We start from the raw sequence: 56496 nt of genomic DNA on the forward strand, positions 1-56496 counted from the left end.
AGCCCGCCGGGATCGGATCGTTGATCACCACCCAGTTGCGCTCGGCGCTCGCCTTGACGGTGATCGTCACCTTGACGACGTCGCCGCGCGTCAGCACGCCCTTGGTGCGCGCCTGCACCACCTCGACATTGCGCTGCATCTCATAGCCAGCGAACAACGCCTTGGTCAGCGGCACCGCCGCCGAGATCGAGACGTTCGCCCACGGCCCCGCGCCACCGCTCGATTGCGACAGTTTGAGCGGGGTGAGCGTCGCCGGCAGCTGGAAGGTCGCCGTCCGCGCGGTCGTCGCGAGCGGCCACGCCTTGCTGATCGTCTGCGCGCCCAGGCCCAGCGTCGTATTCCCGACGATCGCGCTCGCCGGATAGAGCGCCGCGAACTTGCGCGCCGCGATCGTGCCCCAGGCGTTGGCGGTCGTCGTGTCCCAGCGGCCATGCGACTGGCGCAGCGCGACCCCGACCATCATCTTGGCCGCCTCGTCCTGCCAGCCGGGCCGACCGAGCGTCGCGATCACCGTCTTGATCGAGGCTTCGTCGCCCGACGACATCAGCCACCAAGGCTGGTTGCTGCTGTCCGACAGATCGAGCCGCGTGCCCTCATAAACGAGCCGGGTGCGCAACTGCGACTCGCCCGCGGCCTTCAGCGCATTGGCGTTGGCGAGCCCGGCGACATGATCGAGCGCGACGAGATAGTCGGCGAGCAAGGCGGTCGGCATTTCCTTGGGGATCATGCTCAACTGCCCGAGCATCGCCGGCGTCGCCGCGCCGGCGCGTGCGAGCGCGTTGAAGGCGTAGACGCGCTGGAGCCGGACATCGCCATATTCCTCGTGCCGCAGGCGCCCGTCGAGCACGGCTTTCAGCCCCTCGATCATCTTCGCGCGCGGGCCCTCGGGGATCGGCAAGCCGGCCTCCGACGTCATCGCCAGCACATAAGCAGTGAGCGCCTCGGAGCCCGACAGGCTACCCGACGGCCAGTAGCGCAACAGCCCGTCATCGGCCTGATACGCCGGGATATCGCTCGCGAGCGATTGCCACAGCGAAGCGTTGCCCAGCGCCACCGCGCGCGACAGCCGCTGTTCGAAGCAATCGTACGGATAGCGCGCCATGAAATCGCGCACCCCTGCGAGCGGCGGCGCGAGCGTGTCGTCGAGCCGGATGTCGACCGTCCCGCGGCCCGAGATCGCCCCCATCGGCGGCTGGATCGGGATCGTCGTGTCGCCGCCCACGCGCGTAAGCGTCCCCGCCCAGACTTCGAGCGGATAGAGCGGCGTCACCGCCTGGTTGACGGTGATCTGGTCGACCGCCTTGCCGTCGGCCGAGCGCGCACTGACGTGCCAGCGCAACGAGTCGAGATTGGCGGGCGCGGTCAGATTCCACGCGACCGGCATCGCGCCGCCCGCCGGGATCGTCACCGTCAGCGGCTTGCCCTGCGCGATGGCTGGGGTGAGGTCGACGCTCGCGGTCACCGTCATCGGCTTGTCCGATCCGTTGCGTAGCGTAAAGCTCGAGGCGTAGAAATCGCCCGTCCGCACCACCGGCGCAATGCCGGCGAAGATCGACAGATCCTGCGCGGTGCGCACGCTCGCCATGCCGGTGCCGTAGAGCTGCGACCCATCGGTGGCGATCGCCACCAGCTTGAACGAGGAGAGCGCGTCGGACAGTGTAACCGGGATCCGCGCATGGCCGTTCTGGTCGAGCGCGACGCGGCCCTTCCACAGGATCACCGGCTGGAAATTCTCGCGGTTGAGCCCCGACGAATCGCCGCCGCCACCGCCGCCGGCCTCGACCGCCTTCTTGCCGTAATGGCGTTTTCCCACGACCTGCGTCTGCGCGGTCGAGGTCAGCACCGCGAGCGGGCGCTCGCCCATCACCGCAGTGAGCACGTCCCAGCTGTCGTTGGGCGCGAGCTGGAGCAGCGCTTCGTCGACCGCCGCGAAGGCGACGTCGGCGGTGCGGACCGGCTTGCCGTCTGGCCCGTTCACCTGGATGTCGACCTGAGCGACGTCGCGCGCGGCGTAGCGAGCCTTATCGGCCTTGACCGCGACCTGAAGCTGATGCGCTTCCCAGCCGACCTTCACCTTGGCGATGCCGATGCGGTAGCTCGGCTTGGCGAGATCGACCAGGGCGGTCGGCTCCTGCCCCTCGGGCGGGTCGCTCGACAATCCGACCGAACGCGCGAGGCCGTGGAGCCAGCTCCAGATCCCGCTCTCGGTACGGCCGCGCACGACCATCACCGAGACGAACACGTCGGGCGCATAGCTCCCCGGCATCTTCACTTCGACCACCGGATCCGCCCCGCTGAGCTCGGTGACGTAGCTCGCGAGCACGCCCTCGCGCTCGACCGTGACGAGCGCGGTTGCCTGGCGGAACGGCATGCGCACCTGGAAGCGCGCGGTCTCGCCCGCTTTGTAGGCGAGCTTTTCGGGGACGACGTCCATCCGGTCGCCATTGTCGCCGCCGAACCACCAATCGTCCTTGCCCGCGAGCCACACGCTCTGCGTCGCGCGCGCTTCGTTGCCCGCGGCGTCCTTCGTGGTCGCGACCGCATAGACTTCGCCCGAAATGCCGGGGTCGAGATTGCACGTCGCCAGCCCCTGCGCGTCAGTCGTCGCGCTGCAGGTCTGGCTGAGCTTCTCGGTCTTCATGCGGTTGTCATAGGCATAGAAGCCGCCGATCAGCCGGCGCCGCGCGGTGAGAATCTGGCGGCTGTAGAGCGCGACCGAGATCGCCTGGTTGGCGAGCGGCTTGCCCGCGGTGTCGAGCGCGACGAAGCGCAGCCGCAGATCGTCCTGCTTCATCAGCCAGCCGTCGGTCTTGATGCCCAATTGCACCGCGCTCGGGAAGATCGGGATGCGCTTCGACGCGGTCAACACTTCGCCATTGGCATCCTGATAGTCCATCTCGACGAGCATGTCGGTGACGCCGTCGAGCGTCTGCGGAATCGACACCGTCTGCTTGCCGGTACCGTCGCCGCCGAGCGTCGAGGGGAGCGTCTGCGTCGGCGGGAGCGTCGCCTGCTCCTCCTCGCCGTCGCCGTTGAGCGGCTTGGTGCCCTCGACGATCGCCTTGCCGCCGAAGCTGTAGCTTTCGTAGCCGTCGGGCGTGCCCTCATGCGCGAAATAGCCGACGCGCATGTCGACCGGCAGGTTCGACGCGCCGCCGCCCGAGAGGTAGCCGACGAACAGGTCGAGGGCGAGACTGATCGGGCGGATCGCGGCGTCCTTCGGGCCGGTCACCGTCGCGCGCATCGTCGGGAGCTTGTACTCGTCGACCTTGAACGACTGGCCAGTTTCGATCGTGCGGTTGTCCGCGATCACCGACAGGTCGTAGTCGCCCATCGGCGCACCCGCGGGTGCCGTCCATTCATTCTCGCCGATGCCGTTCGCGTCGATCGTCAGCGGCAGGTCGAACTGCGTGTCGGATCCGCGATGCTGCAGCCGCAGCGTCCCCGTCACACCGGGCGCAAAGCCGAAGCCGTTCGCGACCGAGGTGCGCAGGATGTGCTTCATGTGGACCGTCTCGCCCTGGCGGACGAGCGCGCGGTCGAACACGGTGTGGAGGAACTCGCCGCGGGCCGAATAGCCATAGGGCAGGTCGAAATCATACGGGCGGATGCCCTGGCCCCAGTCGGTCAGCGTGAAGCTGAAATCGTCGCCGGCGCGTGCGGACACCATCAGCGGGCTCGACCCGCCGTTGCACGAACCGCCATAGGCTTCGGGCTCGGGCAGCCCGGGGGGCACGTTGAGCCCGCCGTTGCGGTCGGTGATGCCACGCGCGAGCAATGTGCCGGTGCAGCTGTCGGTGACGTGCACCTCGGCATTGGCGACGGGCTTGCCGGTGTCGAGCGCGGTGACCCAGGCGAGGCTCGCCGCGCGGCCCCATTTGAAGTGGACGCTCATGTTGGTGACGAGCGCCGCTGTCGCGACATAGCGCGGCGCCTTGCGCCCGAGCAGCGCCTGGCCGAGCACCGGGCTCGCCAGCTCGACGACATAGAAACCGGGCTTGCCGCCGCCGAGCGGCAGGCCGACGACTTCGAAATCCTTGCCCTTGCCGGGCAGGCCGATCTTCATCGGCGCGCCCTCGCCCGCGAGGATCGACTTGGACCCGGTGTCGTTGATCCGCACCTTCTCCTTGCCGCGCGTTTCCTCGTGACTGGCCTCGTCGTCGGCATGGCCGACGGTGCGCAGCCACTGCGCGATCTTGCCGTCGGAGCCATCGACGCGCAGCGCCTGCCCGCCGATAGTGACGTTGGTGCCCTGCAGCGCGGGCTCGACGTTGCGGACGGTGACGGGCAGCACGCCGCCCTGCTTCGACTCGAGAATACCGAACGACGCGGCGAATTTGACGAGCGGCGGGGCGGCATCGAACCGCACGGCGAGCGGGAAGCGCTCGGCATTCGAGAGCGGGCGGCCGCTCTCGTCCTTGACGCCCGCGGGAAGCACGACCTTGCCGGTCTGCGCCTGCGGCAGCGGGCTCTTGAAGCCGACCGACGAAATCGTCGCCTTGGTCTTGGCGTCGCCGCGCTCGGAGTCCGAGCTCGTATCGAACAGGGTCGGCGTCAGCAATTTACCGTCGGCGGTCTCGATGCGGACTTGCTTGGCGAGTTCGCTCGGCACCGGTGCGGAGAAACGCACCCACGCCTTCTCGACCGGGTTGCAGCCGGCGGCGGCGTTGACGCGCGAGCATTCGAAGCGTGCGGTGAACGGCTTGCGGACGGTGTAATCGAACCGCTGGTCGGTGCCTGCGGTCTTGCCGCCGGCGCCGGCGATGTTGGCGCCCCAGACAAGCGCGACGTCGGCGCCGGGCGGCAGCGGGCGGCGGCACTTCAGCGCGGTAACGCCGGCATAGGCTTTCGCGCGATCGGCCGGGGCGGGGATCGCGGCGGGCAGGCCGCCATTTTCTAGGAAGCTGCGGACGGGCCAGCTGTCGGTCCCCATTTCGCCGAGCAGTTTGCCCGGCAAATCGGCGGGCAACACGTCGACCGGGATCTTCTCGCCGATCCCCTTGACCGCGCAATAAGCGTTGGCCGCGACCGAGGCCGGGGTCGCGGGCAGGTTCGCCGCGACGAGGAAGGTCTGGTCCTCCTCGATCTCATCCGAATCCCCACCCGGCAGGACCGCGCGCGCGACGGGGCCGCCGGCATCGACGGTGAACTCGCTCTGGCCGGTCGCGGCGTAGCCTGAGACGCTCTTCAGCCCTTTGCGCAGCGCGAATTTGCACACCGTCCCACCGGGCAGGCCGCTCGCGAAATCGTAGACGAAGGTCTGCGGGTCGACCCAGCGCCCTTGCCCGCCGACCGCACAGGTCACGTCGAACGGCGAAGCCGCGCGGGGATCGCCCAAGGGCACCATCGGCTGGTTGAAGCGCGCGGTGAAGCGCTCGATCGCGCCGTCGCCGATGCCGGGGGTGGCGAGGATCACCTGCGGGCTCGAATCGCCAAACGCCGCGATCGGCGCGATCACCAAAGCGAGCAGAGCGATCCGGAATCCGAGCTTCATCACATTTCCCCACACCGCTTACCGCAAAGCTATAGTGCGACGAACCGTGCTCGTACAGCGACGAATGGTGACGGACTCGCGACACTTGCTCGATCGTGCAAGCTGTTGGAAAATAGGGCCTAACGACTCGGTGGCGTCAAGGGGGGAGTCGCGGGGAGCACGGGTCGTGGCGGCAACCTGGATCATGGGCGCGGTGGATGCCGTGGCGCGCGAGGCGATGCTGTTTGCCGGGATCGGATTCCTCATCGGTGGGCTCGACGATCTGGCGGTCGATCTGGTGTGGATCTTCACGATGCTCGCGCGGCGGCGCGGTGCGGGGTCGGTGTCGCGGACACTCGCAGACTATAGTTTGGCCGAGCCGCGCCGGATCGCGGTCTTCGTTGCGGCATGGGACGAATCGGCGGTGATCGGTGCGATGCTGCGCAGCGCGCTCACGCGCTTCGACCATTCCGATTATCGCCTTTACGTCGGCACGCATCCCAACGATCGCGCGACGATCGAAGCGGTTGCGGCGGTCGCAGCCAAGGATGCGCGCGTGCGACTGATCATCGGCGCGAAGGATGGTCCGACGACCAAGGCGGACTGCCTCAACACGGTGTGGCACGCGCTGCTGCGCGACGAGCGCGGCGAGCGTGTCCGGACGGCCGCGATCGTGCTGCACGACGCGGAGGATTTCGTGCATCCCGGCGAACTGCGCGTGATCGATGCGCTGATCGGCGACTATGCCGTGGTGCAACTGCCGGTGCTGCCGTTGATCGATCGCGGCGCGCGGCTGGTGTCGGGCCATTACGCCGACGAATTCGCCGAAGCGCATGGCAAACAGCTGGTGGTGCGCCAGGCGCTCGGGGCAGGGCTGCCGCTCGCGGGGTCGGCTGTGCGATCGAGCGCGGGATGCTCGGCCGGATCGCGCTGGCGCGCGGCGGCGATCCGTTCGACGCCGGGTCGATCGTCGAGGATTATGAGCTCGGCCTGTATGTCGCCGCGCTCGGCGGGCGCGGCGTGCTCGCGCGAGTCCGCGAAACGGCCGGCGGGCCGCTCGTGGCGGTGCGCGCCTATTTTCCGGCGACGGTCACGACGGCGGTGCGGCAGAAGACGCGCTGGATGACCGGGATCGCGCTGGCGGGCTGGGACCGGGTCGGTTGGAGTGGCAGCTTCGACTGGCACGAGCATTGGATGCGGATGCGCGACCGGCGCGCACCGCTGGCGGTGGTCGTGCTGGCAACGGCCTATCTCGCCTTGGTGGCCTGGGCTGCCGCGCTGCTCGGCCACGCATTGCTCGGCGAGACCGCGCGCGCGCCGTCGGCGGCGGTGCTGGCGATCCTGCGGATCAATGCGGTGCTGCTATTGTGGCGGCTCATCTCGCGCGCGTATTTCACCGGGGCGAGCTATGGCTGGCGCGAGGCGGCGTGGTCGCTACCGCGTGCCTTCGTCAGCAATCTCGTCGCGTTGCTCGCGGCGCGGCGCGCGATGGTCGCCTATGTCGGATCGTTGCGCGGCACGACGCTGAAGTGGGACAAGACGCGCCACGTCTTCCCCGCTGTGATCGGCGGCGAGGATGCGATGCCCGGATCATGACCCCGGCGGGCCGCGGACGCCCGTTGCGCTTCCTGCTGGTCGTCGCGGTCGCCTGGACCATGGCACGGATCGCCACGATCTGGCCGCAGCCGCTGACGGGAACAGACGTGTTGCCAACGGTCGCGCCGATCGCCGTGGCCGCTGCGGCACCTCCGCCGCCCACGCGGCATGCGGTCTTCGTTGCACCGTCCGCACGCTATGTCGGCCCGCGGCTCGCAGCAGCCCGCATCGCTGCGCCTGGACCAGCGGTGGCCCGCGCCCGCCCGGCGCCGCGCGCCGCGCCTACCCCGATGCCGGTCGCGCCCGGGCTGCTTCAGTCCGACGATCCGCACCCGGTCGCGGCGTCCGGGCTGCTGCCGGGCCTGCCACAGGCGTTGTCGGTGCGCCCGCCACGCGGCATGGCGTCGCGCTGGTCGGGCAGCGCCTGGCTGGTTGCACGCGGCGGTGCCGGGGTCGTGCCGGGGGCATTGGGCGGGCAACTTGGTGGGTCGCAGGCGGGGGTGCGAATTGCCTATGCGCTCGATCGACCGCACCGCATCGCGCTGGTCGGGCGTATGACGACGCCGCTCGGCAATGGGCTGCGCGAAGCTGCGTTCGGGGTCGAGTGGCAGCCGACCCGGCTTCCCATCCGGCTCATGGCCGAACGGCGTTTCGCGCTTGCACCGGGGCGCGGCGGGCCGGCGCTCGGGGTGGTCGGCGGAATCGGCCCGGTCGGCGTCCCGCTGGGCTTCCGGCTCGAGGCTTACGGCCAGGCCGGCGTCATCCGCCGCGTGGCGACCGAACCCTATGCCGATGGAGCCGCGCGCGCGCTGCGGTCACTGCTCACGACCGACACGGTCCGGCTCGAGCTTGGCGCGGGCGCGTGGGGCGGCGCGCAGCGCGGCGCCGCGCGGCTCGATATCGGGCCGTCGCTCGGCCTTACGCTGCCGATCGGGCGGCAACCGGTGCGGCTCGCGCTCGACTGCGGCATTATGTAGCAATTGCACCAACGGCGATACGTTCGCCACGGTGCCCGCTGCAGATGCCCTCAGACGAGAGGCATAAAAGCGTGTCTGTTTTTATTTTGGCGCTAATCTTCGCCCTGCAGGTAGGCTGCGTTTTCACGAACGAAGGCCAATTGCTCGGCACTAACGGCCTCACCAAATTGCATTCTAGGAGCGAGGTCGAGAATCGAGGCCTGAGCAAGGCTGACTGGATTGAAAGCGCTGCACCACCAAAGCCCGTGATATTTCCACAGCGCTCCTGTGTAATCCTTGTAAGTGATGTATATAATCACGCTAATGCGCAGCGGTTCGCGGACTGTAAAATCCTCAACATCAATGGAGACTTGGGATTTCATTGGATAAGAGCTGTTCGGACCAATGAGCCGATTGGAATCCGGCCTAAAAACACCAGATCTAGATTTGGGCTGACCGTTTACGAATATTTGAGTGGTTATGTTTTCGGTGATAATTTCCGCTGGGGTCGTTCCACTATTTTCTACCGTTACGCCGCATTCAACGGTGAAAGTTTTTGCGGTGCGCCAATGTTTAGCATCTGCGCTAACAGCGTAAATATAGGCGCGAAGCTGTCGTTGAGCAGTGTCCTGTGCATGAGCAAGAGTGTTCTCAGCAGCGTTGGCGCCGCGCCATGTCTCATCGGCCGCTTTTTTGGCGAACAGCGCGGCGAATATAGCAGCGATCATAGTAGCAAGGCCGATGCCAACCCCGCCGACAGCGGCCCAAGCCTGCCAGTCCGCGGCGCGCGCTTGGTCGAGAGCGGCATTCGTAGCGACAACCGTGCAATCCGCTTCATTTCCGCGATCGTCTTTGCACTTGGAATTGGTGCCCTTGGGATCGCCGGGGTTGTCCGCTGGTTTGACGGGAAGCGAGGGGGCTACACCCTGCTTGTGTTGGCTCTCGCCATGTCCCTGATTCCGCTGGTTGCCTTTATGCTCGCTCGCGCCGGTTAAGGTCAGCCATCCGAGAGCCGCAAGGATGATGTACCGATAGCCTCTAGGCATTGGATCAAGAACACCGCTGTAAATTTTCCCCGCGCCAGCTTGTTCCTGATATTCGGCTCAGAGTCCACGACGCCAATCGCGGCAAGTTTCTCGACCAGCTGCACGTAGGTCACGTTCCGGCGCTTCAATTCCGCCTTGAGCAGCCCCTTAACTTTCGCTTCCCATTCCGTATCAGCCACAATAACACTCCATTCGTCGCAAATGTATCTATATGCGATACGTTTGCACTTGTACAGAGTACGGCAATGCCACTATATCCGATGCATAAGCACTGGATACGATGACATGCAACACTTTCTCCTCTCCGCCGCCGCCCGCACGCTCAGCCTCAAGGCTGTTTTCAAGATGGGCGAAGATGCTGCTTATGACGCGTTCCGCTTGATGCGCTGGCCGGATGGCGAAGCGACGTGCCCGCGTTGCGGCTGTGCCGAGACGTATTCGATCACCACGCGCCGTCGCTTCAAGTGCGTCGGTTGCCATCATCAGTTCTCGGTCACGTCGGGCACCATCTTCGCCAGCCGCAAGCTGTCGTACACGGATCTGCTCGCCGCAATCGTGATCTTTGTGAACGGCGCCAAGGGCGTGTCGGCGCTGCAGGTCAGCCGCGACCTGGACGTGCAATACAAGACAGCGTTCGTCCTCTCGCACAAGCTGCGCGAGGCGATGGCGCTTGAGGATGCAGGCCAGACGCTCGACGGCGTTGTAGAGGTCGATGGTGCCTATTTCGGCGGTTACGTGAAGCCTGCCAACATCAAGGCAGAGCGCGCCGACCGTCGCACCCGCCTCGCAATGTCGGGCAAGCGCCAGTCGGTTATCGTGATGCGCGAGCGGGGTGGTGAGACGCTTACGTTCGTCGGCAACCGTGAGGCCGAAGGCGTGGCGCTGGTAGCTAAGCGCGTCGCTCCTGGCGCGGTCGTTCATGCGGACGAGGCTTCGCACTGGGATGCGCTGCATGCTCGCTACGAGACGTTCCGCATCAACCACAGCGAGGCGTACTCGCTCAACGGTGCCTGCACCAACCAAGCCGAGAGCTTCTTTAGCCGCCTGCGTCGTGCCGAAGTCGGCGTGCATCACCACATCGCGGGGCCTTATCTCTATGCCTACGCCGGTGAGATGGCTTGGCGCGAGGATAACCGCCGCGTTGCGAACGGTGAGCAGGCTGGGAAGGTGGCGCGCGCTGCTATGGTGTCGCCGGTGTCGCGGAAGTGGGCGGGGTATTGGCAGCGGGCGGCATAAAAAAAGGGGCCGGCGTTTCCGCCAGCCCCTTCCGGCTTTAACCGACGCTCTGATCCGGCTCTTGGTCGGGGCTATTCCCCGGATCGTCCGCAGCCTTTTTAGGCTTGTAGTTGTCGTTAGCCTTGAAACGGAACACTTGCCCCGGCGGCTTGCAAAGCCGCTTTCCGTTCCGAAGAGTGATGCACTGAGTGTATACGTATCCGTCGGCCAAAACGGCCTCCTGTCGTTTTAGGGTTGATCCCAACGACAGACCGTGCGATTCTCGACCTGCAACAGAAGAGGCGCGCGGTCAGCCGCGGGTTTCGGGGCCAGCCTCTGGCTGGTCCCTATTTTCTCCGCCAGCCATTTGCTGGGTCAGCGCTTCGCTGGATCTCCAAAATCGTTGTTTCGCTCCTCCACGCGAGAATCGCGCAATCGTCTTGTGACACATGACAACTCGCTACGCAACTCTTTAAACTCGCTTAACCAATTTCAAAGGCTTCGCGAGGACTCCGAGTTGACAAATGTCATCGTTTGTGATGTATTGGCGCCCGGAGGTTACCATGGACGAACTGCTGCAGAAGGCCAAAGAGCGGCGCGAACAGCTCCGCCGTGAGCTGGAGGCCATCGATAAATTTATTCACGATTACACCGTGAATGTCGCGCCTGAGCGCAGGAGTCCTGATTACGACCCCCACGACGATCTCTTTAACGACTCAAAGGGCCGTCGCGTAGCACGTGCGCAAGCTGTAAATGCCATGATGGACGAGGCTGAGCGCTATATCATCCGTGCTGGTCGACCGATGACCCGGTTCCAGCTTCTAGATTACCTTGTAAGCGCAGGGCACCACATCGAAGGTGGTGATCCGAGCAAGGTGTTAGGGACTAATATTTGGCGTTCGCGCCGCTTCCACAATATAGAGGGTGTAGGGTATTGGCCGAAAAGCGCACCAATCCCAGCGCCATACGTTGGCCGGCCAATTCGAGAAACGTCTCTGAGTTAGGTGTTCCGGTTCGGTTCTAAACTCATTGAACGTAGAGTTAGCCAACCAATCGCCACTCCAACTCCGCGCCGCTCCCATACTTAGCCCCAGTCACAACGCCCCGCTTCCGCAGCCGATAAAACGCGTCCGCCACACGCTTCCGTAGCAGCGTCGTAGCAACCCGATCACGCGGGTCTATGCCGCGCTCCGCCCCCATCGCCGCAGCCGCCGCTAGCGTCCGCACAGGCTCCCCGGAGCGCCGCAACAGGTCGAGCAGGAACCGCTGCAAATCGGTCGTGCCATCCGCCGCAACAGGGGCCCGCTTGCGCTCCGGTAGCTCGCTGGCGGTGAGGCCGGGGCTGAATACCAAGATAGCCCGGTCTATAGCCTCTAGGGACGCGCTGGCGTCCTCCCATCGGCTGCGGTGCGTCTCGACCTCGCCAGCCAGTTCCGCCCGCTTGCGTAAGAGCCCGCTTAGGGTCTGATCGTATCCGTCCTGCATATGGTATCATACGCATCGGAGGCGATTACGTCTGTCCTTCGCTTGGTGCAATTGCTACATAATGCCGCTCGACTGGCGGCAGCGCGTGGCGGGTGATGCCCGTCCGGGGTCGGGCCCGGCGCTGACGCTCGGCAGCGATTTTTAGAGAGGCCGCGCTTTGCGCGCGGCGCGCGAGCGGGTAACGCTTGCAGGCAATGGACATCTACCTGCCGATCGCCAATCTCTCGGTCAACGCGCTCGTCATCGTCCTGCTCGGGGGCGGGGTCGGACTGCTGTCGGGGATGTTCGGCGTCGGCGGCGGTTTTCTCACGACGCCGCTGCTGATCGTCTACGGCATCCCGCCGACCGTCGCCGCCGCTTCGGCCGCAAGCCAGGTCACCGGCGCAAGCGTTTCGGGCGTGTTCGCGCATGTCCGGCGCAAGGGCGTCGACTTCAAGATGGGCGGCGTGCTCGTCGCCGGCGGGCTGGTCGGGTCGATCTTCGGCGGGTGGATCTTCCGCCTGCTCCAGGCGAGCGGGCAGATCGATACGGTGATCGCGATCGTCTACGTTCTGTTGCTCGGCTCGATCGGCAGCATGATGGCGACCGAGGCGTGGGGCGCGATCCGGCGGATGCGCAGCGGCGAGGCGCCACGCCCGCGCAAGCGCCGCCACCATCCGCTCGTCGCCGCGCTGCCGATGCGGACGCGCTTCTATCGCTCGGGCCTCTACATCTCGCCCTTCGCGCCGCTGCTGCTCGGCTTCGGCGTCGGCATACTGACGATCCTGCTCGGCGTCGGCGGTGGCTTCATCCTGGTGCCGGCGATGCTCTATCTGCTCGGCATGACGACGCAGGTGGTGGTCGGCACCTCGCTGTTCCAGACGCTGTTCGTCACCGCGATGGCGACGATGGTGCATGCGACGACGACCAAGGCGGTCGACATCGTGCTGGCGGCGTTGCTGCTGCTCGGCTCGGTTGCCGGCGCGCAGATCGGCGCGCGGCTGGCCAACAAGGTGAAGCCCGAATATCTGCGGCTCGCGCTCGCGGTGATCGTGCTGCTGGTGGCGGGACGGATCGCGCTCGGGCTCGGCTGGCGGCCCGACGAAATCTATTCGGTCGAGCTGTCGTGAGGTCGCGTTGGCTGGCGGTGCTCGCCGCACCGCTGTTGATGGCGCAATCGGCGACGAAGCCGGTGCTCGTCCCCGACGTGTCGCAGCGCGACATCGAGATCCAGTACAGCTTCACCGGCGCCAACCTGCTGCTGTTCGGCGCGATCCTCTATCCCGGCGGGCGCTTGCCCGACGACGACAAGCCGACCGACATCGTCGTCGTCGTCAAGGGGCCGGTCCAGTCGATCCTGGTGCGCGAGAAGCAGAAGCTGGGCGGGCTGATGTGGGTCAACGCCTCGCGTTTGCGCTATCGCTCGGCGCCGAGCTTCTACGCGATCGCCTCGTCCAAGCCGATCGCGCGGATGCTCGATGCGCGCACCCGCGCGATCTACGAGCTCGGTCTGTCGAGCCTGCAGCTGTCGCCCGCGTCGAGCGCGCCGCTGCAGGAGCAGGATCGCTTCGCGCGCGGGCTGGTCGAGCTGAAGACCCGCACCGGCCTCTATCTCGAGGCGCCCGGCGCGGTCGAGATCACTGACGGCGTGCTGTACCGCGCGCGCGTGACGATCCCGGCGCGCGTTCCCGTCGGGCGCTTCACCGCCGAGACCTTTTTGATCCGCGATGGCCGCGTGCTGGCGGCGGCGACGCGCGACATCGAGATCCGCAAATCGGGCTTCGAACGCTTCGTCGCGCGCTCGGCCGAGCGGCAGTCGGTGCTGTACGGGCTCGTCGCGGTGGCGCTGTCGGTGCTGTTCGGCTGGAGCGCAGGGGTGATCGCGCGGCGCTTCTGAGCGCAATCCCGGAGGCGATCGTCACCCAATCTTTACCGCTCGTCCTGCAAGGCGTTCGCTGCAAGAACACCCGTGGGGATGGACGCCAGATGACCGAGATGCCGGGTGGCCACGCTTTCACCCCAGCCTTTGCCCAGCCCGCACCGCTGGCGACGGGCGTGTGTATCGGCACGGTGTTCGAGATTGCGGGATCGTCGAGTGTGGTGATGCTCGATCCGCTGGCGCTCGATACGATTCTGGACAGCAGCGATCCGGTGATCGCGGCGGCCGGTACGGTCGGCAGCCAGATCAAGATGCGCGTCGGCGGGACGTGGCTGATCGCCAACATCCGCTCGCTCAAGCTGGTCGACGGTCAGGAGCACCGCGTCGCCGCGACGGTCGATTTCCTCGGCGAGGGCGACGAGGAGCGGCTGACCGGCAAGCTCTACAAGTTCCGCCGCGGCGTGACGCGCTATCCGACGCCGGGCTGCGGCGTGTTCCCGGTCTCGACCGCCGACCTCCGGCAGATCTACGCCGCCGACGACCGCGCGAACATCGAGATCGGGACGGTCTATCCGACCAAGGACATTCGCGCGGCGCTCTATGTCGATGCGATGCTCGGCAAGCATTTCGCGCTGCTGGGGAGCACCGGCACGGGCAAGTCGACCAGCGCCGCGCTGATCCTCCACCGCATCTGCGAGCTTAGCCCGCAGGGCCATATCGTGATGGTCGATCCGCACGGCGAATATGCCGCCGCGTTCAAGGGCAATGGCGCGATCTACGACGTGTCGAACCTGCAGATGCCATACTGGCTGATGAACTTCGAGGAACATTGCGAGGTGTTCGTCACCTCGTCGGGCTCGGAAAAGCAGATCGACGCCGACATCCTCGCCAAATGCCTGTTGATGGCGCGTGCCAAGGGGCGGCTGGGGCAGGAGATCAGCAAGCTGACGGTCGATGCGCCGGTGCCGTATCTGTTGAGCGACCTGACCAACCTGATCGGGCTCGAGATGGGCAAGATGGACCGCGCGGGCGACACCGCCCCCTATTTGCGACTGAAGACCAAGATCGACGAGATCAAGGCCGATCCGCGCTACGGCTTCATGTTCTCAGGGATGCTCGTCGCCGACACGATGGCGAGCTTCATCGAGCGGATCTTCCGCCTGCCCGGCGACGGCAAGCCGATCTCGATCATCGACGTGTCGGGCGTGCCTTCCGAGATCACCTCGGTGGTGGTCGCGGTGCTCAGCCGGATGGTGTTCGATTTCGCGATCTGGTCGCGCGGCGAGGCGCAGCGGCCGATCCTGCTCGTCTGCGAGGAAGCGCATCGCTACATTCCCGCGGGCAGCGGAGATGGGGGGGGCGCCGGGTCGAGCGTCGGGCGGATCCTGTCGCGGATCGCCAAGGAAGGGCGCAAATATGGCGTCTCGCTCGGGCTGATCACCCAGCGGCCGTCGGATCTCGCCGAGGGCGTGCTCTCGCAGTGTGGCACGATCATCGCGATGCGACTCAACAACGATCGCGACCAGGCGTTCGTCCGCGCGGCGATGCCCGAGGGCGCGCGCGGTTTCCTCGATTCGATTCCCGCCTTGCGCAATCGCGAGTGCATCATCTGCGGCGAGGGCGTCGCGATTCCGATCCGCGTCTCGTTCGATGCGCTCGCCGCGGACAAGCGCCCGGCGTCGGACGACCCGCTCTTCTCGCAATTGTGGCGCGAGACCGGCGGCGAGGGCGACATGATCGCGCGGACGCTGAAACGCTGGCGGTCGCAGGGGCGCTGAGACCGACTCGCCTGCCGGACAGGCGGCGGCCGAGTGCAGCGCTCACGCCCCCGGGCGCACCGCGAGCAAGTTCGCAACCTTCGCCCGGAACTGCCGCAACTGCTCGCCCGACAATGCCGCGACGCTCGAGAAGGAGAAGCCGCGCGGATTGACCGCGACGCCGCCGCGCAGCACTTCCCAGTGCAGATGCGGGCCGGTCGAAATGCCGCTATTGCCCGAATAGCCGATCACGTCGCCGCGTGCGACATGCTGTCCGGCGCGCGTCGCGAAGCGACTGAGATGACCGTAATGCGTCTCGATCCCGCCGCCGTGCGACAGCTTGATGAAATTGCCATAGCCGCCGCTGCGTCCGGCATAGGTGATCGTGCCGTCGGCGGGGGCGTGGATCGGCGTGCCCCACGGCGTGCCGATGTCGATGCCCTTGTGCATCCGCGTGAAGCCGAGCAGCGGATGGAAGCGCATCCCGAAGCTCGAGGTGATCCGCGCCATCGACACCGGCATCGTGAACATGCCCTGCCGTTCGGCGTGGCCGCTCGCTTCGTACCAAGTGCCGTCGGTCCATTGTACGAGCTGGGTCTTGGTAGATCCATGATCGAGCCCGGCGAACAGCAGGTTGCCGAGCTGCGTCTCGCCGGTCGCGGCGCGCTTGCGCTCGATCACCAGATCATAGGAATCATCGCGGCCGACATGGCCGATCGCGACCTTGCTCGCGATCGCCTTGATGTAGGTCTCGACCAGCTTGACGGGCACGCCCGCGGCGCGTGCCGAGCGGTACAGGCTGCTGCCGACCGGGCCCTGGATACGCAGCGGCGTGGTGTCGATCGCGATCGCCTGCTTGGTCAGCACGAGCTGCGCGCCGACGCGGTGCAGCGTCAGCAACTGGTCGAAGCGCGCGCGTAGCGACAAGGCTTCGAGCGGCCGCGCGACCGCCTTGGTCGAGCGGCGGCCGAGCGTCATCGGGACCTGGGTGCCGCCCTTGAGCTCGGCGAGTGGTACCGCCGTCGAAATCAGCGCGACGGCGTCTTGCGCGTCGCGTTCGGACACGCCGGCGCGCTGGAGCATGTCCCCGAAGCTGTCGCCATGCCCGACGGTCGCGGTGCGGTCCTCGATCGGGCGTTCGGGCGCTTCGGCGAGCGGCGCGACGAGGTCGTTCGACGCCATGTGGCGCCCGCTATTCGCCCCCAGCGCGAGCGGTGCGATCGCCTGCGCGCGCGCTTCCTCGCGCTCGGCACCGGTCAGCGGGGCGGGCATCGTGCCGGCAAGCGGCGTGGTGATCGGCGGCGCGATCGCGATCGCAGCGGCGCACAGCGCCGCGCAGGTGGCGGCGCCGCGCCACCAGTCGAGCGAGCCGATGCGCGATCCGAGATCGGGCACCCAGTCGATCGCCAGCGTTGCAGCGCGCAGTTTTTCGAAGGCGCTGAGGTCAGCGACCGGCACGATGGCGCGACCGAAAGACCGGGTTGTAGTGCCGCCGGCTTGCTCAAGCCCAAGATCGTTACGCAAGAACAAGGCGTACTGCCCCCCGCTATGTCCGAAACCGCCGCTTATACGCCCCGCAGCGTGGAGCCCGATGACTGTGGCGGCGAAAAGCTAAAGTCAAATTAACCGCCGCCGAGTGCCGGGATCGTCGCGACGAAGCGTTTGATTGCTGCGACAGGGCTCGGAACGGTTGCAAGTGGCAGATTTATCGTAGTTTCGCATGAGCGCGAGCGCGGAATTTTCCGTAAGCGGTTGCACGCAGGGGCGGGGCACGCGATGTTAGTCGGGTCATGCAGCGTATCGCAGAGCAGGCCGGTGCGGCTTCCGTCACGGCGGTGTTGGGACCGACCAATACCGGCAAGACCCATCTCGCGGTCGAGCGGATGTGCGGCCATTCGAGCGGCATGATCGGCTTCCCGCTGCGCCTCCTCGCGCGCGAGGTCTATGATCGCGTCGTCAAGCTCAAGGGCGAGAATCGCGTCGCGCTGATCACCGGCGAGGAGAAGATCGTCCCGAAGGACGCGCGCTGGTTCCTGTGCACTGCCGAATCGATGCCGCTCGACAAGGACCTTGCTTTCGTCGCGCTCGACGAAGCGCAATTGGGCGCCGATCCCGAGCGCGGGCACGTCTTCACCGACCGCATCTTGCGCGCGCGCGGACGCGACGAGACGATGCTGCTCGGCTCCGAAGCGCTGCGCCCGATGCTGAAGGCGCTGGTGCCCAAGATCGAGATCATCAACCGCCCGCGTTTCTCGACCTTGAGCTATGCCGGCGCGAAGAAGATCAGCCGGCTGCCCAAGCGCTCGGCGATCGTCGCGTTCAGCGCCGAGGAGGTGTACGCCGTGGCGGAGATGCTGCGGCGTTTGCGCGGTGGCGCGGCGGTGGTGATGGGCGCGCTCTCCCCGCGTACGCGCAACGCGCAGGTCGCGATGTTCCAGGCGGGCGAGGTCGATTATCTCGTCGCGACCGATGCGATCGGGATGGGGCTCAACATGGACGTGGCGCACGTCGCCTTTGCTAGCCTCAACAAGTTCGACGGCCATCGCCAGCGGCGGCTGCGCGTCGCCGAGATGGCGCAGATCGCCGGGCGGGCCGGGCGGCACCAGCGCGACGGGACGTTCGGCGCGTTGGTCGAGGAAGGGCCGGGGGCGTTCACGCCCGAGGAAGTGTTCGCGATCGAGGAGCATCGTTTCCCACCGCTCGAGCAACTCTATTGGCGACAGGGCGAGCCCGATTATTCGAGCGTCGACGCGCTGATCGAAAGCCTCGAGCAGCGGCCCGCGCACCGCGTGCTGTGGGCCGCGCCGCAATCGACCGATCTCGCGGTGCTCAAGCGGATGGCCGAGGAGCCGGGCGTGCGCGGGCGGTGTCGCTCACCGGCGATGGTCGCGCGATTGTGGGCGGCGTGCGGCGTGCCCGATTTCCGCAAGCTCGGGGTCGATCCGCATACGCGCTTCGTTGCAAGGCTGTTCGGCTATCTCAGCGAGGGCCACGGCCATATCCCGCACGACTGGTTCGCTGCCGAGATCGCGCGGCTCGATAATGTCGCGGGCGATGTCGAGACGCTTGCCGGGCGGATCGCGGCGGCGCGGAGCTGGTCGTACATCGCCAACCGCGCCGACTGGCTCGCCGATCCGGCGCATTGGTCGGCGCGGGCGGGCGCGGTCGAGGAGCGGTTGTCCGACGCGCTCCATCTCAGCCTGACGCAGCGCTTCGTCGACAAGCGCACGACGCTGTTGATGCGCCAGATCGGCGCCGATCCGCGCGCTTTGCCTGTGACGATCGGCGCGCAGGGCGAGGTGATGGTCGAGGATCATGCGATCGGTCGGCTCGATGGTTTCCGCTTCGTCGTCGCGCCGGATGCGCGGGCGACCGACAAGCGGCTGCTGCTCGCCGCCGCCGAGCGCCGCCTGGGCGACGAGCGTGCGCGGCGCGGTTTGGCGCTGGCCGAGGCTGAAGATAGCGAGCTTGGGCTGTCCGCCGAGGTCGGCGCGGTGCCGACGCTGCTGTGGGGGGAACTCGCGGTCGCGACGCTCGCGCCCGGGCCGACGCTGCTGCGGCCGCGCGTGATGCTCGACCGTGCGCTCGACTGCCTGTCTGTCGAGGCGCGGGGCAAGATCGAGGCACGGTTGCGGTCGTGGCTCGCCGGACAGCTCAAGCGTAGTGTGCCGGGGCTGGTCGTGCTCGACGGCGTCCAGCGCGATCCGGCGGCGAGCCCGGCGTCGCGCGCGGTCGCCGCGGCGCTCGTCGCGCATGGCGGGATCGTCGCGCGCGCCGATATTGCGGTGGCGGTCGAGGGACTCGATCCGGTTGCGCGCAAAGCGTTTCGCGGGGCGGGGTTCACGATCGGCGCGCTCGACCTGTTCGACCCACGGCTGCTCAAGCCCGGCGCGGCGCGCTGGCGGCGCGTGCTGCTTGCCGCGCGCGAAACGCAGCCCGTCGGGGTAGGGCCGCGCGAGGGGGCAACGGTGCTCGACCGCGCCGCGCCCGGCGCGACGCTGGCGCACGGCTATCGCCCGGTCGGCGCGCAGGCGGTGCGGATCGACTTGATCGAACGCATCGCGCGGGCCGCGCATGACGCGCGCGGTAGCCAGGGGCGCAAACCGTTCGTGCTCGATCCCGCGCTTGCGCTGTCGATGGGGCTGACGCGCGCGACGCTCGAGCAATTGATGGGCGGCTTCGGCTTCCGGCCCGCACCGAGCGCCGATGACAGCTTGCGCTGGAGCTGGCGCGGACGCCCGCCGGTGCGGACCGCGCCGCCGCCGCGCGACACGGCGATGGCGGGGGCGATGGCGGGCGCGTTCGCCGCGCTCGGCGGACAGGCGGTGTAACGGCTTGGGTGGATCCGAGCCTGTGATGCGGATCGACCGTTTCCTGTGGTTCGCGCGCATCGTGAAGACGCGCGGCATCGCGCAGGACATGGCGGCCAGCGGGCATGTGCGAATCGACGGACGGGCGATCGACAAGCCGGCAGCGCCAGTGCGGATCGGCTGCGTCATCGCCTTCGCCAGCCCAAGCGGGCGGGTCAGGGCGCTCCGCGTCGAAGCGCTGCCGGCCCGGCGCGGCCCGCCCGAGGAAGCGCGCGGGCTTTACAGCGACCTACTCGAAAATGCTCGATCCGAGCGCGCAAGCGTTGACGCCGCTGGCGCTCGGGCATAGCAGCACAAGCGTTCGTACTCCGGGAGTGTTTTAATGACCTACGTCGTCACCGATGCCTGCATCAAGTGCAAGTACATGGACTGCGTCGAGGTGTGCCCGGTCGATTGCTTCTACGAAGGCGAGAACATGCTGGTGATCAATCCCAGCGAGTGCATCGACTGCGGCGTGTGCGAACCCGAATGCCCGGCCGAGGCGATCCTGCCCGATACCGAATCGGGCCTCGAGCAGTGGCTCGAGCTCAACACGACCTTCTCTGGCCAATGGCCCAACGTCACGCGCAATGCCGGCCAGACGCCGCCCGACGCCGACGCCTTCAAGGGTAAGCCCGGCAAGATGGAGTTCTTCTCGCCCGAGCCCGGCGCCGGCGACTGAAACGTCCCGAAACGGAGGCGAGCGATCGGCCGCGACGCTTTCCGGCGGTAATCGCGCGGAGTGCCGACGGCGTGTGCGACGTTTGTGTGGTAATTTTATTGCGGCTCTGCTAAACAGGCAGGGACGGAAGCGCCATCGCGCGCGTTTTCGACACGGAGACGCACAACCACACCACATCCGCGCGCGGCCATGCAGCTTTCTTGCTGCGGGCGCGTTGCACCGGATACCCGGTTCACAGAAAGGTCTTACGGAATGGCTGCCAAGGCGCTGTCCTTCGACGTCGGCGATTATGTCGTTTATCCCAAGCACGGTGTTGGCCGTGTGATCGAGCTCCAGCGGCAGGAAATCGCCGGGATGCAGCTCGAACTCTACGTCCTGCGCTTCGAAAAAGAACGCATGACGCTGCGCGTTCCGACCAACAAGGCCGAAAGCGTCGGCATGCGCAAGCTCTCGAGCGACAAGACGTTGCGCGAAGCGCTCGACACGTTGACCGGCAAGCCGCGCGTCAAGCGCACCATGTGGTCGCGGCGCGCGCAGGAATATGAAGCGAAAATCAATTCGGGCGACCTCGTGTCGATCGCCGAAGTGGTGCGCGACCTGTTCCGGGCCGACGACCAGCCCGAGCAGAGCTATTCCGAGCGGCAGATCTTCGAAGGCGCGACCAGCCGCCTCGCGCGCGAGCTTGCCGCGATGGAGCAGGTCGACGAGCCGACCGCGCAGGAAAAGATCCTCGAGATCCTGCGCAAGGCCGCCGCGATCCACAACAAGGACAAGGCGCCGGTCTGATTCGGAGCGTAGCGCCGAGACACACCAGGGGCGGTCGGCAACGGCCGCCCCTTTTGTTTGCGTCGGCCCGACTTGTATCGACGTGTGATTAGTGTATTGTTGAGGCAACACACAGGAGCTTTACGATGCGCGTCCTTCCCGTCCTGATCGTCCTGCCGCTTGCCGCCTGTTCGGTACAGAGCGAAGCTTCACCCGCCGGCGCGGGCGACACGCGCAGCTTCACGATCGCCGATTTCAGCGGCGTGTCGCTGCGTGGGTCGGACGATGTCGACGTGCGGGTCGGATCGGCCTTTTCGGTGCGCGCCACGGGTCCGCGGGCCGAACTCGACAAGCTCGAGATCGTGCGCGACGGCGATACGCTTCGCGTCGGCCGAAAGCGCAACCTCGCCGGGTGGAGCTGGGGCGGCTCGCACGATCGCGTGAAGGTCTTCGTGACGATGCCGCGGATCGTCGCGGCGCAGATCGCGGGCTCCGGCAATCTGGCGATCGACCGGGTCGAGGGGACGCGTTTCGACGCCGATGCTGCCGGCTCGGGTAATCTCACCGTTGCGACGCTTACCGTACCGCGGGCCAAATTGTCGGTCGCCGGGGCGGGCAATATCGAGGCGCGCGGCCGCGTCGAGCGGCTGACGATCAATGTCGCCGGCTCGGGCAATGTCGCGGCCGCCGGGCTGAAGGCGCGCACGGCTTCGGTCTCGGTCACCGGCTCGGGGAATGTCCGCGCCGATGTCGCGGGGCCGGCCAGCGTGTCGCTCATCGGATCGGGCAATGTCGATCTCGGGCGCACCGCAGCCTGTTCGACCACCAAGATCGGGTCGGGCGAGGTGCGCTGCGGCGGCTGAACGGGCTTGTCTACCGCGGCAATCGCGGGAATGCTCGCGCGATGCGATACGCCTTCCTGATTCCGCTGCTGCTCGTTTGCCCGCCCGCACATGCCGCCGAGCGGCGCTATTTCATCGCGGATTTCGACCGTATTCGCATTGAGGGCCCGCTCGACGTCCGGCTCGCGACGCGCGGTGCGCCCGCCGCGACGGTCACGGGGGTGGTGCCGGTCGGGTTCGAGCTGCACGTCGACGGCACGGTGCTCACGGTACGCGCGACGCGGTCGGCCGGCGGTGTATCAACGCCTTCGAACACCGGCGCTGCGCCGGTCGTGTCGTTGCGGACCGGCGACCTCCATGGCGTAAGCGTGATGGGCGGCGGGCGGCTGGTCATCGAAGGGCCGGTGCGCGGTGCGCGGATCGACCTGCAGATCTTGGGCAGCGGCGCGATCACCGCGCCGGCGATCGATGGCGAGCAACTCGGCGTGACTGTCGTCGGGACCGGAGCGATGACGCTCGGCGGTCGCGCAGCGCGGGCGCGGCTGTTCGGCAACGGGACGGGAACGATCGATGCAAGCGCGCTCCGCGTCGATGCGCTGGTATTGCGGCTCGACGGCTCGGGCAGCGCGCAGGCGAGCGCGCGCTACACCGCCGACGTCGTATCGTCCGGGCTCGGTGCGGCGACCGTCTACGGCGCGCCCAAATGCAAGGTCAGCACGCCCGGCGGGGCGGCGGTCGCCTGTGGCGTTCCACCGCCGGCGGCGCCGTGACGGCCTTCGCTGCCGTTCAGAGCAGCCCCAGCGCCGACAGCTTGCTGAGCAGCGTCGCCGGCATCGCCTCTCCGCCGCGCATCCCCGCGCCAAGATCGGCCGGTGCGTCGGCGGCTTCGAGGTAGCGCCAGCCCTGATGCGCGCGCTTGGGGCGGCCCTCGGTCAGCACCAGTTCCGGGTCGATATGGATCGCGACGCGCCCGCCTTCGGCCTCGCCGAATCCGAGGATCGGCGATCGGGCGACGAGCGTGTGCTTGATGATCCAGAAGAGCGAGCCGCTGCCTTCGATCTCCGCGTGGCGTTTGGGCAGGTAGCGTGTGGTGAGAAAGACCGGCCCTTCCGCGCCGCGTTGGCGCAGCCGTTCGGCGAGATGGTCGAGGCTGGTCGCGCCGAACGCGACCTTTGTGAGATGAAGCGGCACCAGGAGCAAATGGGGTAGCGCGGTCTAACCGCCAAGTCCGAACAGCGTCGCCAGACCGAGGAAGCAGAAAAATCCCATCACGTCGGTCATCATCGTCACGAACACCGCCGAGGAAACCGCGGGATCGATGTCGAGGCGGTCGAGCGTCACCGGGATCAGCACCCCCGACAGGCCGGCGATCAGATTGTTGATCACCATCGCCATCGCGATGACGATCGCGAGCGACAGGTTGCCGAACACCAGGAAGGTGCCGATCCCGATCAGCGTGCCGAGCATCGTGCCGTTGGCGGCGGCGATGCGGAATTCGCGGTAGATCATCCGCCCGGTGTTCGAATCGGTCAGCTGGTTGGTGGCAAGCGCGCGCACCATCACCGCGAGCGTCTGCGTGCCGGCATTGCCGCCCATCCCCGAGACGATCGGCATCAGCACCGCGAGCAAGGCGAAACGCCCGATCTCGCCCTGGAACAAGCCGACGACCGACGCGGCCAGCATCGCGGTGCCGAGATTGACCACCAGCCAGGTGATCCGTGTCCGTACCGTCAGATGGATCGGCTCGTTGATGTCGCCGTCGCCCGCGCCCGACAGCCGCAGGATATCCTCGCCGGCTTCCTCGGAAATGATATGGACGATGTCGTCGACCGTGATCATGCCGACCAGCCGACCGACCGGATCGACCACCGCGGCCGAGATCAGCGCATATTTCTGGAAGCGCAGCGCGACCTCTTCCTGGTCCATGTCGATCGGGATCAGCGTCTGCTCGCGCTGCATCACGTCGCCGATCGCGATGCCGCGCGGCGTGCGCAGGATCCACGACAGCGCGACGGTGCCGACCGGCTTGTGCGCGGGATCGACGACGAAGATCTCCCAGAAGTCGGTGGTCAGCTCGTCATGCTGGCGCAGATAATCGAGCACGTCGCCGACCGACCAATGTTCGGGCACCGCGATCAGCTCGCGCTGCATCAGGCGACCGGCGGTCTCCTCGTCGTAGCTCAGCGCTTCCTCGATCGCGGCGCGATCGTCGGGGTCGAGCGCGCGGAGCACCTCGCGCTGGTCTGCGGGCTCCATGTCCTCGATGATCGCGACGGCGTCGTCGGTGTCGAGCTCGGAGGCGATGTCGGCGACCTGCGTGGCCGAGAGCGCGTCGATCAGATCCTCGCGGACATAATCGTTCATCTCGGCGAGGACGTCACCGTCGAGCAGGTCGGTGATCGCGGTCGCCAGGCCGGCGCGGTCCTCGTGCGGGGTCAGCTCGAACAGATCGGCGATGTCGGCCGGGTGGAGCGGCTCGACCAGGGCGCGCGCCGCGGCGGCGTCGCCGGCCTCGACCGCGTCGAGCACCTTGCGGACGAAGGCGGGCTTGAGCCGGTCGTCCTCGTCGAGTTGCGCGGTGTCGAGCTCGGGCTCGGGCAGGTCGATCTCGCTCATGATGGACCTCCTCGGCCGGGTTGCGGCGGCACATCGGCCTTTGCGCATAGACCCGTAACGCCGTGCGGCAACAAAGCCAACGCCGCTTCGTTGGGCGCGTGCGCGGCCGGTGATTTGCCAGCCGGGCGTCGCCTCGCTAGGGCGACGCATCCCCTTTTGCAGGAGTCCTTCGATGGCCGATCTTCCCGAAACCCTGACGCTCACGCTCGACGGCGGCGACGTCGTGATCAAATTGCGCGGCGATCTCGCGCCTAACCATGTTGCGCGCATCGCCGAGCTGGCGAACGACGGCTTCTACGACGGCGTCGTGTTCCACCGCGTCATCCCCGGCTTCATGGCGCAGGGTGGCGACCCCACCGGCACCGGCATGCACGGTTCGGACAAGCCCAATCTCGAGCAGGAATTCTCCAAGGAGCCGCACGTGCGCGGCACCGCGTCGATGGCGCGTGCGCAGAGCCCGAACTCGGCCAACAGCCAGTTCTTCATCTGCTTCGACGATGCCCGCTTCCTCGACAATCAGTACACGGTGTGGGGCCAGGTAACCTCGGGCATGGAGCATGTCGACGCGCTGCCGAAGGGCGAGCCGCCGCGCAGCCCGGGCAAGATCCTCAAGGCGCGCGCCGAGTAACACGCGTGACCGAAAAGCCCGCTCCCGCGCTTCGCGGGAGCGGGTTGGGCGAGGGGTCTTCTTCTTGGCGGCGCGAGAAAGGAAGAAGGGCCCCGCCGACTGGGGCGTGACGCTGGTTTTTCACAACTTCGGTCTTGGGACCAGGTCGGCTCGCGGTGAAGCTTTAGAAGGCGTTCCAGTCGTTCTGCCGACCGGCATCGGCGAGCGCCGTCGCTGGCAAGGCCCTGACCCGCGAGCGATACGGCGCCGCCTCGATTTTCTTCGCCGCAGCCGGCGCTGCGGCAGGTCGCAGCGCCAGGCGTGCCGGCGCCGAATCCTCGGTCTTGAACATCGCCGCCTGCTCGGCAAGTGACGTCACTTCGATGGTGAGGTTGCGGGCCGCGGCCGACGTCTCCTCAACCATGGCCGCATTCTGCTGGGTCGACTGGTCCATCGCGCTGATCGCCGCAGTGATCTGCGTGATCGCCGAGGATTGCGCAGTGGCGTCATTCGCCATCGTGCCGAGCAGGGTATGCACCTCGCCCACATCGCTGGATATATTGGCCAATGCGCCATCCACGTTCTGCACGGCTTTCACCGCGGTCACGATGTCGGTCTGGGTCAGGGTCAACTGGTCACGCGCACGCTTGGCTTCCTCCTCGGCGCGCATCGCCAAGGCCGAAACAAGATCGGCGACGACGGCGAAGCCACGACCGGCATCGCCCGCACGCCCCGCCTCGACCGCGGCGTTCATCGCCAGCACGCGCGTCTGGAAGGCGATCTTGTCGAGCCCCTCTATCACGCTGTCGATCCCCTTGGCGCTGTCGCTGACGCGGCCCATCGCCTGCACCGCTTCCTCTGCAGTTGCGCGACCGCCGCCGACCGTGGCGATCGCCTGATCGGCGCGTGCCACCGTCTGGCCTGACGACAAGGCCGTCGCTTTCAGTCGGGTATCGATCTGCACCAGTGCGGCGCTCGTCTCCTCGAGGCTGGCGGCATTGCCCTCGGTACGGCGCGCCAGGTCTTCCGACGCCTGCGCGATCTCGTGCGAGCCCGTGCGAATGCCATTGGCGCTTTCGGTAACGCCTCCGATCAAACCGCGCAGGTTGGCAAGAGCAGAGTTATAGTTGTCCTTCAACCCCTGAAAACTTTGGGGAAATTCCTTGTCGATGTCTGAAGTTAAGTCTCCGCCGGACAAGCTCGCGAGGCCGCTCGATAAAATTTCGACAACCTGCTGCTGCTCCCTATCGGTCTGCAGTTTTTCTTCTGTGACGGCTTCAAGTCCGACGGCATCATCGCGAAATTTGATCATGGCAGCGGTCATCCGACCTACGCAATCTTTTTGGTCGGAAAATGGAATCGGACTCTTCAGGTCACCCGCGGCCAATCCTTCCATACGGACCACCGTGCCGACGTAGGGAAGCGAGATCACCCGACGAAAGAACAAGCCCAATAGAGCGGCGGCCAACGTCGTCGTCGCCGCGATCGGGAGCGCGGCCTTGCCAGCAAATTGGGGTGCTAGCGTGCAGATGGCGTTGAGCGCTACCATCGCTCCAAAGGCAGCCAATAACTTGGTGCGAACGGGCGCATCCTTGATAAACCAGTCCATCGGGGTACCCATGTGCCGTGCCTCTTCCAGTCAAACTGCGCACGGCTTCCTTCCCACGGGTTGGTCCCAAGCGTCCTACCTCTTCATAGAGACTGGATTCCTGGTAACCTCGTTTCCCGAAATTTTGTCCAGCTCAGGTCCTTATTGTCGAGGGCCGAGGCGTGACGCGCAATGCGAGGCGCAAACTGCCCCTTATTGCAGGTCCGGCCGATCATCAGTGCGTGCCGCTGCCGCCAGGTCGGATATCGCAGAAGTGTTCGATTAGCGCTGTGACGATCGCTTCGTCGACCGTGATGTCGGCATTGGTGACGTGTCCGATATAGGTCCAGTAGAGAAGGATAGCGCGCACGTTGGCCAGCTCCGAACGAGCCTCCCCGCTCGCGATGAGTTCGGTCAAGATGGAGAGACGCCGCTGATCGACCCTGCGCAATGCTGCCGCTGCGATCTGCGATGTCGCGGCCCAGCTGCGCACGGCGCGTTCCAACGCCACTGGCGATCGAAACACCCGTCGAATCAACGCCTCCAGCGCCATCGACGAATCCCGGCGGGCCGTGGCGATCGCGTCTGCATAGGGCGTATCGACCGCCACCGTCTCCCAATGGTCGAGCACGGCCTGTTCGAAGGTCTCGACGTCGGCGAAATGCCAATAAAAGCTGCCCCGCGACACGCCCAGCGCCTTGGCCAGGCGTTCGGCGCGGAGCGATTGATACCCCTGCTGTGCCAGGCTGGTCAGCGCGGCGTCGAGCCAATCCTGCCGGGTCAGTCGTTGCGGAACCATACAGTCCTGTATTGACGAGAGCGGGCCACCGGCGCAATACCATACACACGTGTATGGAGACCATATCGTGCCGATCATTCTCGTTCCAGCCGGTGTGGCTTGCATCGTTGCGGCTTTGATTCATGGCTATCTGGGCCAGACGCGCCTGATTGCCCCGGCCAAATTTCCTGGCGGCCAGGCCAAGGCTCTCGTCAACGTGATCTGGCAATTCAGTACGGCGATATGGGCAGTATGTGGCGCGATCATCGCTGCGTCGCCCTGGTTGTTCGACGATCACGCCCGGCCAGTGGCCGTCCTATGCGCCTGTCTGCCCTTGGCATGGGGTATTGTCGGGAACGCCTGGATAACCCGCGGGCGACACTTCGGATGGAAGATGTTCGCGGCAATCGTGTCAGTCGCCATCGTCGGCGTGTATCTTCCCTCCTGACCCAGCCGTGCCGGCACTCCAGCCTTCGATACGGCTGCAGCCGGAAACCCCGCCTCAGGGCAGGTCCGGGCGATCATCATTGCGCGCCACTCCGACCAGGGATGCGTGACGAACGCGGCCCGAGTCTGCAGAGCCTCTCGCGCAGGCGGGCGAGCGCCTGCGTCGGCCCTCACACCTCCGGATCGGCGAGCGTCGCGATCAGCCAGTCGTGGAACAGCCGCACCGGCTTCTGTGTCAGCGCACGCGGGCGGCAGGCGAACCAGTAGCTGTAAGGGCTCTCCACCGCGATATCGAACAGCTTGACCAGCCGGTCGTCGCGCGCGTCCTCGAAATGGCTTTCGTGCATGAAGGCGATGCCGAGCCCCTGTGCGGCCGCCTCGAGCATCAGCGCGCCCGAATCGAAATGATCGACCGCCAGCGGCTCGAGCCCGATCAGCCCCGCCGCCGCGCGCCACGCGCTGAACGTGTCGGGCATGTCGCGATGCACCAGCGCGGTCAGCCCGGCGAGCTGTTCGGGGTTGGTGATCGGATTGGGCCCCTCGATCATCGCACGCGCGCCGATGACATAGACCTGGTTGCGATCGAGCCGCTTGGCATAGAGCGTCGGGTCGATCTCGCGCGCGAGCGCGATCACCGCATCGAGCCCTTCACCGAGCCGCGCGAGCAGATGCGCCGCGGTGTCGATGTCGAGATGCAGCTCGGGATGCTTGGCGCGCAATTCGCCGAGTCGGGGGAAGAGGCGTTGCGAAGCGAACAGCGGCAGGATGCCGAGGCGCAGCCGCAGCACGTCGGTATTGCTCGTCATCACCTCGACCGCGTCGGACAGGCGATCGAGCGCCGGCGCGATCTGCTGGAGCAGCCGGTCGCCATCGGCATTGAGCACGACGGCCTGGTGGCGCCGCTCGAACAACGGCCGCCCGATGAAGCGTTCGAGCGCCTGGATGCGGCGGCTGAGCGCGGGCGGCGACAGTGCAAGCTCCTGCGATGCCGCCTTGATCGATCCGGTGCGTGCAACCTGCACGAAGGCTTCGATCGCAGTGAGGGGCGGCAATCTGCGCATCTTCTGACACTCTCTCACGTCGACACCGTTATCTTGTGCACTGCACCAAAATACCGTCGGCTCTAAAGCTACCATTGCTGCAGGGGAGAGGGAAGGCCGCGATTGCAGAAACCGCACTCGCGATCGGTTCTTTCGCACTTGCAACATAAACTGCCGCGCGGCACATAGGGGGTGCCTTTCAGGCATCCTCTCCTAAAACTTTCAAGGCCGATCCCTCCAAGGGGTCGGCCCTTTTTTTGTCTGTTCGCGGTGCGACGCCGGCATGCCGGTCGCCTCGCATTTGCGGAACAGCATCCCTATCTCGCGCGCTCAACGATTTCACGCGAGGGAATGACAGCATGGCGGACGCCGAGACGCCGGTTCGGAAATTGCAGGTTGCCAATGCGCGGCCCGAGGATAGCGGGCGTGGGCTCGCGCATGTGCCGCGCGCGATGCTTGCCGCGCTCGGCCTTGGCGAGGGCGACGTGATCGAGATCGTCGGCAAGGCCTCGACCCCGGCGCGCGCGGTTGCGCCTTATGCCGAGGACGAAGGGCTCGAGATCATCCGCATCGACGGGCTGCAGCGCGCCAATGCCGGCGTCGGCTCGGGCGATTTCGTCGAGATTCGCGCCATAGAGTCGAAGCCGGCAACGCGCGTGGTATTCGCGCCGGCGCAACAGAACCTGCGGTTGCAGGGGTCGTCGAACGCGCTGAAGCGCACCTTCCTCGGCCGCCCGCTGACGCAGGGCGACGTCGTCGCGACGGCAGGCCAGCAGCGCGTCGACAACATGCCGCCGGGCGTCCAGAACATGCTGCGCGCGCCGGCCTATGCGCTCCAGGAGATCCGCCTCGCGGTGATCTCGACGCTGCCCAAGGGCGTGGTCCATGTCGACGAGAATACCGAGATCGAGCTGCGCCCCGAATATGAGGAGCCCAAGGAAGCGCGCCGCGCCGACGTCACCTATGATGATATTGGCGGGATGGGCCCGACGATCGACCAGCTGCGCGAGATGGTCGAGCTGCCGCTGCGCTACCCCGAGCTGTTCCAGCGCCTTGGCGTCGATCCGCCCAAGGGCGTGCTGCTGCACGGGCCGCCCGGCACCGGCAAGACGCGGCTCGCGCGCGCCGTCGCCAACGAATCGGCGGCCGAATTCTTCCTGATCAATGGCCCTGAGATCATGGGCTCGGCGTACGGCGAATCGGAAGGCAAGCTGCGCCAGGTGTTCGAGGAAGCCGCCAAGGCGGCGCCGTCGATCGTCTTCATCGACGAGATCGACTCGATCGCGCCCAAGCGCGGGCAAGTGTCGGGCGAGGCCGAGAAGCGCCTCGTCGCGCAGTTGCTGACGCTGATGGACGGCTTGGAAGCACGCGCCAACGTCGTGGTGATCGCCGCGACCAACCGCCCCGAGGCGATCGACGAAGCGTTGCGGCGTCCGGGCCGGTTTGACCGCGAGATCGTCGTCGGCGTTCCCGACGAGCGCGGGCGTCGCGAGATCCTCGGCATCCACACGCGCGGCATGCCGCTCGGTGACCGCGTCGATTTGGATGAGCTGGCGCGCACGACCTACGGCTTCGTCGGTGCCGATCTCGCCGCGCTCGCGCGCGAAGCGGCGATCGAGGCGGTGCGCAAGCTGATGCCGCGGCTCAACCTCTCCGAGGGGACGATCCCGCCCGAGATCCTCGACACGCTTGCGGTGACGCGCGAGGATTTCGTCGATGCGTTGAAGCGCGTCCAGCCGAGCGCGATGCGCGAGGTGATGGTCGAGGCGCCGCGCGTCCGCTGGGACGATGTCGGCGGACTCGACGACGCGCAGATGCGGTTGAAGGAGGGCGTCGAGCTTCCGTTGAAGGATCCCGACGCGTTCCGCCGGCTCGGCATCCGCCCGGCCAAGGGCTTCCTGCTCTATGGCCCGCCCGGAACCGGCAAGACCTTGCTGGCGAAGGCGGTGGCGCGCGAGGCGCAGGCCAACTTCATTGCGACCAAGTCGAGCGATCTGCTCAGCAAATGGTATGGCGAGAGCGAGCAGCAGATCGCCAAGCTGTTCGCCCGTGCGCGCCAGGTTGCGCCGTGCGTGATCTTCATCGACGAGCTCGATTCGCTCGTTCCCACGCGCGGCAGCGGGATGGGCGAGCCGCAGGTGACCGAGCGGGTCGTCAACACGATCCTCGCCGAGATGGACGGGCTCGAGGAATTGCAGTCGGTCGTCGTGATCGGCGCGACCAATCGACCCAATCTGATCGACCCGGCGCTGCTGCGGCCGGGGCGGTTCGACGAGCTGATCTATGTCGGCGTGCCGAGTCGTGATGGGCGGGCGCGGATCCTCGCGATCCAGACCGCCAAGATGCCGATCGCCGAGGATGTCGATCTCGATGTTCTCGCTGGGCGGACCGATCGCTTCACCGGCGCTGATCTCGAGGATCTGGTGCGGCGCGCGGGGCTTACCGCGCTGCGCGAATCGCTCGAGGTGCGGCAGGTGACGATGGCGCATTTCGAGACCGCGCTCGCCGATTCGCGCGCGTCGGTTACGCCCGAGCTCGAGCGCGAGTATGAGACGATGAAAGCGCGGTTGAAGCAGGATGCGACGTCGCTGCAGCCGATCGGCTTTGCCTTCCCACCGCGCGCGAAGGAAGACCAACGCTGACCTGCTTCCTCCCCTCCCTTCCAGGGAGGGGAGGAAGATTCACCGTTCGCGCAGCTTCACCCAGGCATAGCCGAACAGCACGACCATCGCCGCGCCAGCCACCAGATAGGGCAGCGAATGCTGCACCTGGTACAGCCCGACCCCGATCGACGGCCCGAGCACGAACGCCGCGCCGTTGATCGACGTCACCTTGCCCGCAACCGCCCCCTGCGCGTCGTGCCCGACCGCGAGCGATGCCCCCGCTGTGAACGCCGGGCGCGTGAAGCCGAACCCGACGCTCGCCAGCGCATAAGCGCAGGCCAGCGTATAGAGCGAGGTGGCAAGGCCGGTCAGCGCGCAGCCCGCCGCGGCGAGCAGCAGCCCCGTCAGCATCATCGGGCGGGGCTTCAAGTTGAGGTTGGGGATGATTCCCCATTGCACCAGCAACGCCGCGCCCGCGCCGATCATCAGCACGATCCCGGTCGGTTGCAGCGCCTGCGCCGGCGCGAGGTGAAGCCGGTCGATCACCAGGAAGCCGATCGCCTGCCCCGTCATCGCCTGGCCGTGCCCCGCGACGAGCCCGGCGATCATCCAGCCGCGGATCCGCGGATCGGCATAGCCGACCGATTCGCTGTGCGGCGCGGTCGCGGCGGTGATGCTCGCGCCCGAACTCTGCCCGCCGATCGAGGGATAGGCGTTGGCCGCGCCATGGAAGGCGCCGCGCGCCGCATCGCTGGCGGGCCGGTCGTCGGGCAGCATCCGCCGCACCGTGATCCATACGCCGATGCCGAACAGCGCGAAGATGAAGGCGGGGCCGGCGAGCCCGATCTCGACCCCGCCGACCGACCCGAGCACGAGGAAGGGGGCGAGCGTCGGCCCGAGGATCGTCCCCAGCCCGAAAGCCGATCCGAGCAGCGTCAGCGCCTTGGTGCGCTCAGCGCGGGTCGTGTTGCCGGCGACCAGCGCCTGCACCGCGGGCGGGGCGGCGGAGCCGAAGGTGCCGTAGATCAGCCGCCCGGCGATGAAGCAGCAGAAGGCAGCGATCCCGCCGATCCAGCCGTTGATCCCGGCGGCGAGGAACAGCCCGCAGATGACCAGCGAGACCGAGAAGCCGCCCATGCCGAGCAGGATCATCGCGCGGCGGCCGTGCAGGTCCGAGCGCTTCGCCCAGAATGGCGCGGCGATCACCCAGAGCAGCGCCGAGACCGAGAAAGCGGCGGCGACCGCGCTGTCGGGCACCTTGAGCGAGCGCCCGAGCGCGGGCAGCACCGACTGCATCGCGGTATTGCCCGCAGCGATCGTCAGCATCACCGTGAACAGCAGCGCGAAATCGCGATCGATCCGGGATGCGGCGCTCACCGCTCGGGCCCGAAGTTGAGCCGCTTGGTGATGTTATAGTCGAGCACGGTCATCACGAAGAAGGCGGCGAACTGGCGCGTGCGCGTCCACCAGCCGGTCTGGCGATAGTCCGCCAGGGTGATCCGCTGCGAATTGGCGACCTCGCCATCGACATAGCCGCGCACATGCGCGGCAAAGGCGGGATCGTCGATCCGCAGCATCATCTCGAGATTGAGGAACAGGCTGCGAATGTCGTAATTGGCCGAGCCGATATAGACGACGTCGTCGATCAGGAAGAGCTTGGTGTGGAGCTTGGTCGGCTGATATTCGTAGATCTGCACGCGCTTGCGCAGCAACCCCGCATAGGTGAAGCGCGACGCCCAGATCGCCGCGCCATGATCGTTCTTCGACGCCAGCACGATCCGTACCTGCCCGCGCACGCCAGCGCGGTCGAGCCGCCGCAGCATCCCCGGATTGGGCGCGAAATAGGCCGAGATCAGGTCGACCTTGCGCGCCCGCTCGAGGTCGCGCTTCACCGCGCGCGCCCAGGGCGAGAGCTTGCGCGTCGGCCCGCCGAACAGCCAGCGCACCGGCCCCTCGGGCTCGCTCCACGCCGACAGCGCGCGCCGCAAGCCGCGCAGCGGTGGCTTGGGCTGGCGCGACCAGGCCGACAGCGCGTCATAATAGCCGGTGATGCGCTGCGCCGCAGGCCCTTCGATCAGCAGCCCGAGATCGCGCCACGCCTGCTCGGCGGGGGTGCCGAAATAGCTGTCCTGCACGTTGAACCCGCCGATGATCGCGCGTGCGTCCGCGCTCTCGCCATCGGCAAGCGCGAGCTTCTGATGGTTGCGCAGCAGATAGCGCCGCCCCCAGCGGGGCACGAAGCGGCACACCTCGACGCCAGCGTCGCGCATTGGGTCGAAGAAGTTGTGACTCTCGGCGACTTCGCTGCCGAGCCCGTCGACCACGAGCGACACGCGCACGCCGCGCGCTGCCGCGCGGATCATCGCGTCGCGCACCTTCGCGCCGGCGTCGTCGTCGACATAGATGTAATAGATGATCCGCAGCGTCGCCCGCGCGCGGTCGATCAGCGCGATCAGCGTGTCGAGCCGGCGCGGGCCGGTGTCGAGCATCGTCAGCGCGGTGCCGGCAACGGTGAAGGTGGGTTGCGGGGCGGGGTCGGACATCCGCGCCTTGGTGATGGCAATGCCGGGTTTGCGCAAGTCGTTGACCCCATCTCACGGCGCAGACTAGGCTGATCGCCCAACCCAAAGGTCGCCGATGCTGCTCGCTTTCGTTCTCCAGGCCGCTGTCGCTGTGACCCCGCCTGGGCCGCCTCCCTCGGCCGATCCGTTCGGGGAGCGCGCCTTCGCGCATTTCTCGCGCGAGCCCATAGTGTCGCACGTTCGCGAGAGTGTCGATGCGGCGTTCTCGAGCGAGCCGCGTCCGGATGCTCCGATCGGCTATACCCTGCGTCTTACGCGGCGCGAGCCGTCGCATCCCGCGACGATCGTCTGGGCGGATAGCCGGACGTGTCCGGCGGTCCTTCCGGCGCTGCTGGCGATGCGAGCCGTCGCCATGCCGCATCCCTATGTGTCGGGGATCGATGCGCCGGGCGCGATGGTTCTCGACGGGACCGAATATTGGCTGCGCGCGGAGGCGGGGTATGCGCACGGGCGTCCGGCCTGGATCGATATCGGCAGCAATCGCGATACGCCGCTCGCCGCCTGGGTCGAGCGCAGCCTTGCGGCGCTCGCGCGGTGCTGGTCCCCGGTGCCGCCGGGCCCGCCCACCCGCGTTTTCTTGACTCCGTAGGGCATTCCGACTAGGGCACCGCCTTTCCGACACTCGTCGTACAAGCAAGGAAGCCGTTCATGGCGCGCGTCACTGTCGAAGATTGCGTCGACAAGATTCCCAACCGCTTCGATCTCGTGCTGTTCGCGGCGCAACGCGCCCGCCAGATTTCGGGCGGCGCCGAATTGCTGGTCGATCGCGATCGTGACAAGAACCCGGTCGTCGCGTTGCGCGAGATCGCCGAGGAACTCGTCCATCCGCCGACGCTCAAGGAATCGGTCATTTCGGGGCTGCAGCGTGTCCAGGTCGACGACGAAGACGTCGCCGATGCGGTCGGTTCGCTCGCGGCTTCGGCCGAGGCGCTGCGCCTCACGGCTGCCGCTCCGCCGCGTAACCAGAATCTCGGGGCCGATTACGAAGGTTGAGGCCCGACGCTAACGGCAAAGCCGTTAGCGGAGGACAAGCCGAAACCCGGACGGCGACCGCGCGGGCTTGTACCCGCGCGTGTCGGCCGACGACGTCGCTTTGCCACGGCGTGCCTTTTGATCGGCACGCACTTTCCTACAGTCCGTGTCCTCGGCGAAGGCCGGGGCCCAGTCGCGAGCCGCCGATTTCCCGGCACCGCGCACTCCCGCCCCAGCCTCAGTCATCGTCACCCTCCGGCGCGGCCTTGGCCCGCCCCTTGAAACCCTGCGCCACGACATACCATTCGCTCGATGCCTTGCGGCTCGCGGGCGGCTTGGCGTGCTTCACGGTGGTGAAATTGCGCTTCATCTCGGCGACAAGCGCCGTGTCGGCGCCGCCTGCAAACACCTTGCCGACGAATGCCCCGCCGGGTTCGAGCACGTCGATCGCGAACGCCAGCGCGGCCTCGACCAGCCCCATCGTGCGCAGCGCATCGGTTTGCGGATGGCCGACGGTGTTCGCCGCCATGTCCGACAGCACGAGATCGGGTGTGCCGCCCAGGCCCGCCATCAGCCGCTCGGGCGCGACATCGTCCATGAAGTCGAGTTGGAGGATCGTCACGCCCTCGATCGGATCGACCGGCAGCAGATCGATCCCGACGATCGCCGCCTTGGGCACCTGCCGCCGCACCACCTGCGCCCAGCCGCCCGGCGCGAGGCCGAGATCGACCACGCGGCGCTTGCCCTTGAGGAAGCCGAAGCGCTCGTCGAGCTCACTCAATTTATAAGCCGCCCGGCTGCGAAAGCCGTCGGCCTTGGCACGCTTCACATAGGGATCGTTCAACTGCCGCTCGAGCCAGCGCGTCGATTGCGCGGTGCGCTTGCGCGCGGTCTTGACCCGGACCCTGAGCCCGCCGCCATCGTTGCTCATGCCGCATTTCCCATCAATCGTCGGAGGATGCCTTCGCGAATGCCGCGATCGGCGATGCCGAGCCGCTGCGCCGGCCACAAATCCATGATCGTTTCGAGGATCGCGCACCCCGCGACCACCAGATCGGCGCGTTCGGTGCCGATGCAGGCGAGCTGCGCGCGCTCGCGCAGGTCCATCGCGGCGAGATCGGCGCTGATCTGGCGCATCGCGGTGGCGGGGACGATCAGCCCGTCGACCTGCGCGCGATCATAATGCGACAGCCCGAGATGGACGCTCGCCAGTGTCGTGACGGTGCCCGAGGTGCCGAGCAGCCGCGGCACGGCGATCCCGCGCGGCAGCCGCGCGGCGAATGGCGCCATGCTTTCGGTGACCAATGACCGCATCCGCGCATAGGCCGCCGCGCGCCCTTCGGCGCCGCCATCCTGGCCGGGCGGGCCGTGCCCTGCGCTCTCCGTCAGCGACACCACGCCCCACGGCGCGCTGTGCCAGTCGAGCACGCTCGGCGTCTCGCCGCGCGTGTCGACCAGCACCAGCTCGGTCGATCCGCCGCCAATGTCGAACACCAGGGCCGGGTCCTCGCCCGGCTCGATCAGCGCGTGGCAGCCGAGCACGGCGAGCCGCGCCTCTTCCTCGGCGCTGATGATGTCGAGCAGGATGCCGGTCTCGGCATAGGCGCGCGCGATGAAGTCGGCGCCGTTGCTCGCGCGGCGGCAGGCTTCGGTCGCGACCGCGCGCGACAGGTGTACGTTGCGGCGGCGCAACTTGTCGGCGCAGATCTTCAGCGCCGCGATCGTCCGCTCGATCGCGGCGTCGCTGAGCCGGCCCGATCCGGCGAGCCCCTCGCCCAGCCGGACGATTCGCGAAAAGGCGTCGACCACCGCGAAGCCGTCGCCCTGCGGACGCGCGATCAGCAGGCGGCAATTGTTGGTGCCGAGATCGAGCGCCGCGAAATGGCGCGGTTCGCGAGCGCGCGCGGCGCCGGTCCGTGCGGCGCCCTTGCCAGCCGGTGGTTTGGGCGCCGTGGGCTTGTCGGTCGGCGCCCTGTCGTTCGGCGCCCTGTCGTTCGGCGATTTGTCGACCGGCGGTTTGCGCGCGGGGGCTTTGCTTGCGGTAGGGGTACCGCCGGGAGGCCTGCCAGGGGCGGGCGTGCCGTTGGTCGGTGCCGAACGAGCAGGCCTGGCCTGCCGGTACGGCATATCGGGCGATCGATCCGCCATGCCGTGTGACTCGCTTATTCTGTTCTGCCGTCGCGCCGCGCCGGGTGGCGCGCCGTTCGGTGCTTGGGCGCGATGCTAGCGTAAGGCCGGACGAGCGGCAAGCGATCCGGGCCGGCGATGTGGTCCGTGTCGCCACACGATCGGTTGACAGGCGCGGCGACCCCTCCTAGAGCGCGAGCCCGGCGTTGCCCCGTCGTCTAATGGTAAGACTGCGGTTTCTGATACCGCCTATTGAGGTTCGAATCCTCACGGGGCATCCAGCCATCTCGCGCTCGACTTTTCGAAGCGCTTTTCCCAGAAGTCCGATCGATCGCGTGGGCGGCGCCAGCGTCCGTCCGCGTGGCATTGGCGAGTATGACCGCGGCGCGCGGGGCCCAAGTGGGCTTCGCCATACGCCTGCCATCCCAATGGTTGAAGGTAGCGCGGGCCAAATGCCTTGCGGCTCACATAGTATATTTTCATGGATTAATGAAAATATCGAATGTGTACCGCGTAAAGCGAGAAAATACGGCGCCGATAAGGACCTTATGCTCGGTCCGCCGATGTGCTAATCGCTTCCATACTTTGTACAGTGCGTTCGCTCGTCTTTTAGGGGGTGGTTATGCAGAACATTGTTCGAAATCTATTTGCCTGTCTCGCGGTGGCGACGGTGGCGGGGGCCAGTCCGGCCTTCGCGCAGGCGACCCGTACCTGGATTTCCGGAGTCGGCGACGATGCCAACCCATGCTCGCGCACGGCGCCGTGCAAGACCTTTGCCGGTGCGATCTCCAAAACCGCAGCGGGCGGCGAAATCAACGTGATCGATTCGGGCGGGTTCGGTGGCGTGACGATCACCAAGTCGATCACGCTGCGGGCGGTCGGGGTGGAAGCCGGGGTGCTGGCTGCCGGTACCAACGGCATCGTCATCAACGCCGCGGCGACCGACAAGATCGTGCTCGAGGGGCTCGACCTCGAAGGCCTGAAGAATACCGGTACGGTGCTGCCGCAGTCCGGGGTGCTAATCACGCGAGCGGCGGAAGTCCTGATCCGCGATTGCGATATCCGCAATTTCGATACCGGCATTCTCGTCCAATCGGTCGATCAGGCGCGTGTCACCGTCGACCAGAGCATGTTCACCGGAAACAACAACGGCATCATCGTCGCCTCCACGCCGGGCTTCGGCCATGTGAAGCTGTTCAATTCGCTGCTGGTCGGAAATACCACCGACGGGGTGAAGGTTACCGGCGCGGGCAACGACGTGTTCATCGCGAACGACCAGATTCTCGGAAGTGTGAAGTCGCTGGATATCCTGTCCGGCGGTGTGGTTCGCTCGTTCGGCAACAACGTCATCCCGACCGGCGACCTGCCGACGACGACGACGCCGCTGCAATAAGCGGCAACGGCGGCCTGCGCCGGCCCAGGCGGGCGGCGTGGGCCGCTCGGCTGCGGCTCAATAGGCGATATGGCGCAGCGTCGAGGCGAAGGCGTGCATGATCCGGTCGCGGGTCGACGCCTCGGCCATCACCTCGGCGAAGCGCGGGATGCCGTCGCGGCGAAAGCCGCTTTTCTCGCGGGCGGTGAGCGGGCGATAGCGCAGCCCGGTCTGGTCCGAGATGTGCCGCAGGCTCTCGCCAATCTCTTCGTAGCGATAGAGCCGGTCGACGATCAGCGTCCCATCATCATCGGTGTAGAGCGAGTCGTCGACCGGGAAGTCGCCTTGCTCGACATAGTCGCGCCAGCTGTGCGGGCCGTTCTCGCTGCGATGGTGCGGCGAGTGGCGGAGCATCGCGTAGAAGGACAGGCATTTGTCGACCGGATGCCGCTCGAAGGCGAATTTGTAAGCGGAGCGAAAGCGCCCGGGCTGCGCCGCCCGGATCTCGCGGGCGGACATGTGGTTATAATAATCGGTCCAGTTGCGCGGCCTATGCAGCGGGTTGGGGGGATGAATGGGCGTGACGATAGCGGCCGGATCGCACGATTCGGCAAAATGCACCTCCAGCGACGTCCCCGCAGTTTTGCGCGTCTTGATAAAGATGAGATTGGGCTCGAAAGAAACGATCGCCATGGCGGGTCCCGCGATTCGGGTGACGATTCGAAATCGTCGTAGTGCCACCCGGCTCTGTGGCACCAATAGTGTGATTCGACAGAGGTTTCAATAAACGTATAAAATGCCTGTGATAAACGAAGCATGAATACAGTATATAACGCCTTCTGGGTGTGATTTTGTCTCCGGGCGAGAAGCAATGGACTCGCGCCCCTTTTTGGCTTTTCGACCGTTCATCGACGCCCCAACGACAGGCTCGTACGAAATCTCGACAGTACCCCCGGACGCGCAGCGCGGCCGGTCGCCAGGGGTACGGCGAGCGGGTCAGGGCGGCGTGCGAAACCGACACCCGTCCGAACCCAGGTCTGGCCAGCAGTGGCCTCCCGGTTGCCGATCGTCCGCGCGATCGCTTGCGAGCGACTGCGTCGCGCAATAGGGAGAGCGGGTGACCGACAGTGGACCAGGCGCAGCGGCGGTTGCGGACGCTTCCCGCCCGCGCCGCGGCCGCTGGCGCTGGCTCGGTGGCGTGGTGCTGCTGCTGGTGGCGGTGCTCGGGGCCCTATGGCTGGCGCGCAAACCCGTTGCCGAGCATTTCATCGATGACGCACTTGCGGCGCGCGGTATCCCGGCGCGCTATGAGATCGCGCGGATCGGATTTCGCACGCAGCGGCTGACCAATGTCCGCATCGGCGACCCGCGCCATCCCGATCTGCTGGCCGATTGGGTCGAGGTCGATACCAGCCTGTGGGTTTCGGGCGCGAGCGTCAGCGCGATCCGGGCCGGCCGGGTGCAGCTGCGCGCACAGCTTGCCGGCGGGAAGGTGTCGTTCGGGACGATCGACCGATTGCTGCCCGCACCGTCGGGCAAGCCGTTCGCGCTTCCCGCGATCAAAGCCGAGATTGCGGACGGCAGCATTGCGCTGGCGACGCCGTACGGCCCGGTTGCGCTGCATCTGGCCGGGGCGGGACGACTCGACGATGGCTTTGCGGGAACGCTTGGCGCGAAGGCGGCCGCGCTCGATCTGGGCGACTGCCGTCTCGAAGCGCTCGATGCGGTGCTGCACGTGCAGGTGCGCGCGGCGCGGCCGAGCATGACCGGCCCGGTGACGCTCGCGCGCGGTGCCTGCGGCGGTGCGCGGATGACGTCGGCACGCGCGGATCTGACGGCGACGCTCGCGGCGAAGCTCGACAGCGGGCGCGGATCGGCGCGGCTGGCGATCGCCGCGCTCGACGGTGGCGGGGCCGCGGTCCGGGCGCTGGCGGGGACGATCGATTTCGGCGGGTCGGCGCGCGATGTTGCGGGCGAACTCGATCTGCGTTCGGGCGCTGCCGCAGCTGCGGGACTCGCCGCGACGCGGACCGCGCTTGCGGGGCGGTATCGCTATGCGGGCGGTGGGCTCGCGTTCGATGGGCGCGCGCAAGCCGGTGGCGCGCGGTTGCCGCCGGCATGGCGCGCACGGCTCGATCCGGTGCGCGGCGCGGGCGCGGGAACGCCGGTCGGCCCGATCGTCGCACAAGCGGTCGACGCGCTGAAGGCCGCGGGCCGATCGGGCGATGTCGACGCGCGCGTCTCGACGATCTTAAATGCCGGGCGCGGGCAGGTGATCGTATCGCGGCTCGCTTTCGCGGCGGAATCGGGCGCGCGCACGACGCTCGCTGGCGGGAGCGGGCTGCTCTATCGCTGGCCGGGCGGCGTGCGGATCGACAGCACCGTGACGCTCGGCGGCGGTGGCTTGCCGAACGCCAGCGTCCGCGTGAGTCAGGCCGGGTTCGGCGCACCGTTGATCGGCCGGGCGATTGTCGCGCCTTATGCCGCAGGTGCTGCGCGGCTCGCGCTGACGCCGATCGACTTTAGTGCGACCACCAGCGGTGCGACGCATATCACGACTCGCGCCGCGCTCAGCGGGCCGATCGGTGGGGGCCAGGTCACCGCGCTCAGCCTGCCGCTCGACGCGCGCTGGGACGGCCGCGCCGGGCTGACGCTCAATCCTGCCTGCGCGCCGCTGGCGTTCGAGCGGCTGGCGGTTGGCGGGCTCGATCTGCCGCGCTCGAGCATCACGCTGTGCCCGCGCGACGGTGCGCTGGTGCGGCTCGATCAGGGCGCGGTGCGTGGCGGCGGTACGATCGGGCCGATCCACCTCGCGGGTCGGCTAGGTTCCTCGCCGATCGGCGTGACGCTGCAGCATGGCGAATGGCTGCTCGGCGCGCGGCGCTTTGCGACGACGGGGCTGGGCGTTCGGCTGGGGGCGCCCGAACGAGTGACGCGGCTCGATGTCGCGACGCTCGGGGGCAGCCTTGCGGCCAGAGGGTTCGCGGGCACTTTCGACGGAGCGAGCGGCCAGATCGGCGCGGTGCCGCTGTTGCTTTCGTCGGCCGCGGGGCAGTGGCGCTTTGCCGCGAACGTGCTGGCGCTCGACGGTGGCATGATGGTCGCCGACAGCGCGCCCAACCCGCGCTTCAATCCGCTCGCCGCGCGCAGTGTCGCGCTGACGCTGGCGGACAATAGGATCGCGGCGCGCGGCACGCTGTTCGAGCCGACCAAAAGCGTGAAGGTCGCCGATGTCGCGATCGCGCATGATCTCGGCGCCGGGGCAGGGCATGCCGATCTCACCGTCCCCGGCATCGTCTTTGGCCCGCAATTCCAACCCGACGCGCTGACGTCGCTGACCTATGGCGTGATCGCCAACGTGGTCGGGTCGGTGAATGGCGAGGGCCACATCCGCTGGACGCCGCAGGGCGTGACGAGCGACGGCGTGTTCCGGACCCCCGGCACAGATCTCGCGGCGGCGTTCGGCCCGGCGACGGGGATTGCGGGCGAAATCCGCTTCACCGATCTGCTCGCGCTGCAGAGCGCGCCGGGCCAGGTCGCGACGATCAAGACGCTAAACCCCGGGATCGCGGTCAATGACGGCGTCGTGCGCTATCAGTTGCTGCCTGGCACGCGGATCGCGATCGAGCAGGGGCGTTGGCCGTTCGCCGCGGGGACGCTGACGCTCGAGCCGACCGTGCTCGATTTCGACAAGACGCAGGAGCGGCGGATGACCTTCCGCGTCGACGGGATGCAGGCCGACCAGTTCCTCCAGCAGTTCGACTTCAAGAACCTCAACGCCACCGGCATCTTCGACGGCGCGCTGCCGATGGTGTTCGATGCGACCGGCGGGCGGATCGAGCAGGGGACGCTGACCGTCCGGCCCGGCGGCGGGACGGTCGCCTATGTCGGCGAGGTGACGCAGAAGGATGTCGGCTTCTGGGGCAATTTCGCGTTCCAGGCGCTCAAATCGCTGCGCTATCGCAGCCTCGAGATCGTGATGAACGGGCCGCTCGCCGGCGAGATGATCACCGAGGTGCGCTTCGCCGGGATCGGGCAGGGCGCGGGCGCCAAGCGCAACTTCCTGTTCGACCGGCTGCAGAAGCTGCCGCTGGTGTTCAACGTGCGGATCAGCGCGCCCTTCCGCCAGTTGATCGATTCGGCGCAGAGCTTCTACGACCCGCGCCGCCTGATCGAACGCAACCTGCCGACGCTGCTCGAGGAGCAGAACAAGCGGGCCAAGCCGCCCACCCCTATTCAGCCTTCCGACAGCAGGATCGTGCCATGAACGAAACAGCATTGACGAAGACCAAGGATCGACCGACCACGGGCATGATGACGAGAACGATGACGATGGCCGCTGTGGTGGTGGCCGCTTTGGCGCAGAGCGCGTGCGTGACGGTGAGCGCGCCCGACAAGCCGATCGTGATCAACCTCAACATCAGCGTCACGCAGGAGGTCGTCTACCGTCTCGACGGTCAGGCCAAGAATTTGATCCAGGCACAACCGGGGATTTTCTGATGAAACGCATGATCACCACGCTCGCCATTATCGGGTTGATCGGCACCGCGACCGCCGCGCTCGCCCAGCGCAGCCCGGCCTATCAGGCGGCGCGCGCCGCGGGGCAGGTCGGCGAGCAGCCCGACGGCTATCTCGGCGTGATCGGCGCGGCCAGCCCCGAGGTGCGCGCGATGGTCAACAGCCTCAACATCCAGCGCAAGGCGGCCTATACGCAGCAGAGCGCGAGCTCGGGCGCGACGGTCGAGCAGTTCGCCTTCACCAGCGGCTGCAATTTGATCAGCCAGACCGCGCCGGGCGAAAAGTATAAGGGCCCCGACGGCCAGTGGAAGACCCGCACCGCCGCGGCGCCCGAGCGCGATTCGCGCTGCATCTGACGCTTTGGCCGGGGCTTACTTCGCCTCGGCGAGCGCGGCCTTCGCGGTCGCGCTGGTCCAATCCATCCCGCCGGTGCTGCGCCACACTTCCTTGCCGGCCGAATCGAACAGGATGCTCATCGGCAGGCTGGCGTTATAGGCGAGGCTGAAGCCGAGCTCCTTGTCGAGATACGGCTGGAGCCGGGCGAACTTCTCCTTGGCGAAGAAGGCGGCGACGGTCGGGCGGTCCTTGTCCTGGCTGATCGTCGCGACAGCGATCGTCGCGGCGGCCTGGTCGAGCGTCGGCATTTCCTTGACGCACGGGCCGCACCACGTCGCCCACAGGTTGACGAGCACGGGCTTGCCCTTGAACACCGCGAGGGTGGTCGGCTTGCCCGCCGGATCCTCGAAGCTGAGCGTCGGTGCGGCCTCGCCCTTGTGGCTGCGGTCGATCTTGCTGGTCTCGGCCGGGGCCGTAGCGGCGGCGGGCGCGGTGCTGTTCGCGGCGACGTCGGCTTGCCCGTTGGACGAGACTTGCTTATCGCACCCGGCAAGCCCGAGCAGCAGGACCGAAGCGATCACCGAGCGAAACAACATGAGCGATGCATCCAATGCGATGTGGGGTGGGCGCTTTGCCGAGGGTCCGGCAGCCGTCATGCGTGCGATAAATGCCTCGATCCCGTTCGACAAGCGTCTCTGGCGGCAGGACATCGCCGGGTCGAAGGCGCATGTCGCGATGCTCGGCGCGACCGGGATCGTATCGGCTGAGGATGCGGCGGCGATTTCCGCGGGTCTTGACGTGGTTGCCGCCCATTACGAGGCGCACGGTGTCGCCGAGGACATGGCGCTCGAAGACATCCACATGCAGAGCGAATCGCGGCTCGCCGCGGCGATCGGCCCGGTGGCGGGGCGGCTCCACACCGCCCGCTCGCGCAACGACCAGGTCGCGACCGATTTCAAGCTGTGGGTGCGCGATGCGATCGACGAGGTCGAGACCGCGCTCGCCGCCTTCCAGGATGCGCTGCTGACGCGCGCCGAGGAACATGCCGACAGCGTGATGCCCGGCTTCACGCATCTGCAGAGCGCACAGCCGGTGACGCTCGGTCATCATCTGCTGGCGTATCACGAGATGATCGCGCGCGACCGCAGCCGCTTCGCCGATGCGCGCGCGCGGATGAACCTGTCGCCGCTCGGCTCGGCGGCGCTTGCCGGCACGGGCTTCCCGATCGACCGCGACATGACCGCGGCGGCGCTCGGCTTCGATGGGCCCACGCGCAACTCGCTCGACGGCGTGTCCGACCGCGACTTCGCGATCGAATATCTGACCTGCGCGACGCAATGCTCGCTGCACCTCTCGCGGCTCGCCGAGGAGTTCGTGTTGTGGGCGTCGCAGCCGTTCGGTTTCGTCGCTTTGTCGGACCAATGGTCGACCGGCAGCTCGATCATGCCGCAGAAGCGCAATCCCGACGCCGCCGAGCTGGTGCGTGGCCATGCCGGCCGCATCCTCGGCTGCATGACGTCGCTGATGGTGACGATGAAGGGCCTGCCCTTGGCCTATTCGAAGGACATGCAGGACGACAAGCCGCCGGTGTTCGAGGCGCACGACCTGCTCGGCCTGTCGATCGCGGCGATGACCGGCATGGTCGAAAGCGCGACCTTCCGCACCGATCGGATGCGCGGCCTCGCCGAAGCCGGGTTCGCCACCGCGACCGACCTTGCCGACTGGCTGGTGCGCGAAGCCGGCGTGCCGTTCCGCGAGGCGCATCACATCACCGGGCAGGCGGTCGCGCGTGCCGAAGCGCTCGGGCTCAAGCTCGACGCGCTGCCGCTCGCCGACCTGCGGGCGATCGACGCGCGGATCGACGACCGCGTCTACGGCGTGCTGTCGGTCGAAGCATCAGTCGCCAGCCGCACCAGCTTCGGCGGCACCGCGCCGGTCCGGGTCCGCGCGGCGATCGCGGCGGTACGCGAGGGGAAGACGGCATGAGGATCGCGCTCGGATTGGCCTGCGCCGCACTGCTCTGCGGTTGCGGTTCGGCATCGGGATTGAAACCGGCCGCGGGGCAAGCCCTGCCGGTCGCGCCCTATGGCGCCAAGGCGACGCCGACCCCCGCCGATCTCCTCAAGCCGAGCAACCAGGCGCGCCCTTCGCGGAGCGACGAGGTGCTCAAGAATTCCGAGGAACGGCGCAGCGACGAGTTCGACCTGCCGCCTCCCAACTGATTTAGGCCCGACTCCATGGATCATTTTGCGCTCGTCGACGGGGAAATGTACTGCGAGGGCGTTCCGCTCGCGACGATTGCCGAGGCGGTCGGCTCCCCGGTCTACGTCTATTCGACCGCGACCTTCGAACGTCATGCCCGCGTGTTTCGCGAAGGGCTCGCCGCGGCGGGTGACGTCCACCTCGCTTATGCGATCAAGGCTAACCCCAATCTGGCGGTGCTGCGCGTCCTCGCCAATGCCGGCTACGGCGCCGACGTCGTTTCGGGCGGCGAACTCGCGCGCGCGCTGGCGGCGGGGATTCCGGCGGCCGACGTGGTGTTCTCGGGGGTCGGCAAGACCGTCGGCGAATTGCAGACCGCGCTCGATGTCGGGCTCGGCCAGTTCAATCTCGAGCTGGAGGAAGAGGGCGTCGTGCTCGCCGGCCTGGCGCATGCGCGCGGGATGCGCGCCGATGCGACGCTGCGGGTCAACCCCGACGTCGATGCCGGGACGCATGCCAAGATCTCGACCGGCAAGCGCGAGAACAAGTTCGGCGTGCCGATCGACCAGGCGCCGGCGATCTTCGCGCGGCTGGCAGCGCTTCCCGGCCTCGCGATGCGCGGGGTGGCGATCCACATCGGCAGCCAGCTCGGCGATCTCGCGCCACTCGCGGCGGCCTATGCGCGGATCGGCCGGCTCGTCGCCGAGCTGCGCGCGGCGGGCCACCCGATCGAGCGCGTCGATCTCGGCGGCGGCCTCGGCGTGCCCTATCGCGCGGGTGAGGTTTTCCCGAGCCCCGCCGACTATGGCGCGATGGTCGCGCGCGTCACCAAGGACTGGGGCGTGCGGCTGATGTTCGAGCCCGGGCGCGTCATCGCGGGCAATGCCGGCGTGCTGCTGACCAAGGTCATCTGGGTCAAGCCCGGCGCGATCCACCCCTATGTCATCGTCGACGCCGCGATGAACGATCTCGCGCGCCCGGCGATGTACGACGCCTGGCACGATTTCGCCGCGGTCCACCCGACGGGCGAGCGGATGATCGCCAACATCGCCGGGCCGGTGTGCGAGAGCGGCGACACCTTCGCGATGGCGCGCGACATCGATGCGGTGAAGAGCGGCGATCTCGCGGTGTTCCGCACCGCCGGCGCCTATGGCGCGACGATGGCCTCGACCTACAATAGCCGCGCTCTGGTGCCCGAAGTGCTGGTCGACGGCGATCGCTTCGCGGTGGTCGCCGACCGCATCCTGCCCGAGACGATCCTCGCTGCAGAGCGCATCCCAGAGTGGCTGAAGGCGTGAGCCTGCACAGCCTTCCGCTTTTCGTGCGGATGGCGGGACGGCCGGTGATCCTGCTCGGCGAGGGCGAGCCGGCCGACGCGAAACGCCGGCTGCTCGAACGCGCCGGCGCGACGATCGTCGGCGAGGATACCCCGGCCGCGCTCGCGATCGTCGCGATCGAGGAGGAGGCTGACGCGCAGGCGGCGATCGCGCGGCTCAAGGCGCGCGGCGTGCTGGTCAACGCGGTCGACCGGCCCGACGCGTGCGACTTCACGCTGCCCGCGATCATCGACCGCAGCCCGGTGCTGATCGCGATCGGCACGGGCGGCGCCTCGGCCGGGCTGGCGGCGGCGCTGCGCCAGCGGCTCGAGACGTTGCTCCCGGCGACGCTCGGGCCGCTCGCGGACCGGCTCTATGCCCTGCGCGCTGCGATCCGGCTGGCCTTTCCGGCGCTCGACACGCGCCGGCGCGCGCTGGGCACGGCCTTTGCGCCGGGTGCGGCGCTCGATCCGCTCGCGGCGAGCCCCGATGCGGTCGAGACCTGGCTGATGGCACCCGCCGCACCGACCGACCGCCTGATCACGCTGCGCCTGCAGTCGGCCGACCCCGACGACCTGACGCTCGGCCAGGCACGCGCGCTGGCGCTCGCCGACCGCATTTACGCCCCGGCCGGCGCGCCCGCCGCGATCCTCGATCGCGCGCGCGCCGATGCGGTGCGGATCGTTTCCGAGATACCGCCCGTTACGCGCGACGCGGGGGTGTCGATCTGGGTGGAGTGGGCATGAGCGGATTTGCGTATCGCGTCGCGGACGGGAAGGCCGAACGCCTCGACATCAAACAGGCGCTCGATACGCCGGGCGATCTCATCTGGGTGCACCTCACCACCAACAACGAGGAAGCGCAGACCTGGCTGGCGGATGTCGCCGGGCTGCCCGATTATGTCGTCGATGCGCTGACCACTGGCGAATCGCGGCCGCGCTGCGAAGCGCTCGGCGAGGGCGCGTTCCTCAATCTGCGCGGGCGCTCGAACGAGCAGATGACCGCGTCGGACCCGCTCGCCTCGCTGCGGATCTGGGCCGAGGCGGGGCGGGTGATCTCGGTCACGCGGCGCTCGGTCAATGCGATCGACGACGTCGTCAAGGAGATCGAGGGCGGCAAGATCCGCGATCCCGGCGACCTGATCGCCGAATTCGCGGTGGCGATCACCGAGGAACTCGACCCCGAAGTCGGCAATCTCGGCGACAGCCTCGACGATTGCGAGGCCGATCTCGACGGTGACAAGGTGTTCGAACTGCGCCGCGGCGTCACCAAGGTGCGCGTCGCCGCGATCGGCTATCGCCGCTTCCTTACCCCGCAGCGCGCCGCGCTCGAAAAGCTCGCCGCGCTGCCGTGCGACTGGCTGCAGGACGACGACCGGCTGCACCTCAATTCGGCGGCCGATCGCGCCGCGCGGATGGCCGAGGAATTGGAGGCGATCCGCGAACGCTCGGCGCTGATGCACGAGGCGCTGACCGACCTGCGCGCCGAACAGATCGATTCGCGCTCGCTGCTGATCTCGATCGTCGCGTTGATCTTCCTGCCGCTGACCTTCCTGACCGGGCTCTACGGCATGAACGTCGAAGGGCTGCCGTTCGCCAAGGAGCCGTGGGCGTTCGACGTGATCGGCGGGATCTGCATCGCGATCACGGTCGGCATCATCGGCTATTTTTCGGTCAAGCGCTGGTTCGGCTGAACCCATCCACAGCGGGGGCGCCTCAGGCGGCGCGCACCGATTTCCACGCCTGGCCGATCTCGTCGAGCGTGTCGGCCACCTCGCGGAAGGGACGCGGATCCTGGCCGATCGCGGCGTTGACGACAGTGTGGCGCGCGCCGGCGTAGAGCTTGGCGAGCGCTGGCGCGACGGTGCCGCCGGCGTCGAAATCGAGCCCCGCCTCGAGCGCGAAGAGGATCGCGGTGGCGCGCGTCACCTTGTCGCTCTTCATCGCATAATTGCCGTTCTCGGCGGCCCAGGCGGCGCCGCGCAGCGCGCGGATCGCCTCGTCGTAGAGCAATTGGACGAGCGCGGGACCATCGGCCGCGGCGGTCTGGCCGGCGAGCTCGATCTGCCGATAGGTCGTCTCTGGGTTGCGGCCGAACGCCGTGGCATAGGCGGCTCCCATCAGCCGGTCTTGTTCCACTGGTCGATCTGGCTCTGCAGCGCCTTCGCACTCGCCTTGTATGCGGCGACGATCGCATCGGAGGCGGCATATTGTTTGGTCAGGCGATCCTGATAGACTGCGGTGTCGGCGGTCACCTTGGCTTCGGCGTCGTTGACCGTGTTGAGCCGCGCTGTGTAGAGCGCGGTGCTTCCCGTCAGCCCGGTGCTCTCGGCCTGCCCGTTGACGAAGACCTTGTTCTCGGTTGCAGCAGTGGTGATCGCGTTGAGCGCGGCGGCCAGCCCGCCACCGCTCGCACCGGTGCCGTTGGCGAACAGCGCTTCGACCGCCGCCGGGGTCTTGAGCAGCGCGGCGGCGAGCTTGCCCGAATCGACGCTGAGCGTGCCGTCCTTGTTGGTGGCGACGCCGACCGAGGCGAGGTTGACCGGCTCGCCCGCGGCGGCGCCGGTCGACAGCGTCGTCAGCGTCAAGCCGCGCAGCGCGCGCAACAGGCCGGTCGCATTGTAATCGCTGCGCAGCGGACCGGTCGCTGGGTCGGTCTCGGTCTTGAGCTCGGCAAGCACCTGATTGTAGGTCGTCACGAAATCGCCGACGGCTTGCTGGATGCCGTCGGTCGGGGTCGTGCTCCCGAGCGAGACGGGTTTGGGCGTGCCGGCCGCGCCCGCCGCGGACACTCCGGTGAGGGTCAGTTTCACCCCGGTGACGAGATCGCTGATCGTGTTGCTGGCGCGCTCGACGGTGACGCCGTCGACCGTGACGCTGGCATTGCCAGCGGCGCTGATGATCGTCGCGGACGACCCGCTGCCCCCGACGGAGAGGTTCGGGTTGGCGGTGCCGCCGTCGAGCGTGAAGGCCTTGGCCGTGCCGGTCGGCCCCTTGAGCGACAGATAGCTCGTCCCGTCGACATTGGTGACGACGGTGGCGGTGAGCCCGCTGACCTTGGCGTTGATCGCGGCGGCGACGTCGGACAGCTTTGCGCCGTCCGCGATCTGGATCGGAATGTCGTCCGTCTTGGGGTCGAGCGTCGTGCCGTTGGCGGTGCCGAAGTTGAGCGTCAGCGTCCCAGCCTTGAAGGTGGGGGCGGGCACCGGCGGGTTGGCGGCGGGATTGGGCGTGGGAAAGGTCAGCACTGCGGTCTGCGCGGTGGCGAGCCGGTTGACGGTGATCTGCGCCGACAGGCCCGACAGCTTCGCGCCGGACAGCGCGGTCGCGGTCAGCACGCTCGAATCCGAGCTGGTCGGCTGTGTGGCGAGGCTACCGCCGGTGACGAGCGAGGTCAGCGCCGAGGCGAAGCTGGTGATCGCGCTTTGCACTTTGGCGACCGAGGAGATCTGCGCGGTCAGCGCGCTGTCCTGCGCGCTGAGCGACGCATTCTTGGCGGCGAATTGCGCGGCGACGAGCGATTTGACCAGCGCCGCGGTGTCGACACCCGACCCGGCACCGAGCGAGGTCAGGATCGACGAGCCCGAGACCGTCGCGGTGGACGTGGCCGGAGGGGTCGTGGGCGTGGTGGTCGTGGCGGTGGTGGTCACCATGGCAGTCGTCCCGGAAAAGCGCTCACTCGTTAGCAACGACCAAACAGCCGTAAAATTTAGCTTTCTTTTACGCCGTTCGCATCGAAGCGCGCGCTCGGCGGGACCAGCACCGCCGGCGGCGGCGCCGAGCCGCCGGCCTGGCTGTTGAGCCCGAAGACGAAGGCGAGGATCGCGGCGAGCGCGACGTAAAGATCGTCGCGGACCTCCTGCCCCTCGCGGCTGGTGTAATAGACCGCGCGGGCGAGTGCGGGATATTCGAGCACGGGCACGCGTGCCTCGGCACCGAGCTCGCGGATCGCCAGCGCGATCACGCCGCGGCCCTTGGCGACGACGACGGGGACCTGATCGGTCGCGCGATCGTAGCGCAGCGCGACCGCGAAGTGCGTCGGGTTGGTCAGGATGACATGCGCTTCGCTCACCGCGCTGCGCATCGAGCGTTTCGACATTTCACGCTGGCGCTGGCGCATCGCGCCCTTGGCTTCGGGCGAGCCTTCGGTTTCCTTATGCTCGTCGCGGATCGATTGCTTGGTCATGCGCAGCTTGCGCAGCAGCTGGACGATCTGCAGCGGGACGTCGATCCCGGCGATCACGACGAGCCCGCCGGCCATCGCGAACAGCACGCCAGTGAAGGTGCTGCCGAGCACGCCGACCGCGGTGCCGATATTGGTCGAGGCGAGCCCGATCGTCGCGTGCGCGACCTGGTCGAGCATGTGCCAGCCGATCGCCCCGAGCAGGACGACCTTGAGCAGCGACTTGCCAAGCTCGATCCACCCCTGCGGCCCGAAGATCCGCTTGAGCCCCGAGGCGGGGTTGATCCGCGCCGCCTTGGGCGCGAGCAGTTCGCCGTTGAAGGTCAAATGGCCGAGCCCCGCCTGGCTCACCACCGCCGCGACGATCGTCAGCACGAGCAGCGAGACGAGCGACGGCGCGAGCTTCCAGCCGCTCTGGACGAGCGGGCGGAAGGGGGAGAAATCCTCGATGTCGCGGTGGTCGAACGCGAAGCTCGACAGCATCACCTCCTTGCACGCGCCGATCAGCGACGGGCCCATGAAGGCGAGCCAGCCGCAGCCGGCGAGCATCATCAGCGCGGTCGCCAGCTCGCGCGATTTGAGGATGTCGCCTTGCTTGGCCGCGTCGCGTTTGCGCTTGGCGGTTGGCGCTTCGGTCTTTTCACCAAACTCGTCTGCCATCAGCCGAGCACCAGCGATTGCGTCGCGGCGAGGCCTTCATCGACGATGACGAGCAGATAGTCGCCCATCGCGGGGAAGGCGAGCGCGAGCGCGACCACGCCGACCGCGAGGCTCGCCGGCAAGCCGACCGAGAACAGGTTGAGCGACGGCGCCGAGCGCGAAATCATCGCGACGATCAGGTTGAGGCACAGCAACAGGAAGCCGACCGGCAGCGCGAGCAGCAGCCCGGCGAGGAAGGTATAGCCGCCGAAAAAGGCGATATTCTCGAGCTGCTGCGGTTTCAGCCAGGCAGCGCCCGGGGGCAGCGCGTCGTAGCTTTTGACGATCATCTCGACCAGGATCAGGTGGCCGTTGACGCTGAGGAACAGCAGGGTCAGCATCATCGAGAAGAATTGCCCGAGCGCCGGGCTCGACTTGCCGTTCTGCGGGTCGATCGCGGAGGCGAAGCCGATCCCCATCGACGTGCCGATCAGCTCGCTCGCGATCATCGGCGCGGCAAAGGCGATCTGCAGCACGAAGCCGAGCGCGAGCCCGACGAGCGCCTCGGCGGCGACCGCCAGGATCGTCGCGAGCGCGAAGACATGTTCGGGCGGCGTGACCGGATGCGCGGCGAGCACGAGCACGCCGATCGCGCCCGACAGCGTGACGCGCACGACGAGCGGGATCGCGACCGCGCTGAACAGCGGTGCTGCGACGAACGCCGCACCGACGCGCACCATCACGAAGATCAACGCCCAGAGCTGGGGCTCGATCGACAGGCCGAAGCCCAAGGGACTCAAATCCCCCTCCCGCTTGCGAGTTCGAGGTCGGCCATGCCCCCGGCATGACCTGAACGATGCGGGGCATCGTTCACCTCGAACTGGGTTAGGGGAGGGAATGACCTGGAACCATGCGAGGCGCTTGTGACAGGCCCTCCCCCATCCCCTCCCGCAAGCGGGAGGGGGGAAGAAGTGCGCCCCCCCACCATCGTCATCGCACCAGGTCCGGAATCCGCTCGAAGATCCCGAGCGTGAAGTCGCACAGCAGGCCGAGGATCAGGCTGCCGAACACCAGCAGCGACACCGCCACGACGATCAGCTTGGGGACGAACGACAGCGTCTGTTCGTTGATCGACGTCGCCGCCTGGATCATGCCGGTGATCAGCCCCGCCAGCAAAGCCGGGATCAGGATCGGCGCCGAGGCGAGCGCGAGCACCCACATCGTTTGGTTGGCGACCGTCAGGAAATAGTCTGCGTCCATAGGATCAGTTCACGAAACTGTTGGCGAGGGACCCCATCGTCAGCGCCCAGCCATCGACCAGCACGAACAACAGGAGCTTGAACGGCATCGAGATGATCGTCGGCGACAGCATCATCATGCCGAGCGACATCAAGACGGTCGCGACGACAAGATCGATCACGATGAAGGGCAGGAAGACGAGGAAGCCGATCTGGAACGCGGTCTTGAGCTCGCTCGTGACGAACGCCGGCAGCAGCACCGAGAAGGGGATCTGCTCGGCATTCTGATACGGTCCGCTCTTGGCGATGCCGGCGAACATCGTGATGTCTTTCTTGCGCGTCTGCTTGGTCATGAAGGCGTGGAGCGGGATACCGGCGGCCTTGATCATGTCGGTCGCGCCGATCTTGCTCGCGGCATAGGGCTGGATCGCGGTGGCGTTGATCTGGTTGATCGTCGGCGCCATCACGAAGAAGGACAGGAACAGTGCGAGCCCGATCAGCACCTGGTTGGGCGGGGTCTGCTGGAGCCCCATCGCCTGGCGGACGATCGACAGCACGATGATGATCCGCGTGAAGCTCGTCATCATCAGTAGGATGCCCGGCAGGATCGTCAGCAGCCCCATGACGATGAGCAGCTGGAGCGACAGCGCCAGCGGCGCATTGCCGCCGCCGAGATCCTTTAGCGCGCGATCCGCGGCGTCGCCGGCGCCCGGCGCTGGCGGCGTCGCGAGCGGTGCGGCCTGCGCGAAGGCAGGATGCGCGACGATCAGCGCGAAGACGATGCCGAACAGGACGAGCGCGAGCTTGCCCCAGTGCGACACGCGCGGCGCCGGCGGCCGGATCAGTTTCGGCCCCGATCCCTTGCGAACGACGCGCAGGCTCATTTCCCGGTCCCGCCGTCGAGCAGCGCGACGCCGGTGCGGCTGACCGAAACGAGCAGCTTGCGCCCCTCGAAATCGAGCACCGCGATCCGCACGCTCGGCGAGATCATCATCGTCTCGACGACCTTGAGCATGCGGTTGGCCGGCTGCCCGGGCATGCGCGCCTCGAGCCGGCGCCAGGCATAGAGGCAGCCGATCATCAGGCCGCAGACGAGCGGCAGCAGCACGACGAGCTTGAGAATGTACGACCACATCATGGCGTCACGCGCGCTTTTCGGGGCTGACCAGCTCGGTCATCCGCACACCGAAATGGTCGCCGACCATCACGACCTCGCCGCGCCCGATCAGCGTGCCGTTGACGAGCACGTCGAGCAGTTCGTTGGCCTGGCGGTCGAGCTCGATCACGCTGGTTTCGCCCAAAGCGAGCAATTCGCGCAGCGTCAGCGAGGTCGAGCCGATCTCGACGGTCAGCTTGACGTCGACATCCTGCAGCAGGCGGAAATTGGCCGCGAGGCTGGCGTCGACGGGCATCCCGCCTGGCAGACCGGAAGTCATGTCGTTCATTGCAGTCCACCCCTGAGATCACGTTCAATGTCGTTCGAAATGCTGGTCAGCCGGATCGCGGCCTTGCCGTTCGACGTGCCGACCGTCCCCGCCCCGAGCCGGTCGCCGCCGACCATCACCGGCACGTCGTGCCCGACGGTGATCGGGATCACGTCGCCGGCCTTGAGGTCCATCAGCACGCTGAGCGAGACCATCGGCTCGGCCAGCACCGAGCGGACCTCGAAGCGCACGTCCATCACCGCGCGGGTGAGTCCGGTGCGCCACGCCGGGTCGGGCTCGGCGGTCTTGCCGTGGACCTTGCCGGTCAGCGACGGGCCGTGCGGCTTCAGCGCGGCGACGGGATAGAGCAGGTCGAGGAACACCGGCTTGGCGGTGCCGACCGCGATGCCGAAGCGCGTGACGACGACGGCCTCGTCGAGATCGAGCTCGGGGATCAGCGACGGATTGGCTTCGACATGGCCAGGCGCGAAGCTGATCTTGGCGAGCGGCTCCCACGCGGCGTGCATCGGCACCGCCAGCATCGCGCCGAGCCGGGCGATCATCGCCTCGGCAGCCGGCGTGAATTCGGCCGCCATGTCGGCCGCGACCGCGCCGGTGCCGCCGAAGAACAGGTCGAGCAGTTCGAGCACGAAGCGCCCGTCGAGCACCGCCAGCGCCTGGCCCGTGGGCAGCGCGCCCGCCGCGGTCATCGTCAACGGCAGCCAGGCGGTCAGACCGTCGGGGCGCTCCGCCCGGTAATCGGCGAGCCGCTGGACGACCAAAGGCTCGGCCCAGGTGCGGCATTCGCGACGCAGCAGCGGCTCGAACACCCCGCGCACGCCGCGCGCGAGCCGCGCCGAGAGATGCTGCACCGTGTGCAGATCGCCGAACGGGTTGAGATTGACCGTTCCCAGCGTGGCATGCGCCGCGTGTCGGCGGGGGCGCTCGCGCCGTTCCTGTACCGACTGGGCGCCTGTCGCGCTGTGAAGGTCTTCGTTAACCATGTCTCACTGAACAACGAAATTGGTAAAGTAAACGTTACCGACGCCCCCAAAGCCTTCCTTTTCCTTGAGCGTGTCGTTGATCGCCTTGGCCACGCGACGCTGCAGAACCTGCTTGCCGGCACTCGTGAAAACCTGGTCCTCGGTGGTGTCGCCGAGCGCCATCAGGATCGACGAGCGGACCGCGATCTCGTTGGTCTTGATGTTCTCGATGACGGTGTCGTCATAGGGCGTCGACACCGCGATCCCGACCTGGATGAAGTGGACGCTGTCCTGCAGGTTGGAGGTGAACTCCTTGTCCAGCGCGTAATAATTGGAGGCGTATTTGTCGCCGCCGGTACCCGTCGGAGGCTTGTGGCCGCCTTCCTTGGCCTCGGCGCCTTCGCCCGATCCGGCCCGCTTCTGCTCGGTCTTGGGAACGAGTCGCGGCCCGCTCGGCTCGATCAGGCCCTTGCCGCCACCGAGCAGGCCGGCATTCATCGCATAGAGCGCGCCGCCGACACCGCCGCCGACGAGCACGAGCGCACCGACCACGAGCAGCACGATCTTCATCATCCCGCCCTTCTTCTTCTTGGTTTTTTCTTCGACGATTTCACTCATGGATCGGCTCCTTCAAGGCTTACGCGACGCGGGCGTCGGTCGGGATTGCGGTCGCGGCGTCCGTGTCGCGCGGCGGCGGCGTGGTGGACGGGGCGTTGGACGGGGTGGGGCGCGGCTGTGGCGCAGCACCATTGCCGCGACCCGAGTCCGCCGACACGCTGGTGTCGCCGATCCGCACGCCGCGCGCGGCAGCGAGCTCGGTCAGCCGCGGCTGCGCATCGGCGAGTAGCGCGCGCGTCGCTTCCTGCTCGGCGGCGAAGTGGACATGGACGCGATCGCCGTGG

At 67.4% G+C, this 56496-nt stretch carries 52 protein-coding genes, 1 tRNA gene and 1 pseudogene (2 of these 54 running past the window's edge); 28 read left to right on the forward strand and 26 right to left on the reverse strand.

What is annotated here, in order from left to right; translation table 11 throughout:
* A protein-coding gene (locus U1872_RS11300) for an alpha-2-macroglobulin family protein (RefSeq protein ID WP_332793002.1) crosses the window boundary here: on the reverse strand, window positions 1–5494 show its 5' portion. 329 nt of this gene lie to the left of the window's left edge; 5494 of the gene's 5823 nt are visible here — the first part of the coding sequence; its start codon is at window positions 5492–5494; the stop codon falls past the left edge of the window.
* Between the two features lie 415 nt (window positions 5495–5909).
* On the opposite strand from U1872_RS11300, the pseudogene U1872_RS22930 reads away from it, so the two are divergent.
* Together U1872_RS22930 and U1872_RS11320 are read left to right on the forward strand one after the other, a co-directional pair.
* Window positions 5910–7069, forward strand: a pseudogene (locus tag U1872_RS22930) (glycosyl transferase family protein).
* Window positions 7066–8046 carry a hypothetical protein gene (locus U1872_RS11320; protein WP_332793003.1) on the forward strand — a complete coding sequence of 327 codons (981 nt, stop codon included), beginning with the start codon at window positions 7066–7068 and terminating at the stop codon, window positions 8044–8046. Before U1872_RS22930 ends, U1872_RS11320 begins: the two are co-directional and overlap by 4 nt.
* Before the next feature lie 92 nt (window positions 8047–8138).
* On the opposite strand, the gene U1872_RS11325 is transcribed toward U1872_RS11320, so the two are convergent.
* Together U1872_RS11325 and U1872_RS11330 are read right to left on the reverse strand one after the other, a co-directional pair.
* Entirely contained in the window at window positions 8139–9071 is a 933-nt protein-coding gene (locus tag U1872_RS11325) for a hypothetical protein (protein ID WP_332793004.1), read from the reverse strand.
* Window positions 9023–9250, reverse strand: a complete 228-nt coding sequence (locus U1872_RS11330; RefSeq protein WP_332793005.1) for a DUF6471 domain-containing protein — start codon at window positions 9248–9250, stop codon at window positions 9023–9025. The genes U1872_RS11325 and U1872_RS11330 overlap by 49 nt, the downstream gene beginning before the upstream one ends.
* Before the next feature lie 106 nt (window positions 9251–9356).
* On the opposite strand from U1872_RS11330, the gene U1872_RS11335 reads away from it, so the two are divergent.
* From U1872_RS11335 to U1872_RS11355, 5 genes are all read left to right on the forward strand, one after another.
* Complete coding sequence (locus U1872_RS11335) at window positions 9357–10307, forward strand: IS1595 family transposase (RefSeq protein ID WP_332793006.1); 951 nt, start codon at window positions 9357–9359, stop codon at window positions 10305–10307.
* A gap of 542 nt (window positions 10308–10849) precedes the next feature.
* Complete coding sequence (locus tag U1872_RS11340; RefSeq protein WP_332793007.1) at window positions 10850–11290, forward strand: hypothetical protein; 441 nt, start codon at window positions 10850–10852, stop codon at window positions 11288–11290.
* Window positions 11291–11965: 675 nt separating this feature from the next.
* Window positions 11966–12880: a sulfite exporter TauE/SafE family protein gene (locus U1872_RS11345; protein ID WP_332793008.1), complete on the forward strand. Its 915-nt coding sequence runs from the start codon at window positions 11966–11968 to the stop codon at window positions 12878–12880.
* A complete protein-coding gene (locus U1872_RS11350; RefSeq protein ID WP_332793009.1) occupies window positions 12877–13647 on the forward strand; it encodes a TIGR02186 family protein in 771 nt (256 codons plus the stop codon). Before U1872_RS11345 ends, U1872_RS11350 begins: the two co-directional genes overlap by 4 nt.
* Window positions 13648–13736: 89 nt before the next feature.
* Entirely contained in the window at window positions 13737–15407 is a 1671-nt protein-coding gene (locus U1872_RS11355) for an ATP-binding protein (RefSeq protein WP_332793010.1), read from the forward strand.
* Window positions 15408–15449: 42 nt separating this feature from the next.
* Here U1872_RS11355 and U1872_RS11360 read toward each other — a convergent pair whose 3' ends face one another.
* A complete protein-coding gene (locus tag U1872_RS11360) occupies window positions 15450–16916 on the reverse strand; it encodes a M23 family metallopeptidase (RefSeq protein WP_443025373.1) in 1467 nt (488 codons plus the stop codon).
* A 260-nt stretch (window positions 16917–17176) separates the two neighbouring features.
* Between U1872_RS11360 and U1872_RS11365 the strand changes: the two genes are divergently transcribed.
* The 6 genes from U1872_RS11365 (at window position 17177) to U1872_RS11390 (ending at window position 22794) form a co-directional block, all read left to right on the forward strand.
* On the forward strand, window positions 17177–19717 hold the full coding sequence (locus tag U1872_RS11365) for a helicase-related protein (protein WP_332793012.1): 2541 nt from the start codon (window positions 17177–17179) through the stop codon (window positions 19715–19717).
* A 25-nt stretch (window positions 19718–19742) separates the two neighbouring features.
* Complete coding sequence (locus tag U1872_RS11370) at window positions 19743–20045, forward strand: RNA-binding S4 domain-containing protein (RefSeq protein ID WP_332793013.1); 303 nt, start codon at window positions 19743–19745, stop codon at window positions 20043–20045.
* Window positions 20046–20078: 33 nt separating this feature from the next.
* Window positions 20079–20417 carry a ferredoxin FdxA gene (gene fdxA / locus U1872_RS11375; RefSeq protein ID WP_332793014.1) on the forward strand — a complete coding sequence of 113 codons (339 nt, stop codon included), beginning with the start codon at window positions 20079–20081 and terminating at the stop codon, window positions 20415–20417.
* A gap of 252 nt (window positions 20418–20669) precedes the next feature.
* On the forward strand, window positions 20670–21203 hold the full coding sequence (locus tag U1872_RS11380) for a CarD family transcriptional regulator (protein WP_332793015.1): 534 nt from the start codon (window positions 20670–20672) through the stop codon (window positions 21201–21203).
* Between the two features lie 125 nt (window positions 21204–21328).
* A complete protein-coding gene (locus U1872_RS11385) occupies window positions 21329–22045 on the forward strand; it encodes a head GIN domain-containing protein (protein WP_332793016.1) in 717 nt (238 codons plus the stop codon).
* Between the two features lie 41 nt (window positions 22046–22086).
* Window positions 22087–22794, forward strand: a complete 708-nt coding sequence (locus U1872_RS11390; protein ID WP_332793017.1) for a GIN domain-containing protein — start codon at window positions 22087–22089, stop codon at window positions 22792–22794.
* A gap of 16 nt (window positions 22795–22810) precedes the next feature.
* On the opposite strand, the gene U1872_RS11395 is transcribed toward U1872_RS11390, so the two are convergent.
* Entirely contained in the window at window positions 22811–23215 is a 405-nt protein-coding gene (locus tag U1872_RS11395; RefSeq protein WP_332793018.1) for a DUF1489 family protein, read from the reverse strand.
* 24 nt (window positions 23216–23239) lie between these two features.
* Window positions 23240–24640: a magnesium transporter gene (gene mgtE, locus U1872_RS11400; RefSeq protein WP_332793019.1), complete on the reverse strand. Its 1401-nt coding sequence runs from the start codon at window positions 24638–24640 to the stop codon at window positions 23240–23242.
* Window positions 24641–24812: 172 nt separating this feature from the next.
* Here mgtE and U1872_RS11405 point away from each other — a divergent pair, with 172 nt between their 5' ends.
* On the forward strand, window positions 24813–25268 hold the full coding sequence (locus U1872_RS11405; RefSeq protein WP_332793020.1) for a peptidylprolyl isomerase: 456 nt from the start codon (window positions 24813–24815) through the stop codon (window positions 25266–25268).
* A gap of 163 nt (window positions 25269–25431) precedes the next feature.
* Here the strand turns inward: U1872_RS11405 and U1872_RS11410 are convergent, their stop codons facing one another.
* Complete coding sequence (locus tag U1872_RS11410) at window positions 25432–26856, reverse strand: methyl-accepting chemotaxis protein (protein ID WP_332793021.1); 1425 nt, start codon at window positions 26854–26856, stop codon at window positions 25432–25434.
* Window positions 26857–27070: 214 nt separating this feature from the next.
* Window positions 27071–27634: a TetR/AcrR family transcriptional regulator gene (locus U1872_RS11415; RefSeq protein ID WP_332793022.1), complete on the reverse strand. Its 564-nt coding sequence runs from the start codon at window positions 27632–27634 to the stop codon at window positions 27071–27073.
* 67 nt (window positions 27635–27701) lie between these two features.
* On the opposite strand from U1872_RS11415, the gene U1872_RS11420 reads away from it, so the two are divergent.
* Window positions 27702–28061 (forward strand): hypothetical protein, encoded by a 360-nt coding sequence (locus tag U1872_RS11420; protein WP_332793023.1) that lies wholly within the window; start codon window positions 27702–27704, stop codon window positions 28059–28061.
* 169 nt (window positions 28062–28230) lie between these two features.
* Here U1872_RS11420 and U1872_RS11425 read toward each other — a convergent pair whose 3' ends face one another.
* Window positions 28231–29121 (reverse strand): LysR substrate-binding domain-containing protein, encoded by an 891-nt coding sequence (locus U1872_RS11425; protein WP_332793024.1) that lies wholly within the window; start codon window positions 29119–29121, stop codon window positions 28231–28233.
* Window positions 29122–29459: 338 nt separating this feature from the next.
* Here U1872_RS11425 and U1872_RS11430 point away from each other — a divergent pair, with 338 nt between their 5' ends.
* The gene (locus U1872_RS11430) at window positions 29460–31742 is read left to right on the forward strand and encodes a CDC48 family AAA ATPase (protein ID WP_332793025.1); all 2283 of its coding nucleotides are present in this window, start codon (window positions 29460–29462) and stop codon (window positions 31740–31742) included.
* Window positions 31743–31781: 39 nt separating this feature from the next.
* Here the strand turns inward: U1872_RS11430 and U1872_RS11435 are convergent, their stop codons facing one another.
* Complete coding sequence (locus U1872_RS11435) at window positions 31782–33029, reverse strand: MFS transporter (RefSeq protein WP_443025386.1); 1248 nt, start codon at window positions 33027–33029, stop codon at window positions 31782–31784.
* Between the two features lie 47 nt (window positions 33030–33076).
* Window positions 33077–34246 (reverse strand): phospholipase D-like domain-containing protein, encoded by a 1170-nt coding sequence (locus U1872_RS11440; RefSeq protein ID WP_332793621.1) that lies wholly within the window; start codon window positions 34244–34246, stop codon window positions 33077–33079.
* A 94-nt stretch (window positions 34247–34340) separates the two neighbouring features.
* Here U1872_RS11440 and U1872_RS11445 point away from each other — a divergent pair, with 94 nt between their 5' ends.
* Together U1872_RS11445 and rpoZ are read left to right on the forward strand one after the other, a co-directional pair.
* Window positions 34341–34874 carry a hypothetical protein gene (locus tag U1872_RS11445; protein ID WP_332793027.1) on the forward strand — a complete coding sequence of 178 codons (534 nt, stop codon included), beginning with the start codon at window positions 34341–34343 and terminating at the stop codon, window positions 34872–34874.
* Between the two features lie 59 nt (window positions 34875–34933).
* Window positions 34934–35278 (forward strand): DNA-directed RNA polymerase subunit omega, encoded by a 345-nt coding sequence (rpoZ, locus tag U1872_RS11450; RefSeq protein ID WP_332793028.1) that lies wholly within the window; start codon window positions 34934–34936, stop codon window positions 35276–35278.
* Window positions 35279–35495: 217 nt separating this feature from the next.
* Here rpoZ and U1872_RS11455 read toward each other — a convergent pair whose 3' ends face one another.
* On the reverse strand, window positions 35496–36188 hold the full coding sequence (locus tag U1872_RS11455; protein WP_332793029.1) for an RlmE family RNA methyltransferase: 693 nt from the start codon (window positions 36186–36188) through the stop codon (window positions 35496–35498).
* Complete coding sequence (locus U1872_RS11460) at window positions 36185–37405, reverse strand: Ppx/GppA phosphatase family protein (protein WP_332793030.1); 1221 nt, start codon at window positions 37403–37405, stop codon at window positions 36185–36187. Before U1872_RS11460 ends, U1872_RS11455 begins: the two co-directional genes overlap by 4 nt.
* A gap of 186 nt (window positions 37406–37591) precedes the next feature.
* On the opposite strand from U1872_RS11460, the gene U1872_RS11465 reads away from it, so the two are divergent.
* Both U1872_RS11465 and U1872_RS11470 read left to right on the forward strand, forming a co-directional pair.
* A tRNA-Gln gene (locus U1872_RS11465) sits at window positions 37592–37665 on the forward strand.
* 341 nt (window positions 37666–38006) lie between these two features.
* The gene (locus U1872_RS11470; protein WP_332793031.1) at window positions 38007–38777 is read left to right on the forward strand and encodes a right-handed parallel beta-helix repeat-containing protein; all 771 of its coding nucleotides are present in this window, start codon (window positions 38007–38009) and stop codon (window positions 38775–38777) included.
* Window positions 38778–38834: 57 nt separating this feature from the next.
* On the opposite strand, the gene U1872_RS11475 is transcribed toward U1872_RS11470, so the two are convergent.
* Window positions 38835–39449, reverse strand: coding sequence for a sulfotransferase family protein (locus tag U1872_RS11475; protein WP_332793032.1), 615 nt, complete (start codon window positions 39447–39449; stop codon window positions 38835–38837).
* 424 nt (window positions 39450–39873) lie between these two features.
* Here U1872_RS11475 and U1872_RS11480 point away from each other — a divergent pair, with 424 nt between their 5' ends.
* From U1872_RS11480 to U1872_RS11490, 3 genes are read left to right on the forward strand one after another with little or no spacing between them, the layout of a single operon-like run.
* A complete protein-coding gene (locus U1872_RS11480; RefSeq protein WP_332793033.1) occupies window positions 39874–43023 on the forward strand; it encodes an intermembrane phospholipid transport YdbH family protein in 3150 nt (1049 codons plus the stop codon).
* Window positions 43020–43256: a YnbE family lipoprotein gene (locus tag U1872_RS11485; RefSeq protein ID WP_332793034.1), complete on the forward strand. Its 237-nt coding sequence runs from the start codon at window positions 43020–43022 to the stop codon at window positions 43254–43256. The genes U1872_RS11480 and U1872_RS11485 overlap by 4 nt, the downstream gene beginning before the upstream one ends.
* On the forward strand, window positions 43256–43630 hold the full coding sequence (locus tag U1872_RS11490; protein WP_332793035.1) for a YdbL family probable chaperone protein: 375 nt from the start codon (window positions 43256–43258) through the stop codon (window positions 43628–43630). The genes U1872_RS11485 and U1872_RS11490 overlap by 1 nt, the downstream gene beginning before the upstream one ends.
* Window positions 43631–43645: 15 nt before the next feature.
* On the opposite strand, the gene U1872_RS11495 is transcribed toward U1872_RS11490, so the two are convergent.
* Window positions 43646–44206 (reverse strand): TlpA family protein disulfide reductase, encoded by a 561-nt coding sequence (locus U1872_RS11495; protein WP_332793036.1) that lies wholly within the window; start codon window positions 44204–44206, stop codon window positions 43646–43648.
* A gap of 19 nt (window positions 44207–44225) precedes the next feature.
* On the opposite strand from U1872_RS11495, the gene argH reads away from it, so the two are divergent.
* Genes argH through U1872_RS11520 form a run of 5 tightly spaced genes read left to right on the forward strand, consistent with a single transcriptional unit; the run spans window position 44226 to window position 48821 of the window.
* Window positions 44226–45596 carry an argininosuccinate lyase gene (gene argH, locus U1872_RS11500; protein WP_332793622.1) on the forward strand — a complete coding sequence of 457 codons (1371 nt, stop codon included), beginning with the start codon at window positions 44226–44228 and terminating at the stop codon, window positions 45594–45596.
* Window positions 45593–45832: a hypothetical protein gene (locus U1872_RS11505; protein WP_332793037.1), complete on the forward strand. Its 240-nt coding sequence runs from the start codon at window positions 45593–45595 to the stop codon at window positions 45830–45832. Before argH ends, U1872_RS11505 begins: the two co-directional genes overlap by 4 nt.
* Window positions 45833–45847: 15 nt before the next feature.
* Window positions 45848–47110: a diaminopimelate decarboxylase gene (gene lysA / locus U1872_RS11510; protein ID WP_332793038.1), complete on the forward strand. Its 1263-nt coding sequence runs from the start codon at window positions 45848–45850 to the stop codon at window positions 47108–47110.
* A complete protein-coding gene (locus tag U1872_RS11515; protein ID WP_332793039.1) occupies window positions 47107–47874 on the forward strand; it encodes a precorrin-2 dehydrogenase/sirohydrochlorin ferrochelatase family protein in 768 nt (255 codons plus the stop codon). Before lysA ends, U1872_RS11515 begins: the two co-directional genes overlap by 4 nt.
* On the forward strand, window positions 47871–48821 hold the full coding sequence (locus U1872_RS11520) for a zinc transporter ZntB (protein ID WP_332793040.1): 951 nt from the start codon (window positions 47871–47873) through the stop codon (window positions 48819–48821). The genes U1872_RS11515 and U1872_RS11520 overlap by 4 nt, the downstream gene beginning before the upstream one ends.
* Window positions 48822–48843: 22 nt before the next feature.
* Here the strand turns inward: U1872_RS11520 and U1872_RS11525 are convergent, their stop codons facing one another.
* The 11 genes from U1872_RS11525 to U1872_RS11575 form a co-directional block, all read right to left on the reverse strand.
* On the reverse strand, window positions 48844–49248 hold the full coding sequence (locus tag U1872_RS11525) for a flagellar export chaperone FliS (protein ID WP_332793041.1): 405 nt from the start codon (window positions 49246–49248) through the stop codon (window positions 48844–48846).
* Window positions 49248–50780, reverse strand: coding sequence for a flagellar filament capping protein FliD (fliD, locus tag U1872_RS11530; protein ID WP_332793042.1), 1533 nt, complete (start codon window positions 50778–50780; stop codon window positions 49248–49250). Before fliD ends, U1872_RS11525 begins: the two co-directional genes overlap by 1 nt.
* Before the next feature lie 56 nt (window positions 50781–50836).
* Entirely contained in the window at window positions 50837–51970 is a 1134-nt protein-coding gene (locus U1872_RS11535; protein ID WP_332793043.1) for an EscU/YscU/HrcU family type III secretion system export apparatus switch protein, read from the reverse strand.
* Window positions 51970–52749, reverse strand: a complete 780-nt coding sequence (gene fliR / locus U1872_RS11540) for a flagellar biosynthetic protein FliR (RefSeq protein WP_332793044.1) — start codon at window positions 52747–52749, stop codon at window positions 51970–51972. The genes U1872_RS11535 and fliR overlap by 1 nt, the downstream gene beginning before the upstream one ends.
* 190 nt (window positions 52750–52939) lie before the next feature.
* Entirely contained in the window at window positions 52940–53209 is a 270-nt protein-coding gene (gene fliQ / locus U1872_RS11545; RefSeq protein WP_332793045.1) for a flagellar biosynthesis protein FliQ, read from the reverse strand.
* Window positions 53210–53213: 4 nt separating this feature from the next.
* Window positions 53214–54071 carry a flagellar type III secretion system pore protein FliP gene (gene fliP, locus U1872_RS11550; RefSeq protein ID WP_332793046.1) on the reverse strand — a complete coding sequence of 286 codons (858 nt, stop codon included), beginning with the start codon at window positions 54069–54071 and terminating at the stop codon, window positions 53214–53216.
* Window positions 54068–54325, reverse strand: coding sequence for a flagellar biosynthetic protein FliO (locus U1872_RS11555; RefSeq protein WP_332793047.1), 258 nt, complete (start codon window positions 54323–54325; stop codon window positions 54068–54070). Before U1872_RS11555 ends, fliP begins: the two co-directional genes overlap by 4 nt.
* A gap of 4 nt (window positions 54326–54329) precedes the next feature.
* Window positions 54330–54632: a flagellar motor switch protein FliN gene (gene fliN, locus U1872_RS11560; protein ID WP_332793048.1), complete on the reverse strand. Its 303-nt coding sequence runs from the start codon at window positions 54630–54632 to the stop codon at window positions 54330–54332.
* Window positions 54629–55615: a flagellar motor switch protein FliM gene (locus U1872_RS11565; protein WP_332793049.1), complete on the reverse strand. Its 987-nt coding sequence runs from the start codon at window positions 55613–55615 to the stop codon at window positions 54629–54631. The genes fliN and U1872_RS11565 overlap by 4 nt, the downstream gene beginning before the upstream one ends.
* 3 nt (window positions 55616–55618) lie before the next feature.
* Window positions 55619–56212 (reverse strand): flagellar basal body-associated FliL family protein, encoded by a 594-nt coding sequence (locus U1872_RS11570; RefSeq protein ID WP_332793050.1) that lies wholly within the window; start codon window positions 56210–56212, stop codon window positions 55619–55621.
* A 19-nt stretch (window positions 56213–56231) separates the two neighbouring features.
* Window positions 56232–56496, reverse strand: the final stretch of a protein-coding gene (locus U1872_RS11575; RefSeq protein WP_332793051.1) for a flagellar hook-length control protein FliK. The gene runs 935 nt beyond the window's last position; only the last 265 of its 1200 coding nucleotides appear in the window; the start codon falls outside the window, past its right edge; it ends in the stop codon at window positions 56232–56234.

Source organism: Parasphingomonas frigoris (genome assembly GCF_036663815.1).
Taxonomy (GTDB): Bacteria; Pseudomonadota; Alphaproteobacteria; order Sphingomonadales; family Sphingomonadaceae; genus Sphingomonas.

Bases quoted from the DNA above. Each gene is read 5' to 3' on its own strand.
- argH (WP_332793622.1), top strand. From the start codon at position 44,226: ATGTGGGGTGGGCGCTTTGCCGAGGGTCCGGCAGCCGTCATGCGTGCG.
- U1872_RS11430 (WP_332793025.1), top strand. From the start codon at position 29,460: ATGGCGGACGCCGAGACGCCGGTTCGGAAATTGCAGGTTGCCAATGCG.
- U1872_RS11405 (WP_332793020.1), top strand. From the start codon at position 24,813: ATGGCCGATCTTCCCGAAACCCTGACGCTCACGCTCGACGGCGGCGAC.
- U1872_RS11475 (WP_332793032.1), bottom strand. From the start codon at position 39,449: ATGGCGATCGTTTCTTTCGAGCCCAATCTCATCTTTATCAAGACGCGC.
- U1872_RS11490 (WP_332793035.1), top strand. From the start codon at position 43,256: ATGAAACGCATGATCACCACGCTCGCCATTATCGGGTTGATCGGCACC.
- U1872_RS11520 (WP_332793040.1), top strand. From the start codon at position 47,871: ATGAGCGGATTTGCGTATCGCGTCGCGGACGGGAAGGCCGAACGCCTC.
- U1872_RS11390 (WP_332793017.1), top strand. From the start codon at position 22,087: ATGCGATACGCCTTCCTGATTCCGCTGCTGCTCGTTTGCCCGCCCGCA.
- U1872_RS11565 (WP_332793049.1), bottom strand. From the start codon at position 55,615: ATGGTTAACGAAGACCTTCACAGCGCGACAGGCGCCCAGTCGGTACAG.
- U1872_RS11370 (WP_332793013.1), top strand. From the start codon at position 19,743: ATGCGGATCGACCGTTTCCTGTGGTTCGCGCGCATCGTGAAGACGCGC.
- U1872_RS11325 (WP_332793004.1), bottom strand. From the start codon at position 9,071: ATGCCTAGAGGCTATCGGTACATCATCCTTGCGGCTCTCGGATGGCTG.
- U1872_RS11445 (WP_332793027.1), top strand. From the start codon at position 34,341: ATGCTGCTCGCTTTCGTTCTCCAGGCCGCTGTCGCTGTGACCCCGCCT.
- U1872_RS11485 (WP_332793034.1), top strand. From the start codon at position 43,020: ATGAACGAAACAGCATTGACGAAGACCAAGGATCGACCGACCACGGGC.
- fliQ (WP_332793045.1), bottom strand. From the start codon at position 53,209: ATGGACGCAGACTATTTCCTGACGGTCGCCAACCAAACGATGTGGGTG.
- U1872_RS11385 (WP_332793016.1), top strand. From the start codon at position 21,329: ATGCGCGTCCTTCCCGTCCTGATCGTCCTGCCGCTTGCCGCCTGTTCG.
- rpoZ (WP_332793028.1), top strand. From the start codon at position 34,934: ATGGCGCGCGTCACTGTCGAAGATTGCGTCGACAAGATTCCCAACCGC.
- U1872_RS11410 (WP_332793021.1), bottom strand. From the start codon at position 26,856: ATGGACTGGTTTATCAAGGATGCGCCCGTTCGCACCAAGTTATTGGCT.
- U1872_RS11415 (WP_332793022.1), bottom strand. From the start codon at position 27,634: ATGGTTCCGCAACGACTGACCCGGCAGGATTGGCTCGACGCCGCGCTG.
- U1872_RS11460 (WP_332793030.1), bottom strand. From the start codon at position 37,405: ATGGCGGATCGATCGCCCGATATGCCGTACCGGCAGGCCAGGCCTGCT.
- U1872_RS11320 (WP_332793003.1), top strand. From the start codon at position 7,066: ATGACCCCGGCGGGCCGCGGACGCCCGTTGCGCTTCCTGCTGGTCGTC.
- U1872_RS11335 (WP_332793006.1), top strand. From the start codon at position 9,357: ATGCAACACTTTCTCCTCTCCGCCGCCGCCCGCACGCTCAGCCTCAAG.
- fdxA (WP_332793014.1), top strand. From the start codon at position 20,079: ATGACCTACGTCGTCACCGATGCCTGCATCAAGTGCAAGTACATGGAC.
- fliD (WP_332793042.1), bottom strand. From the start codon at position 50,780: ATGGTGACCACCACCGCCACGACCACCACGCCCACGACCCCTCCGGCC.
- U1872_RS11425 (WP_332793024.1), bottom strand. From the start codon at position 29,121: ATGCGCAGATTGCCGCCCCTCACTGCGATCGAAGCCTTCGTGCAGGTT.
- lysA (WP_332793038.1), top strand. From the start codon at position 45,848: ATGGATCATTTTGCGCTCGTCGACGGGGAAATGTACTGCGAGGGCGTT.
- U1872_RS11340 (WP_332793007.1), top strand. From the start codon at position 10,850: ATGGACGAACTGCTGCAGAAGGCCAAAGAGCGGCGCGAACAGCTCCGC.
- U1872_RS11355 (WP_332793010.1), top strand. From the start codon at position 13,737: ATGACCGAGATGCCGGGTGGCCACGCTTTCACCCCAGCCTTTGCCCAG.
- fliP (WP_332793046.1), bottom strand. From the start codon at position 54,071: ATGAGCCTGCGCGTCGTTCGCAAGGGATCGGGGCCGAAACTGATCCGG.
- fliN (WP_332793048.1), bottom strand. From the start codon at position 54,632: ATGAACGACATGACTTCCGGTCTGCCAGGCGGGATGCCCGTCGACGCC.
- U1872_RS11525 (WP_332793041.1), bottom strand. From the start codon at position 49,248: ATGGGAGCCGCCTATGCCACGGCGTTCGGCCGCAACCCAGAGACGACC.
- U1872_RS11345 (WP_332793008.1), top strand. From the start codon at position 11,966: ATGGACATCTACCTGCCGATCGCCAATCTCTCGGTCAACGCGCTCGTC.
- U1872_RS11505 (WP_332793037.1), top strand. From the start codon at position 45,593: ATGAGGATCGCGCTCGGATTGGCCTGCGCCGCACTGCTCTGCGGTTGC.
- mgtE (WP_332793019.1), bottom strand. From the start codon at position 24,640: ATGAGCGAGATCGACCTGCCCGAGCCCGAGCTCGACACCGCGCAACTC.
- U1872_RS11495 (WP_332793036.1), bottom strand. From the start codon at position 44,206: ATGTTGTTTCGCTCGGTGATCGCTTCGGTCCTGCTGCTCGGGCTTGCC.
- U1872_RS11365 (WP_332793012.1), top strand. From the start codon at position 17,177: ATGCAGCGTATCGCAGAGCAGGCCGGTGCGGCTTCCGTCACGGCGGTG.
- U1872_RS11555 (WP_332793047.1), bottom strand. From the start codon at position 54,325: ATGATGTGGTCGTACATTCTCAAGCTCGTCGTGCTGCTGCCGCTCGTC.
- U1872_RS11380 (WP_332793015.1), top strand. From the start codon at position 20,670: ATGGCTGCCAAGGCGCTGTCCTTCGACGTCGGCGATTATGTCGTTTAT.
- U1872_RS11435 (WP_443025386.1), bottom strand. From the start codon at position 33,029: ATGCTGACGATCGCTGCGGGCAATACCGCGATGCAGTCGGTGCTGCCC.
- U1872_RS11440 (WP_332793621.1), bottom strand. From the start codon at position 34,246: ATGTCCGACCCCGCCCCGCAACCCACCTTCACCGTTGCCGGCACCGCG.
- U1872_RS11570 (WP_332793050.1), bottom strand. From the start codon at position 56,212: ATGAGTGAAATCGTCGAAGAAAAAACCAAGAAGAAGAAGGGCGGGATG.
- U1872_RS11535 (WP_332793043.1), bottom strand. From the start codon at position 51,970: ATGGCAGACGAGTTTGGTGAAAAGACCGAAGCGCCAACCGCCAAGCGC.
- U1872_RS11470 (WP_332793031.1), top strand. From the start codon at position 38,007: ATGCAGAACATTGTTCGAAATCTATTTGCCTGTCTCGCGGTGGCGACG.
- U1872_RS11455 (WP_332793029.1), bottom strand. From the start codon at position 36,188: ATGAGCAACGATGGCGGCGGGCTCAGGGTCCGGGTCAAGACCGCGCGC.